Genomic DNA, 57,671 nt, shown 5'->3' with positions numbered 1-57,671 from the left:
AATAGAATAGATATAGCAAGTATGAGTTTAGGAGGAGCTAGCGCGCCAATAGTAGCATATGCCCAAGCGGTTCAAAGATGTCAAGCAGCTGGGGTAACTATTGTTATCGCTTCTGGAAATTCTTATGGTTCTAGTTTCCCGTGGGTATGTTCTCCTGCTAATTCAATCCTTCGCGGAAGTGCTCTTGCAAGCCCAATAGCAGTAGGGGCTACAGATTTTAAAAATAGAATTGCGAGATTTTCTAGTAGAGGAGGAAAAACTTCACAATGGAATCAAGTGGATGTGGTTGCACCTGGAGTATATATAAATTCTACGGTTTTAAGAAATGGTTATTGTTCAAAATCAGGAACTAGTATGGCCTGTCCACACGTTGCTGGAGCAGCAGCATTAATTAAGCAACGATTTAGAAATTTAAGTCCGTTGCAAATTAAATATAAATTACAAAGGAGTGCATTAGATCTTGGAAGGCGGGGTTATGATAATACTTATGGATCTGGTATTATTAATTGTGATAAAGCTACACTTTAATAAGTAATTTGAACAAGGCATTTAGCACTAAATGTCTTGTTCAAATATTCATTCCAGAAGAGTTAATACCCCTAGGTTTTAGATAGAAGAGATCGTTGAGATTGATGGAATATTGAATCTCAGAAAAGATTATCAAGTTTTAATAAAAAAATAAACGATGAAACATAGTAAAAATTTAACATTGATTTTAGTTCTATTTTTCATAACTCTAAATGCTTCTAATTGTGGATTGGTAGAGAACATGGATCATAGAAAAAGTAAAGTTCCGTCTTTCTTCGGAGAAGAATCAATAAAGCTTCAGGAGGATATAAAAAAGACAACTGAAAGTATAAGGGTTATAGAAGATGCTTTAAAATTGAAGAAATTTGAAATTTATCCCAGAGGTGGTGGCAGAGGAAGCACAAGTAATGGAATGGAAGGTATCCTAAATGAAAGAACGCTCAAGGCGTTATCAGACGTTGAAAAAACTGAAATAATAAAAAATATTGAAATGGTATTAATAATGGATGATGATAAACTAAATGAAAAAGAAAAAAAATTTTGGAGAGAATACCTTGATGTTGTGCATGAAAGTTTAGAAAAAAGCCAATAGATAAAAAAGTTCAATAAAACGATAGGAAATGGATGATCTTTATGTATGTATTTCAATTTGCTAGGAAAACACATCCTGCTTTGCAACCATTTGTTGTTCCCATTCTTATAATTTGTTGTATCGTAATAGTAATTACATGGCTTAAGATTAACAAAAATGTAAATGATGAAAACAAAAAAAATAACTATTTGATCAACCATTCAGGAAAATCTAAAGAGGAAGCTTTGAAAGAAAACAAAATGTTGTTTAAAATGCTAAAAGACAATGGTCCATCGAAAGTTTCTAGTTATTTTTTTCAAAAATTTGATTTAGAAGTAGAACCTACATATTACCATATTAAAAGCTATTTGGAAAACACAAAAAAAATAATAAATCAAAAGTCTAAATAAACGATGAAAAACAAAACAGGAGTTGTGAAAAATTGTATCATGTTTATATAGTTTTAATTATTCAACCTGATAGTGCGGAAATGTTTTCCGTTGGGTATAGTAAACTAAAAGTTCAATAAACCAATGAAAGAAAAGAAGAAAACAAATTGGGTGAGTTTAGCAGTAGGGATTGCTATGGGTATGATTTTATATAAACTTATTTTCGATGTTTTGTGGCATCAATTTTTCTAAAAAAAATTCAAATAAACGATCTGTTTGAGGACAGTCGAATATTATTAATTATCAGAATGATAAAGTTTCTAACTGCCCTCAAACGGTTCGGTTTACATACTGAGTGAACAACTTTTATGTTCTAGCTTTTAGACATCGGTAACGCATAGAAAAGTACCTGGGTATTTTACACAAGGAACGTTGGACCCTGCTTTGACGGAGCGTTGTTCTTGTTTATTTAAAACCTGAACATTTTGTGATTTTAACAGTTTTTCTAACATAATATATGGTATTATAATTAATAATACTTTAAATTATTATTTTATGTAATAAAATATTGAATGATGAGGATGTTTGTTTAAATTTTGTGGACGAACAGATAATTTTGGAGGGAGGATTTGTGCTATTGTGTATACAATATTGAGAATAATAAAAAGTATGATAATAGTTTCTACCCGAGTCGGATAGGTATAATTTCTAAAAGTCTTTTTATTAGTAACTTGTGTGTCCTACGAACTTGCAAACTTCACAAAGCTATATTTGGTTGATTTATTTCTTGTTAAATTTAGGGATATTTCCCAAAAAAAAGTGTTAGTAGACTTCGTATATTTGGGTGAGAAAACAAAACTATTACAAATCGTAATTTATGAGTTTAGCCAGTGCAGCAATAAAACTTGGGGAAAATAAAACTATCATGGATTCTTATTGGAATTTTCATACTAAAAAACAAAATTGGTTTTTTTCGCCTAATCCTAAATTAGCTGGATCAACACGAAAGCCTAATTCATTTGCTTCTTGGAATGATTGGAGCGCTTTATCAAGTTCACAAAAAAGTACTTTATCTTCTCTATCCGGATTTCATTATACTGCTAGTAATGTGAAAAAAAATAACGACCATTTAGCTAGACTAAAGAAAGCTTATCAAGAATGGGACAGTAGATTGTATAGCACATTTTGGAGCAATTCAGGTTCACATAAAATATGGTTATGTAATGTTTTTGTTGGAGATTCTATATATTTATATAATCAACGAAGTTTTACTGCTGCTAATCGACATTACTATGACCCAAGACAAATACTTAATGGTCAAACTTCATTAAAGAAAAGAATTGGTTATGAAGAAACTCAGCCTGGCGATATTGTAGTAATAGGTACAGGACATGTAGAAATCATCACAAGTTTAGAAAATCATTTTATAGCTGATGATGGCTTTTGTTCTGTTGGAGCGGGCAGAGGAGAAAGAGGAAACAATGGCGATGGTAGAATAAGGTGCGATGGTGCTTTTAATCCACGTGAAACTAGAGAACTAGACAACAAAAACAATACATATTTCTATATATAATGAATAATGTTATAAAATTCCATGTTCTTTCCTGTATATTTAATTTATTGATTATCATTTTAGTAGGTGAGATTAATTTATTCATTGTAGATTTATTTGACCCAATGATATTTATAAAAAGAGGAGGAAGTTTTGATTTTATATGGGTAGTATACATTTTTGGTTTGTTTTGGGCATTTACTTTTATTATTTATGTGCTCAAAAAACCGTCCTTACATCTATATTTGTTTTTTATAATAGGATTTATTGTAATGCTTTTAAAAGTTTTAATTAACGTTTATCATACGGGGTCAGATTTCTTTTTGTTTTTTATCAATGGGTTGTCTGAAACAATGGTCCTCATTATACTTTCGTCTATAGGTATACATTTCTCACAATTACTTATTGGAAAAAAAATAATACCACTTTTGTATAAAGTTCAATAAAACAATGTATTTCAAAAAATCTACAATGGTATTGAGTATATAATTTGATTCCTTTAGGAAATTTTTTTGTATCCCTCAAGGTTAGTAACTCCCCAATTCTCTAGCTCTTCCTCGCTCCATAGTTCTGGAAAGAAAATTCTTCTTTGATACCTTGGATGCATGTATTTGTGCCAATCGCTTCCTCCTGTTGCTTCTATATTTACGTTACCTGAGTCCAAATACTTTGTCGCTGTATTGTAATGGTGCATGACCCAATCAATATTTACCGTATGATCATAATGGCGCATGGCATTCATTAAATCTTTATTTTTCTGATAATCCTCCGGTAGCTGTTTAAACTTGGTCCAGAGGTTAACTGTATTGTATTCCTTCATCCACGCAATCAATTCTATTTTGTATTTGTCTTCAAAATTGATCATCAATTTGCTTTTCTTTCCTGTATTATGGTCTTTTCCTGCTGCTTGCCAATACATATGATTAAATGCATGTTCATAAGGTGTATCTCTATTAATAGTTTTTCTAAATCGATAATCAATCAAATTAATTAACTCTGTAGATGCTATTTCTATTTTGCGGTATTGCACAGATTGAAAACCACTTGCAGGAGTAAGTGTTGTTCTAAACTTCATATACTGATCAATTTCCATACCCTCGCTCATAATATCAAAGGAGTTAGATAACATATCAAAGTATCTACTTACTCGCATTAAATGCATTATGAACATTTTAGGTTCAATATTCTTAGTCTTAGAAATCTGATTCATTTCCCATAGGATCATCTTAAATACTAATTCATTGATCTGATGGTACATGATAAATACCATCTCATCAGGTAATTGTGTCCTTTTGGTTTGTAATCCCAACAATGCATCAAGTTGAATATAATCCCAGTATTGCATGGGTTCTGCATATAACAACCCGGCCAGGTGTATATTGGGGTCTTGACCCATTGTTGTATATTTTTTATCTATTGCTTTTAATAATTCTTCTCTATTCATGTTTCCTTTTAATTAACTAAATATTCTGCTAGGGATCGATACGATTTTATTACGTTATTTTTGACGTAACTACGTGAACCGTCAATACTATCTTTTAAAAACAAAGTAATTATGAAAATGGAGATTTTATATTAATATAGTTAGCAACGTCATATAATAAATGAATAGATAAGTTTATATTATAATTATTAGAATACATTATTGCCTCTTAAATTTTTATGTACTAAACTATTAATTTATTTCGTGAAATTAATTAGTTAAGTTAGAAAGATGGTTTCTTATTTTTTATCCCGGTTCGATCAAATGTTTATCAAAAAAACATGGAGTCCATATTTATTATTCCTATTTTTCTGAAGAAACGATTCATGATAAAAAAATTAAACCATTTTCAGGATTTCTAACCTACTAAGTCTTAAAAACAATAAGCCTATATATACATTAAAGCTTAATGGTAAAAAAAGATCGTCATTATGGGCGGATCATTTTTTATTAGCCCAGTCACAGTTATCCTCAGCGAAACGAATTAAAGAATTAAGTGGTGCAACGTATGAAAAAACTAATATTATTTAGAAGTTTTTATTTTGATCAAAATATCTCGTTATTCCTGCTAATCAATTTTAACAAAAACTGTTAACAAAACTCACCAAAACACCTAAAACCCACCCTTAAGGGTAGGGTAGCGGAGCTCAAACCTATGATCAGGGTAGTCAAAACCTCGGTACTTCGAAACTCTGAGCATCATGCATCCGAGGGTAAACCATCGATTAGGGTATCTTTACCCTTCGATCAGGGACTATCAAACCATAGCTTGGGGTAGTCTAAACCATCGATGACCCTAGTCCAAACCTCGGTAACACCTAGCAAAAACCATCGACCATCGAAGCTTTGATAGCCCCTATACCAAGCTCCAAGGGTGGGTTAGCCACTCTTTTGGGTACCCTAAACCTACATTCGATTGTTATTTTTTTAACAAATTATACCAGTAGAGCACCAAACAACAGATTTATAATCCCTTATCTTAGACAGTTTAAGAAATTCTGCTCTTGACAGTATGCTCCGCGAATAGCTATGCCATGATATTCTGTTTTCATATGAATAAGCTACTATAAGTGTAGCATAGTGTATACGCTTGGTATGGTGTTTCACCTGGTTTTGATAATAAATTGATCCTTTAAATTCATCTTTTTAATGTTAAATTGTTAAAATTTGTGTATTTCATCGATTTTATTTGCATTTTATCTTATTTTTTTCATATATTAGTATTGTAATTAAAAAACACCGATGTTCTTAAGAGATAGTATTTTGATGATTATGACGATAATAAGATCTATACGATTTTTTTAGAATATCAGGGACCAAATTAGATGTGAGGACATTAGTTATAAGACCCTAATCTACCAACTAAAGAGAGTATCTAATTAACCCCAAAAAGTACCCCAAGTACTACATAATAATATACCCCAAAAAAGATGAAAAGCCTTCCATAATTGTGGAAGGCTTTTCTTTTTATATTTACTTTTTAAAACGTTGAACAGTAACCGGCAACTATTTAATATTGTTAACATTTTTTTAATTATTCGTAAATGCTTGTTAATACGATACTAATTTTTAGACAAAAACGTTTGCAAAACTTGTTAGCCAACTATACATTATGATAAGTGAATATTACTTTTTTTAGATATAATCATTGATAATGAATGTTGATTTGGTTGATGGTTTTAAGATAATTTTGTTTTAAGATATAAAGAAATAGAGCGTATTTTCTTTTTGATGTTTTGATCAAGTTATTTATAAAATAGAATCTTACAAAAAGACATGACTAATCTTTTTGTATACGATATAACCTCAATAGAGGATATACTAAAATTATACAAACTCAACCCAACCCAACCAATGTGCCGCTACATACTGCTGTCTGTTTTTTTCTCAATTTCCTGTTATGCCCAAAATACTAATATTTCTAACACAACAATAAATACTTGTGATGCAATAATATATGATGATGGAGGGCCATCTGGAGATTATACTGAGACTAATTATACTATGACCGTATGTGCTGCAACGGGTACTGACCTATACTTTACCATAAATGCATTGAGATTAGGAAGTAATACTTTTGGTTCGGATACTGATGATTTAATTATTTATGAAGGTAGTGATACCACCGGTGCTGTATTATTTGACTCTAACACGAATTCTCCTCAAAATATATATGATACTAATGCAACTTGTATAACCATTCAGTTTATTGCTATTTCTCCTGGGGTGTTTGAAACTGAAGTAGCCGATGGTTTTGAGATAGTGATAAGTTGTACGATACCGGAGACCTGTAATGATGGGATATTAAACAATGGAGAATTATTTGTGGATTGTGGTGGTCCTAATTGTACTCCTTGTATTAGTACAGATGTTTGTGAGGGAAGCATAGTTTCTAATGGTGATTTTGAAACTACAATTAGTGTCGTTTGTGGTGCCGCTCCAGACACAGGATTCGGAAGCACTAATCAAATACCAAGACTTTGGTACGATCAAACCCCGGTAGAGAATTGGTTTGGTACCGCTATAAGAATTGATAATGATATTAGTTTTCCTACTTCAGATTATTTTGCTAATTGTACGAATACTGGATCAATAGGTTGCATGGATGGATCTGGGTCAGTAGGATACTGGGCTCATTTTAGTGGAGGACAACAATCAGAATATATTCAGACATTATTAAATGAACCTCTAGAAGCAGGAGAAGAATATTGTATTTCTATTAGAGCTTCTACAAGAAGAGGAAGGACAGAAGGAGGGGCAGATACCGATAAGTTGGCTTTTTGGTTTCATAATAACACCTATGCTTCAGGAAACGGATTTGTCGAATATGATAATGATAATGGTGGACAAACTTTTATGGGTACGGGCTCTCTTGTAAATGGTTCCCCTCAAGTCATTAATCCAAGTGGACAAATGATTACAGAGGAATGCCAGGATTTTAACTATAGTTTTTGTGCAGATGGCGGAGAGCAATACTTAATGGTTGGTAATTTTACTCCTGGAGATTCAGATTCAGGACAGGCTGAATATGTTTCTGTGGATAATTTGGTGGTTCGTAAATCTTGTCCTTTAAGTTTTGATATGGTCATAAATGATGGCGGAGGAACAACTAATTGTACAGGGTCTTGCATTACGTTAACGGCAGCACCTTCTAACCAGGGTGGAGGTTGTGAGGTTACCAATGATTTTACGTATCAATGGTTAGAAGACGGTGTCATATTGCCTGGTGAAACCAATGATACTATAGAAATCTGCCCGAGTGGAAGCAATGTTACCTATACCGTACAGGTTACTTATAATGCAGGATGTAGATCAATAACACTTCCATTTGATTATGAGGTGAATTGCTGTAATTCTAATGCGGGAGGTGATGGAACATTGGATAACTGTTCATCTGATACTATAGTAAATTTATTCGATTTATTATCAGGAACCCCGGATACCGGCGGAATATGGAGCGGTCCAAGTGTACTAACTAATGGAGATCAAGGAACCTTTGACCCTTCGATAAATACATCTGGGATATACACATATACTGTTAGTGGTACAAACTGTTCTGATGCCGCCAATATAGAGGTAACAATTAATGATACTCCTGAATTAACTATAGAATCTATAAACTGCTCTTCAGATGGTTCTACCTATAATGTTGCTATTACACCAAATCCTAATACGGCTAATATCACAACTAGTTCAGGAACTGTATCGGGTAATGCAATAATAGATATACCATCAGGAGTAAATATTACTATTTCACTGGATAACAATGGATGCAATGATTCTTTTGATATTACATCTCCTGATTGCGGAGGCTGTGGGGTGATAAACAACCCTACTAATCCCAATAACCCAACAATTTGTGAGGGAAGCCTTTCTATAGAACTAACCGTCGAAGTTCCCGCAGGAATTGAAGTGAATTGGTATACCTCGGAGACAGAAGTTACACCGGTATTTACGGGTATTCCTTTTACCCCTGCTCAAACAGATCCTGGGGAGTATACATACTATGCAGAAGCATTCGAAAGTGCAACGAGTTGTTCTAGTAATCGTATTCCGGTCACATTAACAATTTTGGCTAATCCCATAGTGGATGTTGTTACTGATATAGAAGTTTGTGAACGCTATATTTTACCTTCCTTAACCGTTGGAAATTATTATACAGCTACTAATGGAGGTGGTTCACTTCTTAATGTTGGAGACGAGATTATTACTAGTCAGACCATATATATTTATGCGGAGTCGGGTACCACCCCTAATTGTAGCGATGAAGCTGTATTAAATATTACAATAAATCCACTGCCAAATCCGATTGCCCCAGTAAGCGATTCTGATCAGTTTTGTGGAAGCTTCCCTCTGCCACCGATAATTGCCGAACAAAGTTATTTTACCGGACCTAATGGTACAGGTAATCAATTAAACCCTGGAGATCTTATAGTTTCTAGTCAAACGCTGTATTTACAAGAAATTAGTGCAAGAGGCTGTATCAGTGAAGTCGAATTCTTTGTCAATATAACAAATGAAGGAGAAGTGGAATTACCATCAGGAGGTATTTGCATCGATGCTTCTGAGGATGATAGCTTTATTGTTTTGGATACTTTTTTAAGTACTGATGACTATTCTTTCGAGTGGACTTTTAACGGAACTATAATCCCTGAAGAAATTGACTCAAGTATTATAGCCACGGAACCAGGAGAGTATATGGTAACCTTTACTAATAGTTCTTCAGCTGCTTGTTCAGGAGTAGCAACTACTAGTATTGAAGCGATAACTGGTCCTGAAGATTTAATTTTGGAATTGTCTTTTGGTCAGTTTGCAAATAACAACAGTATTATCGCAACTGTGATTGGTTCCGGACAATATGAATACAGTTTAGATGGAGGCCCTATACAGGATGATAATGTTTTTCAGAATGTATCACTTGGGCTTCATCAAGTTACGGCATTTGATAAAAATAATTGTGGAGAGATCACAAGAGAAATTTTTGTTATAGGTTTTCCTGATTTTTTTACACCCAATAATGATGGTAATCATGATTATTGGAATGTGATAGCTGATTTTGACATACCGGATATGGATATATTTATATTTGATCGATACGGAAAACTTCTCGCACAAGTAGACCCCAATGATCCTTTAGGTTGGGATGGAACGTATAACAACATAAATCAGCCGGCAACAGACTATTGGTTTACCGCTCAATACAAAGATGGTTCTGCAAGCTATCGAGGTCACTTTTCATTAATACGATAAAGCACAAACTTTTCTTACTTAACACACAAAACTAAAATGAAATTTTTAACGGGAATATTTAAAGTTTGGGTCGTATTATGTTGGGGAGTTACAACTGCACAAGAAGGTTTACCTATATATTCTGATTATCTAACAGATAATTATTACTTATTGCACCCATCTATGGCTGGGGTTGCTAATTGTTCGCAGATACGTTTAACAGCACGTAAAAATTGGTTAGGTCAGGGTGAATCCCCTGGATTAGGTACAATAAATTATAACGGTAGAGTAGGAGATCAATCAGGAATTGGTGTAATTGTGTATCAAGATAAGAACGGATATTATTCCCAGACCGGAGGGTATCTGACATACGCCCATCATTTAATGTTTTCCAGAAGCGAAGCGGATCTTAATATGCTTTCCTTTGGTCTCAGTGCAGGTTTAATTCAGTACAGGCATGATCAAAGTAGTTTTGTAGCGGATGGGGACTTATTGGTATCAGGGTTTACACTAAGTTCAAGTAATTTTAATATTGATTTTGGATTCTCTTATCATTTATATAATTTCTATGCTCACGTAACTGCTAAGAATATACTAGAAAACTCAGGAGTTAATAAAGATTTACAAATCACTAGTAACCTAAGGAATTATCTTGTGTCTATTGGCTATGAAATAAGTAAACGCAATAGTGACTGGACCTTCGAACCTTCTGTTCTGTATTCATATCGAGATGGAATTAAACAATCTTCTATAGATTTTAATATAAAGGCATATCACGATATGGATTTTGGAAAATTATGGGGAGGCTTGTCTTACAGAAGAAGTTTGGATGCTGTAGAAACTTTTGACGGAACGGATTTCAAAAGCCAAAGTCTAAATTACATAACTCCTTTTATAGGAGTTAATTTCAAAAAACTTCTGATAGCATATACATATTCATATCAATCAAATGATGTAGTTTTTAATAATGGAGGCTTTCATCAAATAACTTTGGGTCTTGATTTTTCTTGTAGACCGAAGAGATATGCATGTTACTGCCCTGCTGTAAATTGAATGGTAGCTTCTTAATCATGGATAATCAAAACATATGGTGTTATTGATAGCTTTACTAAATACTATTTTGAATTTCATATCAATAATGATAAGTGTTTTTTGTTTTCTGTTTTAGAAAAGGGAAAAACCCCCTATAAAATCAGTTAAATCCCTGGGTTAGTTTCTTGTGTTTGAGGAAATAAATATTGAACTTTATAACAACAACCAAAACCAATATTTTTTCACACTAAACAAATCACTCTTATGAACCTAAACACTAAATTTTCTGCACCTTCGGGGGTGGATGAACGAATCTTCTTTTCAGAAATTTCAAAGATATTTACTACCTGTGAGCTCTCAAAAAAACTAATCATTGGGATCTACTTGATTAAGGAAAATAAGTTTTTGTATTGTAATAAAGTTTTCGAAAAAGTTTTTGGCCATAATGCTCAAAGATTGATCGATGAGGGGTGGGATTTTTGGTATTCTATTATAGCTCCCAATGAGTTATCCATGATTAAGAATAAAGTATACAATTTTTTCTCTACACCATTAGTTCGTGATATATTAACACTGCAATATCATATTATAGACTCGGATGGGAATTCGATTAGTCTAAAACACGAAATCCTGGTGTATAAGCTAAAAGGGAAAGTATTCGCCATAAACTATTTTTTTGATGAGTCCGAAAAAGAACAAATAGAACGTTGTCTACAGGTTCATGGAGGGCATAGAGGAAGTGGTTTTTTTAAAGATCACCTGATGACAATATCTTCTAGGGAAAAACAGGTTTTAAAACTTATTGCCGATGGCTTCTCTTCTAAACAAATAGCTGATAAACTTTTTATAAGTAATCATACAGCTATATCGCATCGTAAACATCTCATTCAGAAATTTCAGGTAAAAAACACGGCACAATTAATAAAAGAAGCGTCAAAAGTGTTAGAACTTTGATTTTAAGAATTATTTAACCTGTTGTTAACGAATTATTTATAAGAATAAAATCACCATTTTTAGGGATTGTATTACTAGATTATTTTTTGAAAATTTGATACTCTTGACAGTTCAGTTAAATCAACTGAAAAGAATGCGAAACAATTTTAGTGGCAATTTCTGCCTTGTGTAATCTTGATTTGTCTCCCCACAAATCATTCAAAAAATAGTGCTTGTTTTTATGATTGGGATGGCCCTAAAATTACTAAGGGATGAACTGAGTGATTATGTTTTCCGAAATAGAAGACCGGGAGATTCAATTACTCAGGATGATATTATTCTACATAATATCGCCTTAATGGATAGTGATAATCAAGGTGACTTAAATAATAAAGTTGTCATCACCCTGGTAAATACTGAAGAAGAAAGTACATTAAAAAATAGAAGTAATGTTCTTAAAACCTCTAATGGTGTTAAATATATAGAACCTCCGGTTTTTTTAAACCTATATATACTAATATCGACAACATTGGGTCAGGATCTGCAGGATGCCTATGAATTTGCATTACATAGACTTTCGATTGTTGTCCAGTTTTTTCAGACTAAGAAAAGTTTTACAGTAAAAAATTCTCCTTTTAATACAATCTCTAATGATACTAATATCCCTGAAGAGAAAAAGGATGAAATAAGGCTTAATGTAGAACTGTATACATTAACCTTCGAACAGATTAATCATTTATGGGGTTCCTTAGGAGGTAAACAAGTACCCTTTGCAATGTATAAAATTAGACTAGTTAAGATTCAAGAGAACACTAGAACTATTGCTCCGGTTATTGAAGAAATTAGAAATGATTCATTTGTAAATAAAAATAACTAATATGAGCTACACGATCATTTTTAAAAGGCTATTCGAAGTTCATATACTACATGATTATTTTTTAACAACGGCTGACGGAGTTTCTTTTTTTAATAAAAACGAAGCTGAAAAAGAAAATTTAATTACGAAAAAACTTGATCTGGATGCCTATGATGTTAAGAATTTATTTGAGATAGAACCAGTAGGAAGCACCAAACAAGTCTTAAGTAACTATAAATTGGTTACTGCTAAGACTTCCTTGGGCTTTATGGTAGGAGTTCAGATAACCGTAGAAAATAAATTAGGAGTAACATTATATAAACCAAATCTAAAGATTGATGATGATGTTAATCTTACCTTCTCGGTAAAACCTAGTGCCTCTTTTTTTAAAAGTATCACGAATATTAGTCTAAGATCTTCACTTCCTTCCATCTATTATTTTACCAATAAAGACAAACAAGTGTTTGATGAAACTACGGTACCAGCATATACATCACTTCCTATTTCTAATCAAGCAATTGTTCATGAAGATGGTCGGTTATATGAAATGGGGGCATTGATAGATTTCTCAGGGACAATTAGAGAGGCAGTTCAATATACAGATGGTAGTGATGCTAATCATTGGGTTGATATTGATGATAAACGATATGTTAATGATGCTGATAGAATATTGTTGCCACACGAGTTTGCTTATAGATTTCAATTAACGCAAAATGCCACAGACGTAGAATTTGTATTACTAGATCAAAGCGATAATGAGATAAAAACTATTACTAAGACAAATCCTGCCGAAATTTTGGATAGTGTTTTATTGAATTTTGTAAAAGTTGATGAGAATGATAATATGTCTGATGATATTCCTTCTGGGTTTTACAAATTAAAAGTCAGAATAAATGGCGGCCCGGAAATAGTGCATTCCATTTATCTAAATAATGATCTTTATGACAAGAATTATTTTGCGATAATAGATATTCGAATGGATGAAAAAGACTCACCTTTCAGTCTTATAGATAATGAAGGATTTCTCAAAACACGAATTGATGCCGCAGATCAAAAAATAAAACATCCGGTTTTTGAAATTAGATTTAAAAATAGAAGTACCTATTGGCGATACAATAAAGAAGGAGATTTTAGTCCTGCAGAAGTAACCGCTACATCTTCGTTTTTAGATCATGAACCAGAAAAATTAATATCCCAAAAGCCTAAAGCACTAACCGCAGCCCTTGTTCCCTTCCAGAACGGAAGTTCATTGATGTTACCGCATCCCAGAATGCCTTCCATCAAAGTGGAGAAAGATAGAATCTTCTCAGAGATCTTTATTAATCAATCAAACAGATTATTGAATAATTAAATGGAACTTTTTATAAAAATGATATTATGAATTACAAAACACCAGGAGTTTATATAGAAGAAATTCCAAAACTTCCGCCATCGATCGCACAGGTGGAAACCGCTATTCCTGCTTTTATTGGTTATACAGAAAAAGCCAAGGATGAAAGGACAGGAGAAGAGTTGTTGTTAGAGCCAAAAAGGATACGTTCTTTGTTAGAATACGAGCGACTTTTTGGGATGCCAGCTGTAGAAGAAGGATTATCAGTGGTAATCAATGGCCTGGCTACTCCGCCTATTATACAAGCAGCTATTGATCCAACAAAGGAATCAAAGTATAAAATGTATTATGCTCTTCAAATATTTTTTGCAAATGGGGGAGGACCTTGCTGGATTGTTTCCGTAGGAGATTATCAAACTAAATTAGTTGATGATGGTGCGCTTACTGATGGACTTAATGCAACGGAGAAAATAGATGAAATCACGCTATATGTTTATCCTGACGCGCAAGGTTTGGATAATGCAGGAATTTTCTATGGGCTCTTTAATCTAACCGTAGCAATGTGCGAAAAGCTGAAAGATCGCTTTACAGTAATGGATATTTGGATGGATTCTGCTTTAGAACCTAATTCCATAGACAATGTTGGCCCTATGAGGTCAATAACCGGTTCTGAAGAAAATAAGCTGAAATACGGAGCTATATACTTTCCTAATATAGAGACTACCTTAAATTACTATTACGGAGGAGAAGGAGATGGGGATGCTAATGTAATAATTGATGGAACAGGAGTATCTGCAGGTGACCTAGCTTCATTAAAATCCGAAAATAACACGTTGTATTTTCAGGCACAGAATGCACTAAGAAACTTGCCGATGCAAATGCCACCATCTCCGGCAGTGGTAGGTAAGTATGCTGATGTGGATAATTCAAGAGGAGTCTGGAAAGCACCTGCTAATGTAAATATAGATCTTGTACTAAGACCTTTGTTGAAGGTTACAGATGAGGAACAAGAAGGGTTAAATGTTGATTCCAATTCTGGTAAATCTGTAAATGTGATTCGCTCATTTGTAGGCAGAGGTCCTTCTATAATATGGGGAGCTAGAACACTTGCGGGGAATAGCAATGAATGGCGTTATGTTTCTGTAAGAAGGTTCTTTAACATGGTAGAAGAGTCAGTAAAGAAAGCAACTATCCAGTTTGTTTTTGAACCAAATGATCTTAATACCTGGACTAGAGTAAAATCCATGATCGATAACTTCTTGGTACAGCAATGGAGAGCTGGTGCCTTAATGGGAACCACTCCAGAACAAGCATTCTTCGTGAAAGTTGGATTAAATGAAACTATGGACGAAGTGGATATCTGGGAAGGTCGAATGATCGTAGAGATAGGAATGGCAGTAGTAAGGCCAGCAGAATTTATCATTTTAAGGTTCAGCCATAAAATGTTATCTGAATAAATCAATAAACATTAAAAATATTTAATATGGCCAGTAAGAATAATAACGATGGTAGTAATCTTCGCAATGCTGATACAGTGATATGCGAAAGCCTACAGGTCGTTAAAAGCGATATGAAGACCGCAGAGAGTATGTATGATGCAAACGAGATACTCAGACAATCAAAAAGAGCAGCTCGGAGATATAAAGTATGTGGTCTCGATAAAGCCGAAGAATCTCATGGAGTATATCAGGATATTCTAAGTTGTGTAACCATCGGAAGCTATAAAAAGACTCAAATCATTCAGAGTAATGTAGATGAATATATTACGAAGGATGATGAAATCGAAACACTAATCAAAGACACTTCTAAACTGCTTAATGAAATGCGTGTTAAAATAGAAGATGCACATAATGCAGCTTGTGCTATGTCCAATTGTTTTGAGAATAAGATTTTACCTAAGACAGGAAAATCCACAAAAGATGGTGAAAAAGCAGATGTTCATGGGGATTTGCACGATATTTTGCAAAAGACCAAAGATCTTAATGAAAAAGGACAAAACGCCTTTGAATCTGCGGTAGCCATAGCTGGTGTTCAGACATTTACCAATACCCATAGCCTTAAAGAGTTTGCTACAAACTTAGCAACTGCTATGAAAAACTTCAAAGATACTGTAGAGAGTAATATAGCATCTACTTCTACAGAAGTAGTACAGTGTAGAGGTGAACTTACCACTATTGAGGAAGAACTTGCACAAATAGTTTGTGATAAAAAGGCTGAAGGTGTTAAAAAAGAAGGCCTGGAAGGTGTTAAGGATTTTGTTTGCGAAGGAAAATACAGTTGTGATTTATTGAATGTATGTAGCGAAGTTGTGAACTGTTATGATTCTGATTACGGAGGTTATGATGTAAGAAAAAAGCATCGACATCAACACAGACAAACTAAAGACAAGGATTAGTATTTATCAATAATTAGAAAAAATAATACTCATGATAGATTTTTTAAGAGACAATGCATGCTGTTATGATAGCGATAGTAGTGATCCGGAAACCAGAGACTGTCTGGATTTATGGAAAGAACAATTAGAGCAAGTAAGTATAGAATGCACTAAAAAAAGCGCCACAACTGCCAAGGATGAGGAGGAATACCAAAATTCTCTAGGATGGCAAAACAGACTTAAAAACTGGGAAGAGATAATTAAAGATACGGATGAAAAAGCCGACATTATTGTAAACGAACTAAAATTCTTTTTAGATCAAACCACAATAGTATGTAATAATTCAGAAGTTGCCACAGAAGAACTGGGTAAACTCTTTGGGTTAGTCAAATGTATTTTTGATTGCTTTTTTACATACGAAAATAATAAACCAGGCCTAAAAGATAAAATCAGTGATTTTAAGAAAGCCGTAGAATGCCTTAAAAATACAAGTGATGAAGATAAGGCGGAGGTAATTGCGTGTATAGAAGACTATGAACAAAAAATAATCTTGGTTTGTGATATGCTGGATGCAGTTTTGACCAAACTTATGGAAACTTTTAAATGTGCCAATCTTTTATGTAAATCAATATGTGGAGATGGAGGTTTAGAAGATAAAATAGAAGGTCTACAAAGCATCTTTAAAGAAGGTAATGATATGGATGACTGTGGTGATGATCATGATGGTCATAATGGTAATGGAGATGATGACGATGATGACGATAAAGCCAAAAAACGCAAAAAGAAACCACGTCATGATCATCATTATTCATATCCGTGTGATGATACAGTTGTAAAACCAATGCCTGTATTCCCGATTAGTGAAAGTGATTATTATAAAAATATCGAAAGTGACCTAGCTAGAGCAGTTCATAAAACTATTGAATTGAAAGATGATTGGGTATCAAGTAAAGAACAAAGTGATAGATGTTTGTCTCAAAAAACAAGCCTTATCGAAGCTATCAGCGCGGCAGAAGCGGCGGAGAAAGCATAATTATTTTTTAAAATTAAAATAAAAACTAAAAAGAAAAAATATGGCAGCAATAGGAGATTATCCACTACCAAAGTTTCATTTTCAAGTAGAATGGGGTGATGGTTTTCGTATCGGATTTACAGAAGTTAGTGGATTAGACTTTGAGACAGAAGTTATAGAATACAGAGAAGGAAGTAATAAGAAGTATAATAAAACAAAACAACCTGGACTTACTAAGTACAGTAACGTTACCCTAAAAAGAGGAACATTCCAGGGTGATTTTGACTTCTTTACCGAGTGGCAAAAAACCTATCAATTTCAGGAAGGTAATAACACAGGTTCTGTATATAGACGTCCAGTGACTATCAAATTATTGGATGAAAATCATGAACCAATTATTACCTGGGTACTGGAGAACGCTTGGCCAAGTAAAGTTCAATCAACAGATCTTAAAGCGGACGCTAATGAAGTAGCAATCGAAACTATGGAGTTAGTTCATGAAGGGTTAAAAATCCAGGAGGCTAATTAGTGTTTTTATAAATATAGGATCAGTTTAGATGTATCAAATAGTAGGTTTTCATTTCAGAGTGTCTTTTCAAAACTTGCCTGAAGGTAAAGATGTTGATGTACAGTTTCAGTCAGTATCAGGATTAGATGTTCAAATCGAAAAAGAATCCTTAAAAGAAGGAGGTGAAAATAGATTTGAACACAGTCTCCCTGGTAGGCGTAAGTATACAACATTAACGCTAAAAAGAGGAATCATTAAACCTAAAGATTCAGGTTTAACCTCTTGGTGTCAGGATGCTTTTCAAAATTTAATTGTTAAACCGATTAGTAATGTAAATGTAGAGCTGTTAAATGAGGATCACGATACACTTATGCATTGGCAATTATCACATGTATGGCCTGTTAGTTGGAAAATAACTGAACTCAATGCAGAAAGAGGAGAAGTGCTTATTGAAACCTTTGAACTCAACTATAATTATTTCAAGCTCGTAGCAGCAAGTTAAAAAAGTAAAATTATGCCATTAGAAATTCGGGAATTAATTATCAGGGCTACTGTAAATCAAAGCGGTAATACAGGTGGTGCAAATAATGCATCTGGAAATAGTGGCAAGGAATCTCAAATAGATAGAATTGTTGAGAAGGTTTTTGAAATATTAAAAGAAAAATCTGAAAGATAATGGAGGATAGTGGACAATTAGCAAAGATTACAATTGAGGCTTTTGACAATGAAAATTTTGCAGCTAGTTCAAAATCGGATATTACACCTAATCCAATTTATTTACCCATAAACCCTGAGAGTTTTACACAGAATTTTAAAGTAGAATTTAATCAGGAACAAGGACAAGGTAATCAGAGTACAGACTCAAGATATTCTGGTACTAAACCAGAGGAACTAAAGTTGGATTTCATTTTTGATGGTACCAACAGTATTCAGGGGTATAATTCTAAACTAGATAAAAATTTTGTTAGAGACCAGACTTTTGAAGAATCACCATTGTCTGTAAAAGAACAACTAAAGATTTTCATGAATACAGTTTATGATATGAATGGAGATATTCATAAACCACATTTCTTGAAAGTGAAATGGGGTGATGGTTTTAAGTTTCAATGTATTCTATCTAACCTGGATTTAAATTATACACTTTTTCAATCTAATGGAGAACCATTAAGAGTTAAAGCAAGTGCTACTTTTTTAAATTACATCGCACAGGAAGAACGCGTTGCACGAGAAAGAAAAAGCTCACCGGATTTAACCCATGCCAGACAGGTAAAAGCTGGAGATCGATTAGATAATATGGTATATGATATATATAATAATAGTAAATATATTACTCAGGTTGCAAAGGCAAATGGTTTAACATCCTTCCGTAAAATTACCCCAGGGCGAGAATTGGTTTTTCCGCCAATTGATAAGACAAGTTCATAAAATGATAATTGTACAAATTCCATCTGACTTAAAAAAAGAGATAACGGATGAATGATAGAGAGATACCAGTAGAAACAACTCATAATGTTACAACGCATGATATTATTATCGATGGTCAAGTAGTGGATCAGGGATATCAAGTGTTATCTATTTCTATTTCAAAAGAAATAAATAGGATACCAACAGCTAAGATTATTCTTAGAGATGGTGATTCTGCAGCAGAAACTTTTAAAATTAGTGAAGAAGAAGAGTTTTTACCTGGAAAGTCAATCGCAGTTAAACTTGGGCGTGATAGAGAAAACGAGCAGTTATTTAAAGGTATTATTATAAAACATGCAATAAAAGTATTACAAAGTGGAGAAACACGGCTAATTCTTGATTGTAGAGATGAAGCTGTAAAGATGACCCTAGGAAGACATAATTTTTACTATGAAGAGCGCAAGGATAGTGAAATTATGGAAGAAGTTATTGGTAGATATTCAGGATTAAGTAAAGATGTAGAAGCAACTAATCTTAAACACCTGGAAATGGTTCAATACCATACAACAGATTGGGATTTTTTACTAACTCGTGCAGAGGCAAATGCTAAATTGGTAATGGTTGATGATGGAAAGATAAATGTAAAAGCACCAGAAACAAATGAAGATGCCGCAATAGCGGTTTTGTTTGGGTCCACACTTATTGATTTCGAAGCAGAAATGGATGCCAGAAACCAATGGAAATCTGTGGAAGCTAAGTCTTGGGATTATGGAGGGCAGAACTTGTTTCAACATACCACTGATAGTGTTCCAATCAATGAATTAGGAAATGTTGATGGTCAAAACCTTGCTGGATCGATTAGTCCCTCAACATATGAACTAAGACATTCAGGACAAGCCATTGAAGAAGAATTACAAGAATGGACAAAATCTACTATGCAACGAAGTAGATTGTCTAAAATACGAGGTAGAGCAAAGTTTATTGGTTTTGGAGAAATCAAACCTGGACAATTAATAGAATTACAAGGGGTAGGCAATAGGTTCAATGGTAAAGCCTATGTTTCTGCAGTACGACACGATATATATGAAGGATCTTGGTTTACTCAAGCACAGTTTGGATTAGATCCTGATTGCTTTGCTCATATTAATAAAGATGTTACTGATATACCGGCATCAGGATTGTTACCCGCAATTAACGGATTACAAATTGGTAAAGTTGTACAGTTACAGGATGATCCGGAAGGAGAAAATAGAATCCTGGTTCGATTACCAATTATAGATAATTCTGCAAGAGGCGTATGGGCCAGAATAGCAACTTTAGACGCTGGTAGTGCGGATGACGGAGTAGCGGGAAGAGGTTCATTTTTTCTACCAGAAATTGAAGATGAGGTTATTATTGGTTTTATAAATGACGACCCTAGAGATGCGGTTGTATTAGGAATGTTGCATAGCAGTGCTAAACCAGCACCTATAGAAGCACAAGATGTAAATCACGAAAAAGGTTTTGTAACCCGTTCCGGGATGCGATTACACTTTCATGATGATACCAAAACGATCACTATAGATACTCCTGCAGGGAATAGTATAACCTTAGACGAGGATACTACATCTATTACTATACAGGATCAAAATGATAATATAGCCAAGTTTGACCCTAATGGAATCGAAATTAATAGCCCTGGTGATATAAAAATTGAAGCATCAGGAAATATAGATATAAAAGCAGGAATGAATATGACACTTGAAGCGACACAAATTTCTGCTACGGCTCAGGCCAGTATGGAAGTTAAAGGAGCAACAACATCAGTTTCTGCAGATGGAATAACAGAAGTAAAAGGATCTTTAGTCAACATAAACTGATAAAAATATGCCACCAGCAGCAAGAATAGCAGATATGCATACTTGTCCACAATCAACCGGACCAGTACCCCATGTAGGAGGACCAATAACAGGGCCTTCAGTGCCAACAGTATTAATAGGAGGAATGCCTGCCGCGGTAGTCGGTGATTTGTGTGTCTGTGTAGGCCCACCAGATAGTATTGTCAAAGGTTCATCTACTGTATTCATAGGAGGCAAACCAGCGGCACGACAGGGGGATACCACAGCGCATACAGGAGTTATTGTTCAAGGGTTGCCAACCGTAATGATAGGAGGATAAAAAAATGATGAATACAAACAAAGCATATTTGGGTACAGGGTGGTCATTTCCACCGACTTTTGATAAAGAAAGTGAAACTGTTGAATTGGTAAGCGCAGAACAAGATATAGAACAAAGTCTTGAAATATTACTTTCTACAAGTTTAGGAGAACGTGTATTGCAACCGGAATATGGATGTAATTTGAAGGATTATCAATTCGAGAGCATGGATAGTTCCTTAATAGGTTTTTTAAAAGACCTGGTAGAAAGAGCAATCTTGTTCTATGAACCTAGAATACTATTGGAAAGAGTAGATATTACTGAGGCAGAATCCTTTGAACTAATAGAAGGGTTATTAAAGATCACAGTTCATTATAAAATAGAAGGCACAAATTCAAGATATAATTTTGTATATGATTTCTATTTAAGAGAAGCCGATCAAGGGATATAAATAAGCATAGATGAAAAAACCATCAAACATATCACATCCCTTAATTAATAGAACAGGGACGAGTCAAAGAACCAGAATCATTGAAGCATTGGATTCTGATTCAGTGCCAATTGATGGAAAAACATTGGCAGATCAATTATATATTATTAGTAAATATGCGCAACAAATTAACTATTATGAACTTATAAAAGATGATATTCAAGGAGAGTACCAAGAGATAGGAAATTGGACTTCTTTTTTTCAAGGTAGCTTACCTTTTCAGTTAGCGGTTTTAGGAAAAACTTCGATCAATGCAATTGAAACCGAATATAAAACACTTTATCAGGAATTAAAAAACAATCCATCTAAGCAAGGATTAGAGTCTCTTTTGATTTTTATTGATAATAAATTTATTATTCCTGTAGACCGATTATACGACAATACAGAAAAAGAAGAGAACAGTTTTGCTACTTCTCTTTTAGCAATTATTAAATCATCATTTGTAGAACCTCTTAAAACTTTTATAACTGTTTATAATGCTAGTGCTACTTTTTTGTGTGTCACTAAAAAGAGTTTTTCGGATTTTTTAGTATCACCTTGGATATTAAAAGTTGAAGATGTTTATGCTTATGATGTTTGCATACAACGGTCAGAAAAAGGAAAAGAGGAAGCATATCTGATTGCCGCAGAAACGATCAATTCTATATTTTATCAATTACTAAGTGGGTTTCAGGATATTATTAGTGCTGCACCTAATTTTATCGAAGAAGCACTTCGTCCTTTACAGGAGTCCTTACAAGAAAGACATCAACCACATTTAGGCTTATTGTTTACATTTTTGGAGTTGTTTAAAAATCTTCAGGGAGATATAAATAATTTAGGGGAAAAGCACCTGGATTTTTTCTATCAACAAGTATTAAAAATTGCTCCAAAAGAAGCAGAGCCTGATAAAGCTCATGTAATTTTCGAGATTGCAAACCATTTGGATGAATATTTATTAAAAGAAGATTTATTACTTAAAAACGGTAAAGATGTTAATAATGAAGATATTCAATTTGGACTTGATCAAGAGATAATTATTGATAAGGCTCAGATAAGTGATCTAAGAACCCTTTCTCTTAATAAAATAATTGATGATACCTATATCGAAGGAGTATATATGGCACCAGTTGCTAATTCGGCCGACGGGTTAGGAGAAAAATTCAAAAAAGATCAATCAGTTAATTGGCCAACATTAGGCTCAAAATTTAGTAAGAATACAGAAAGTAATAATCTTACTATAAAAGAACATCCTAAGGCAAGATTAGGGTTTGTATTATCATCACCAGTGCTTCTACTGCAGGAAGGGGAAAGAAATATAAAAATTCTTCTTGGCTGTGATGTTTTAAATAATGATGGAGCGTTAACTCCTGCAGAGATAAATGAAATATTAAATGATATAAAAACAAAACTGGTCGTAGAAAATGAAAAAACTGTTTTCAATATAAATGACCAAATTCTTGAAGAATGTAATTTATCATTAACTGCCAAAAAATATATTTCAAGCTTATTAGTCAAAAGTAACCCATACAAAATAGAGGAAAATGATTTAGAAACTTTCTTTAAAGTTGAAGATCCAATTAGTTGCCAGTTAATTTTTGATCAGAATGATGAAGCAGAGTTAAGAAGGTGTCTTAGAACGTTTGATTCAACTCGTGAGACAAAAAATGTTTCTTTATTCAATGTATGGTTTAGTGGAGAGAAAGATTGGATTCCTGCAACTCCTACATTACAAATATATCTACCACCAGAAGACGAGTTGACACTACCAGGTCAAATTGAATTTGAACTAAATGTTGATTTAGATGCTGGAGATCCTGCAATAGTATTTTATAATGAAGAAAACTTAAAGGAAAAATTTGACTTAAAAACCCCTTTCCCCTTAGTCAGGATTGAAATCAATGAAGATGTAGAAATAGAATGCAATGATTTGGGTAAAGGAGATGATGCGTGTTGCCTAAAAAGAAGTCAATCTAACGGAGAAAAATTCTTGTCACCATATCACTTTTTAAAACAGTTAAAATTGGTTGATGCCAAAATTGATGTAAAAGTCTGTGGAGTTAAAAATCTAATAGTACAGAATGATGACAACTTACAAGATGTTAACAAACCTATTCAGCCTTTTGGTCCAAGGCCAAAAGTTGGTGGATTATATCTGGATGAAAATGAAGAAGAGAAATGGTTTGTTGATGGTGGAGCAAACTTTTATATAGGTAGTAAAGAGATTTTCTGTAAAAACTGGCAAAAGTTCTGGATCAATACAACCTGGAAAGATAAACCTCTTGATTTAAAAGAGCACTATGAGCTTTATAAGGACCCTGAATTTGAAGATGGTAGTACTGAAATTGAGAATGGTAGTTTTAGATTTCTTACAAGTATTTTAGAAGACGGAACTTGGAAAAAAGACCTCACTCCAAAATTAGTAGATGAAGAGACGCGCCCCGAACTTTTAAGATTGTTTGAAAGCTATGATTTAGCAAATGATCCAAATCCTTGCTTGACCCCAAAAGATCAAGCAACTTTTTGTCATAGAATGGAAAGGACTTTTACTCCTGAAAATCTTTATAATCCAAAATCAATGCCAATTGAGCCTTTAGAACCATTAACAGTCAATACTAGAAAAGGTTTTATAAGACTTACACTAGCAGGAGTTAGTTTTCAGCATAACCGTTTTACGTTTGTATTGACTCGTCAGTTGTTGGCTCTCGCAGGTTTGGTTGATCCTAAGTCTATTTCAGATGCTTTACAAGAATTAGAAGAGGCTAAAACTTTAGCAACGGAGACAATAGCAATTATTGATAGTATAATCCTGGACATGGAAGGGGTTATTGGTTTGTTAGAAAACCTTAAGACACAAATGGATGGAATTCCTTTGGTAAATACAGTATTACCTGATTTATTACCACTCATCGATTTATCTCTTACGATCCAAAGTTCTCTATCTCAGGCAAATGACTTTCTAATAGCAGATCCTCCAAATCCTGCTGCCGCTCAACCCCTATTAGCAGATGGATGGAATAATGTGATCAACCTAAATGCTTTGTTGGGATTGTTTGATCAAGCACTTAATGATTTTGAAGATGATCTAGAGGAGTTTAATATAGAAACTTTGGCAAACTTCAGAGATGAAGTAAAAGATAATATAGATATTATCATAGGAAGACTAGACATCATTATCGGTCGTATGAATAGTAGTGATACTGAGAATCCTGGTATTCGGTTAAAAGTGGAAATGATATGTACAAAAATAGAGTCAGTACTTGATAAGTTTGATACTACACTTGATTTGGGTCTCCCTAAAGAGCCTTATACACCACTTATAAGAGCATTATATATTGATTATGAGGCGATCGCTAGTAAAGATGATATTGAGATAGTACATTTATATCCTTTTGAGAATACTTCAAAGCTTGAAGATATTGAGCAAAACCCTACGCTCTTACCTTTTTTTGATGATGAAGGAACACTATTTATTGGGATAGAAAATCTAAACCCAGGAGGAAATCTTTCCATACTATTTCAATTAGCAGAGGCAACGGCAAATTCTGAAATAGATCGTGCAGATCTCGATTGGTACTATTTAACAAACAATAATTGGGTAGCGCTATTGCCTGAATTTAATATCATTTCTGACGGGACAAACGGGTTAACAGTTTCAGGAATTGTTACAATAGCATTACCCGGCGATATTAACAAGATCGGTAATACGGTAATGCCAGATAATTTACATTGGATTAAGGTTTCTACTCCTCAAAATGCTAAAGCGGTTGCAGAAACTATTGGTATACATACACAAGCTGCAAAAGCTTCAGCAAGGTTTAGTGAAGGTAATGATACTAGTAGATTAAATAAAGCATTAGAAGCAGGTAGTATTAGTAAATTATCTGAAGGAGATTTTAGTGTAAAAAAAGTTGAACAACTGTATCCATCATTTGATGGTAGACAGCCAGAAGATGAAGGACACTTTTATATTCGGGTAAGCGAACATCTTAAACATAAAGGTAGAGCTTTGATGCTTAATGATTATGAAAAGGTTGTTTTAGAAGGTTTTCCTGAAATTTATAAAACTAAATGTATTAGTCATACTATGGGGCTTTCGGCAATAGAATATCATCGAGACTTAGAAATTGCCCCTGGATATATTGTGATTACTGTAATACCTGATTTAACAAAACTTGTATCCGGAAATCAATTAGAACCTAAAGTACCTGTTAGCCTTTTGGAAAAAATAGAAAACCATTTGCGCAAAAAAATCTCTCCTTTTGCAAGAATTAGGGTAATGAATCCAAGGTATGAATATGTTAATGTCGACATTAATGTGCGTTTGTATCGCGGGAAATCCCAAAATTTTTATAAGCAAAAGCTTAAGGAAGATATTACTAATTTATTAGCGCCTTGGTTTTTAGGAGACTCAGAAAAAATTGCTTTTGGAATGCCAGTCCTATTCTCCGACGTAATTGGTTTTGTAGAACAATTGGACTATGTGGATTTTATTACAAGTTTGGAATTGAGTACAGAAGGTGGGCAAAGCGGATCAGAAATAAAACCACTTACTGCTAGGTCTATATTGACAGCTGGACAAATTTGTGTTGTTATTGATGAAGAGGATTGCCCAGATACTGGTCAAGTAAATATCCCTTCACTGGAGTACGAGTCTATAAGTAGTAACAAGTCATCTGAATTAAGTTGATATGGCAGAAGTAGTGAATAATAATATAACCGTTATTAATCAAAATGATCCGGATATTCCTGAGTATTTAGATTTTGAAAAACTTAGAAAAGAAGGTTTAGAACATATAGGAAGTCTATCAGGAAAGATATGGACAGATCATAATACGCACGATCCGGGGATTACCATTTTAGAAATGTTGGTATATGCCTTGATGGATCTGGGCTACAAAACAAATCTTCCTTTCGAGGATCTAATTGCCGTTCAGAATAATAGCGAAGATGATAATTTTTTAACCCCGTTAGATATACTTACTATTAATCCTGTAACCATTACTGATTACAGAAAATTATTACTAGAAGTTAAAGGAGTTAGAAATGCTTGGTTAGAACCAGTACGACAAGAGCGGGACTTATTCCTGGATGGATATAGTAATACTTTGTTTTGTGATGGAGGAATAATAGATGTCAGAAAAGAATCTAATGATCTAAAAAGAAGGAATGGATATCAAAAAATTGAACTGAATGGTCTTTATCAAGTCTATATAGAAAAAGATAATGAAGTAGTTAATGATAATCTTGAAGATGATATTAAAACATTGCTGTCGCAACACCGAAATTTATGCGAAGATTTTGTTGGTATAGAAATACTGGCTCCTATAGAAATTGGGGTTTGTGTCGAGGTTGAAATACATGCTGATTTTGAGGCTGAAAAAGTATATGCCGAGGTTTTTACCAAAATAAAAAATTATATCCAACCCGAAATCAAATATTATACCCTTCAAGAGTTACTGGATAAAGGTAAAACGATCGATGATATTTTTGCAGGAAGACCATACTTAGAAGAAAGCTTTGGTTTTGTGGATACTGAAGAATTAGAAGGTTTTGATAGGCGAGATAGAATTTACTTATCAGATCTTTATCATACGATTTTGAGTATTGATGGTGTTAGAAAGATTAAAAATATAGCTGTTAAAGGAAACTCTGGGCTTATTAAAATTTCTGAATGGGAATATAAAATAGAAGAAAATAACGTGCCTGTTTTTTCTCTAGAAAAAACATGTATTGATTTATATAATGTTAATGGCTCTCTAAGGGTGGATAAACCCAAAATACATAGAGCTTTCTCTATCCTTAAGCAGTTTGAAATGCCTATGGATAGTCTAAATACAAAAATACCCGGTGGAGTATGTAGGGATGATTTAGAAGAATACTTTTCTATCCAGAACGATTTCCCGGTGGTCTACGGAATCGGAGAAGATGGATTACCAGAAAGTTCGACATTACTTCGTAAAACTCAAGCATTACAATTAAAGGGGTATTTGATGTTTTATGATCAGATGCTTGCCAATTATACTTCTCAACTATCTAATATCAGGTCTCTGTTTTCTCTAAAAGTCGAAAAAGAAAGAACCAAAGAAGAAAAGCGAACATATTTCACACAGATCCCTGATTCAATCCCCAATTTTGAAAAGCTGTTAAGGTTTTATGATAATGGAGATTCTGTTTCTGGGGGTTCATTATTAGCTGTTCCTGTGGCCAATGATGAAAAATGGAAAGACGTTCTAGATCAATTAAAAAATAACTCTAGTATTGAATTGACAATAGATAATTACTGTAATGATAACAATGCATTGCTGGAATTATTTAGTGTACCATCTGCAGGATTGAGAACGATATATATAAATCAATTAGTTGATTCATTCTTCAATAATAATTTTAATATAGAAGTTTTAGCAGATCGCAGAGGATACTTTTTTGTGATTCAAGCTACATTACCAAATGATATTGTAATAGTTGGAACAAGAAGATATTCTTCTAGTATCGAAGCTCAACAAGAAGCTAAAAATATTGCTTTCATAGCTTCGATGAGTAAAAATTATAATCTAATTACTAACGCTTCAGAAGATCTGACAGCTGATCAACATTATTTTGGTATCATCTTTACTCCTTTGTCTTACATTGATATAATTCAGGAATTGACAGAGAATAAGGATGAGTATGTGATTAGACGTAAGCAGTTTTTAGATCACTTGTTAGCTAGATTTGGAGAAGAATTTACTGATTATACTATTTTACAATATCAAAATAAAATCAATACCCAAAACCATGTTCAAGATGAAATAGATGATCAGTCAAAATATATTAATGAATTTGCAGAAGTAAGTCGTAATAGAGGAAAAGCATTTAACTATTTGGAACCATCTTGGAACACAGATAATGTGTCTGGTTTTGAAAAACGAATAGCACTATTATCCGGAATAGGAAATTATCAGCGTCGTAACTTATGCAATTTTGAAGTGATTCAGAATTTCAGAATTATATTAAAAGATTGGTCTGGTAATGTACTTTTTAAAAGTAACAGAGGTTATGAAAATATAGAAGAACTTCACGGAACGGCTAGAAAAATACTAGGGCAATTACGTAATCCGGAATCATACAAGCGATTAGAAAAAGACCTCAATGGGTTTGATCCAAGTGCCATACATCGAATATTCTCTGAAAAACCAGCTGATGAAAATATTATTATTACCAGTCATAATTATCATCAGGAGTTAAGAAATACTCATGATGAAGTTGTAGTACTTAGTAAGAGTACTAAGATGAAATCAGAAAAGGCGGCAATTGATAAAAAAGATGTTTTTATTACAGACATTAATAAACAAAATTTGATTGTTGATAAAGAGGATAAAAAAGAATTTAGATTATTACCTCTGGAGAAAGAAAATAGTTATTTAGATGTTAATGCATTACCCTGTAATATAGAAACATTAATAACGTGGAAATGGCATGTTAATGATAATAATGCTAAAGAAAAAACTACTAGCGAGCAGGTATTCGAAGAGTATGACGAAGCCTGGAATAATATGGTTCGTGAAGCGAAACTGGGTAATTACCTTACTACACATGAAGCTGGTGTAAAATGGCGACTCGGTATTGATGAAAATATATCAATCCTTGGATTAGATTGTTATCCTGATGGCTATAAAGCTGTTACTGCTTGGCGACAAGCAAAAGTTCTGGGAAGCGCAAAAACAAATTACTTTTTAGAAAAAGAAGAAGATTTTATTAGGGTAAAACTTAAAAATGAAAAAGGAAATGCCATTGCTATTTCCAATAAAATTGGCCTTGCTGATTGTAATATAGATACCGTTATTGAGGATTGTGTAGCTGTTTTTAGTAATAGAATTACAAAACCTGAATATGATAATGAAAAAGACAAGTTTGGTTTTCAGGTCTTAGGAAAAGATAAAGTTCAAATACTCAAAAGCTATTGTGTATATGGTTCTGAAAAAGAAGCACTGCAACAATTAGAAACAGTCTTTAAATTTGGAGTAAGTAAAAAGAATTATTTGCTGTCGGGAGATCAAGGTAATCCGGAATATAATTATATACTTCTTGATCAGTATAATTCGTTTTTGGCTTTACCTCCCGATCATTTTGAAACAGCCACAGATCGTAGCAAAGCATTAAACGTAGTGATGCGTTATTTCAAAAATAATACACTTCCGGTGTATGTTAGAGAACAACCGAGAAGATATATCTGGTCATTGTTAAAAGATGAAGAAAAAGTATTGAAGTCACAGTCAGAATTTTCTTCAAAAGCCAGAGCACAAGCAGATTTTGATAAAACAGTACAGGTTGAAGCACAAAAGCCTAATAATGAGATTTTTGTGCCTTATTGTTACGATTTTGCTATAGTTGCAACTCCTTCTCAATACAAGTTCATCTATGGTATAAGTAATGAACAAAATGATTTAGAACCACTATTCATAAGTACAAATACTTTTAAAACAGACGAGAATGCTTCAACTGCATACACAGAGTTTGTTAGAAATCTACCAGGAGTAATATTCAAGGTTTCTCCTAGAAGTGACAATGAATATGGATTGTATCTTTCAGGTTCTGAGACTCCATTAGCTGGAGGGTATCAAAAAGAAAAACCATCACTGGAAAAAGCAAGGGCTTTAGTTAGTTATATTTCAAAAATATATACTAAAAAACTGACCCCAAGAGAAAACTTTGTCACTCAGGAAATGGTAGAAAATCAAAGTGGGGGTTATGAATGGAGACTTTACAAGAAAAATGCTCCTTTAGCTATTAATCCGAATACATTTTCTGAAGAAGCACAAGCCGAAAGAATTAAAGCAATTATTTGTGATATTATTCCTCCAATAGATTTAAGACAATGCCCTAAAAAAAGTGTAGTTGTTTGTCCAGAAGGAAGCCCTAATCGATATCACTACCAAGTGGAGTTTAATGATATTTATAATAAAGAATTCATATTAATAAGCTATGTAGGATATGGTAGTGCATTAGAAGCTGAAGAGGCGTGGAGTAAACAATGGCTGGATGTAATACAGCTTGCTACCCATAGAGAAGAATATACAAGTTCAGGGAAAATAAATGTTGAGGAAGTTTATAAAGATCCCGAATCAAAATCATGTGATAACGAGTCTTTTTTAGTAGTAATTCCTAAGAAGATTAGGGATGCTGTTGAAGCAAGTGGAGATGATATCGTTAGTCATTATTGTCGCTCAGCAAATTTATATCCTATTTATACAGCTTCAGAAGAAAATAATACTGGGGATCTCACTTATAAGTATAGAGTTGTAATTCCGCAGAACACTATAGTTATAGGAGATAGTCCTAGAAGAGCAGAAGATGATCATTTTAGAAACATAATATGGGAGAGTGAAGGTTGTTATGATAATGTTCAGGAAGCAATTGATGCATACATCTATTTTTATAATCTGGCCGGAACTTCTAATAATTGCAGGGTATTCTGCGATAAAGGAGATTTTTATGTTGGTTTGGTAGAGGTTTTGGCAGAAAGTAGTCAGGATTTTGATGCTCCAGAAAAAGCTTGGGATGATGTATTCTCAGATGACAACCAGGATAGTTGCGGTAATTGTATTCCGGGCGGAGTTAGAGAATTTATATATGCAGCAGAAGATGATAAAAATTATATAACTATTTGTGAACAAGAATGCTGGAAATTTAAGGTAGTTTCACCAGGTTATTTTGTAGTAGATCATAGTTGTTATTATGATTCTAAAGTTATCCGAGATGATCAAATTAATCAATGGGTTTTAAAATTAAAAAACCTTAACTGGGATGAATATATCACTGGCAAACCATCTGATGGTGGAGGTACTCGTCCAGGAAGTGATTTTTTATTTTGGATTGGATATGGCTATTCTGAAGAAGAATTTTGTGATTTTATGTTTTGTCTTCGAGATAGTTTAAATATTTGTGCCACAAAAGATGATGAAGCCAGAAATCAAGCTATTAAATCATTTTTAAAAGAAAAGTATAAAGACGATACCAGAGTATATAATTTAATTGATCAATACGATTTTAAGCATGATGTTGTAAAAGATCTGGCAAGCCACTTTCCTATATATAAAACAGATAATGGATATGGTTACCGATTATATGACGTAAAAAATGATATAGATATAACCCCAGATGGCTTACAACCTTGCGGTTGCGAACCAGACGTTGCAGGAGAAATTAAACCTTGTAATGATCCATATCCTTTTGTTAGTAGTAATAATTATTCATGTCGCACAGAGGCACTACAGGCATTTTTAGAGTTTTGTATATTGATTAATGATACAGATAGATCGTATTCGATAGAATGTATTTCGAAATCTGAGTATGGCCCATATTCTTTCCAAATAGTAGATAAAAGCAAAGAGTTGGCATATCATCCGCAACAATATGATAGTTTGCAGGAGGTTAAAGATGCTATTGAAGTTACAAAGGATTGTGTAACAGATGTAGGAATGCATTTATTAGAACATATTTTACTTAGACCTAAGCCTGGTACTATATGTGGAGAAGGATATGATTATGATGGAGAAGGTGAATATAACTATAATAGTTGCCTACTTCCAGTCTGCCCGGATTATGATTGTTGTATAGAATGGCAGCTTGATTTGGATGAAGGTGATCCATGTTCAGGTACGGATAACGCACCAAAGATTAATTATATACCTGGTAGTGATCCATATTCTTTTTGGGCAACTTTGATATTACCAGCCTGGAGTAAACGATTTAGAACCCAGGAAAAAAGAGAAGCGTTTGAAGATTTTTTGTATAAAGAAGTACCAGCTTTGGTTGGATTGAATATTTTATGGCTTAGTCCAAGCAACTTATGTAAGTTTGAAGATGCATATCATAAATGGTTATTATGGTTACAAGATCCTGACCCTGATAAGGATCGTAAACGATGTAACCCTAACGAGACGCTTCCCTATTGTTTAGTGTCAAATTGTATTAGAGATTTAGAGTCAGAACCCCCTTGTTCTTCTATTCCCGACGAAGGCGGAGATTGTAACTGTAACGATGATGGAAAAATTATTCCTGAAGAAAGTTCTGGAAGTATCTTCTGGGGTAACTGTACTGATATTTTTGATCAAAACTATGAACAGGCTTCGGTTTCTGAAGTGTCAATTAAAGATGAGGTAGCTAAAGCTGATCTTGAAAAATTGAAAACTGAAAATAAAGAAAATACGAAGGCTAAACAAAAAACAAAAGAGGAATCAGAGAAAAAGCCTACAGTAAAGAGTGCTAGAAAAACAACTAAGAAGAAGGTTACAAAGAAAAAGATCACACATTCAAAACCAAAAAAAGATGATTTAGCTGTAATCAGAAAAAGAAAACCAAAATATATCTCTAATGCTCAAGCTATAGCAAATGATAGTATGAAAAAAACCAAAAGTTATGATAGAGCTATGTTTTTTCTTCAGAATATACCTACGATTACAGAGTACAATAAACTGGTTGACTTTTTTGATAGATATAGTTTGCAAAAGGATAACGATCAAAATTTCATGGTATTAATAAAAAATGCGACTTGGCATTTATTTGATAAACTAGTTTTAGACGAAAAAGAAGAAATAAGTAAAGAAAATATCGATCATCTTCAAAAAAGACTTAAAAACCTTAAAGATAAAGGGTTGTCATTAAAAGAATTAGATAAAGAATGGAACAGTGCCGCATTAGGTGCCAAGGCAAATAAAAAGCCTTTAGCACAACTAAAAAAGATAGTAAAGTAGTTTATGATGCAGAAACATCTTATTGGAAAACAAATTCTAGAATTAGAAATTAATTCTTCCAAGGATGCCTATGCCATTCAGCAAAAGATGAGTCAACTGGTTCAGAAAGAACTATCTCCTGCTTTGAATAAACTTTTTGACACTCTAGTTGATAAAAACACAATGATTCTATTGGATAGTATAGAGGTTGATATTGGTGATATCAATTTAGAAAATGGGGATTTTAATAAAATAATTGACAAGATAGTTTTACTCTTAAAAGAAACCATAGAAGATAAATTAAAAAACATCGATAGTAAGAAGAATATAAAAAAACCATTTAACAGAAAACAGATTCAAAAATTTTTAAATGGTGATAGAAATGAATTTTTGAATAAGAAAACTTCTGAAGTTGAACAGAAATATACAAATGGAAGTTTATATGATAAAGAAACAAACCATATAGAAAGGAGATTACCAAAAGAAGCTATTAACCAACCCCTTAGAAGGTATTATTTTGAAGCGTGGTTACATTGGTTAGGGAAAGGTGTATTACCATCTTATGTCATTCCACCAGAAAATGATTGGATAACATCAGTGTTAGAAACCTTAGGGTTAGATATAGATGCAGTTACGATTTTAGAAAAAAAACTAAAGAAATCATCAGTAGCTTCACAAAGATTGATTCTACAACATTCATCGCAGGATTTAAAATCTATTGTAGAATTGTATACCGGATTTTCTCAAGCAAGTCTATTAAAAGTATTTGATGAAATCGAGCAGATATTTGTTAGGCATAAATCAATTGTTCAAGATAGTTTGCTAATAAGCTTCAGAGAGTTAGAAATCAAAATATGGAAAGAAATCTTTGAAATAGTAATCTTTAAAAGACAAAAAATAAATACAATCTCCATAGTAAAAGAAACGATAAATCAACTGGTATTAGAGAACGTAATAAATGGTATTCAATTACAAAAAATAGTTAAAGAAGAAGTACAGAAAAAGAAAAGTAAAGACTATGCTACGTTAATCGAAATATTTGATAAAGATACAATTTATGAAGAAGTGGAGGATGGTGCGGCAATCAAAGATGAGATTGAAAATAGAAAAGATTCATTAAAAGAGGAAACCGTTGAAGAAGATATTATTTCTAATGAAGAATTAGTGTCGCCTCAATATTTTAAAAATGCAGGAATGGTATTACTTCATCCTTTTTTAAGTCATTTTTTTAAAAAGCTAAATCTTATAGAAGGAAAAGATTTTATAAACCATGTAACCAGAAGCAAAGCCGTGCTCCTTTTACATTTTTTAGCAACTGGAGAGGAACAACCAAAGGAATATGATATGGTGCTATCAAAATTCCTTTGTGAGATGCCTACAAATATTCCATTAGATCATACTTTGATTATAACTGAGAAAGAAAAAGAAGAATCAGATGCTTTATTACAAGCTGTTGTAGAACATTGGGGAGCTTTAGGTGGAACATCACCAGATGGTTTACGCGAAGGTTTTTTAAGTAGAGAAGGGAAATTAGAAAGAGAACAAACAGGATGGAAATTATATATAGAACAAAAAACTCTGGATATTTTATTAGATAAACTGCCTTGGAATATAAGTATCATTAAACTCCCTTGGATGAAAGAAATGTTAAAGGTAGAGTGGAGATAAAAAATAAAAAATAAACTGAAGACTACTGAATCAAATAAAACAAGTTCTGCACAACCAATTGTTCAGGCCAAGCGAGAACCTTTCTTTAATAAAGATGGGAAGGATAGTTTTTTCTCTAAACCTAGAGAGTCTTCACAATCTTTTTTTAATCCTAATACAATTCAACCAAAACTTACTGTTGGGCAACCTAACGATAAATATGAAGTTGAAGCAGAAACTGTAGCAGATCGAGTAGTAAGGCAATTAAATAATCCTGCCACATCTTCAAGTACCCCAGAAACTTCTAACACTGCAAATTCGATAAATTCTTTTTCAACCATACAAACAAAACCTAAAATTGATGGAGAAGAAGAATTGCAGAAAAAAGAAGAAGAAATAAAAGAAACTGAAGAAAGCTTACAGCGTAAACCTATTTTTGAAAGTAATGCAGAACCAGAGCCGGAAATACAATCTAAGTTAATAAATGCACCTTCTATTCAGGCTTCTAAAATAGCTGACCAGTCAGAAGAAGAACTACAGAAAAAAGAAGAAGAGCTTGAAGAAACAGAAGAAAATATTCAAACAAAATCAGATGATGCTACAAAAAGCGCTTCTCCAGATTTAGAAAGCCGTCTTAATGATAGCAAAGGAGGAGGAAGTCCATTGTCTTCTGATACTCAGGAAAGCATGGGGTCTGCGATGGGAGCAGATTTTAATGATGTTCGAGTTCATACAGGAAGTAATGCAGTGCAAATGAGTAAAGAATTAGGAGCCCAGGCATTTACTCATGGTAGTGATATTTATTTCAATCAAGGTAAATATGATACTAATTCTACTTCCGGAAAACATTTATTAGCACATGAATTAACCCACACAGTTCAGCAAGGAAGTTCGGTGCAAACTAAAATGATTCAGAAAAATGGTGAAACTACACAAACACCAAGTACAGGAAGTACAGAAACTACTGAAGATGTAGTTACCCCAACCCATGAGTATACTCATCCCGAAAAAGGATCCATAAATACCCAAAGCAAAACGTTGACTGTTCCAAACCTTTCTGTACCGACTTTTAAGGCAGGTTTTGGTCCATCAACACGTTTTACTATTCCAAAAGGAGGTTTTCCAAGAAATAATAACCATCTCCCTGAATGGGAAAGAGATGCTATGACCGGAGGGACTTTTACAAGGAGATTTACAAGTTATGCAGCCAGTTCTAATGCACCCAATCTCTCATTCAATGGAGAACAGATATTTTATTTGGTTCTTAAAGGAGGGTCAAGAGCACAGCGCAGAGAGGCCGGTCATCAACAAGAAGGAGATTCAGGTGTGATCTTTGGAAGTATAGATACGATAAAACAAAGAGCATCTAGACCATACTGGGATAGACGAGGTCAGTATATTCCTCATGATGTAGATCACAAACGAGAGATACAATTAGGCGGTGCAGAAACTGATACTTCTAATATGTGGATGTTAGAATCATCGGCCAATAGATCCTCAGGATCACATATCAATAATTCTAAACAAAGGAAAGTAGAAGAATTAATACGCTTAGGAGGGCCCAACTTAATTAATCCACCATCATCTTATGATGACGTAAAAACTAACTATGATGTCGTGGTTGAGAATGGTGTTAGAGCAGATTCTAGTATGGATGGAACTGGAAATCCTCGTCAAAATTGGGAAATGGATAGAATTAAGGATGGACATCATCTCCAAGGATTAAAATTTCTTACAGAATCAGAGGTAGATGCAGCAGGATTAAGAGGAAGCCCTGATGAATTGTTATTGTTTACTAATCAGACAGGAGGAAGACCTATTAGAATTCCTTGGGATGAACAAGCACAGGCTAGTGGTAGGAAAGATGGACTAAATGCTCCAATAGGTAGACGTGGTGGTGCAATGATTATAATTAATACTGTAACATATAATTCAACATCTGGAGAAGGAAATCAAGGAGGAAGCGGCACTATTGTTTGTACTGCTTTTCCGGGATCTAGGGGAATGATTAGAGAAAAAACAAACTTGGCGTATGATGTTCGTCCTATAGCTGGGGTATCTTATGGAGGTTATATTACCAGAGATAGTGTACTACAAGCGGCATTGCACGCTTTAGAATTTAAACATTTGAGCCCTATTACGCTAACAGAAGCTTCATTAGATGATAATATTGGATTGAGAGCAAGAGGGCAAGTAATGCCATCCATTCCATTATTGAGTGACGCAGGGATCGAACTCGTAATTGATGAACAAGGAGCTAGATTGCGTAAACTGTTTACTAAAAATGACTATAATTTTCCTTCTCCTTTTGAGGTAACAAATTCATCTCTTGAAGTTTTTGCCGGAACTGAAGGCTTCGGAATTAATGGAGAGATGAACTTTAAAATAAATCACGTTGGGGAAGGGTTTCTTAGAGGTAATTTCTCTACCGAAGGAGGTTTTGCTTTAGCCGGTGGGTTTAATTTTGATTCAGAGCTCTTCGATCCCGCTAGCATAGAGGTGTCTTATGAAAATGAAGTGCTAACAGTGACAGGTTCTATAGGAATTCCTGAAGGAAAAGTAAGAGGAGTAAAAAGTGCAACCATTACTGCTACGTATAGCGAAAATACGTTTACGGCAACTGGAGAGGCAGAATTAGATATTCCGGGTATCCAGAGAGGCTCAATGACTGCAACCTATAATGATGAAGGATTCTCTATTGGGGGTGAATTCCAGTTAAGAGATGATGTTCCGGGAATACGAAGTGGAAGTGTTTCTGCTACCGTGAGCAAGCAAAATGGCGAGGAAGGGTATAATGTTATGGTATCTGGTACAGCTCAACCTGATATCCCAGGGATCAATTCACAATTGACAATAACGTATGATAATGGAGCTTTGACGATAGAAGGATCCGCAGCATATAGTAGAGGAATGCTAAGCGGTACGGTAAATGTTGGAGCTACAAATAGAGCTATTGGAGATGATGGTCAACCATCCGGAGAACCTGATGATACTATGAGAGTATATGGTGGTGGAAGCTTGACGTTAACCCTTACACCTTGGCTACAGGCAACTGCAGGAGTTAAATTTCTGCCAAATGGAGAGATAGAAGTTACAGGAAGAATAGGATTGCCAAATACTGTAGATGTATTCGACCGCAAATCAATTGATAGAAACTTATTTAGAGCGCCAGCGATAGAGATTCCAATTTTTGCTATACCATTAGGTCCAAGAAGTATTGGATTAGTAGCAAGGATCACAGGTGGCTTAGATTTCTCTGCAGGTTTTGGTCCCGGACAATTAAGAGAACTATTTGCTGAGGTAACATATAATCCTGATAGAGAAGAAGAAACTACTATACACGGTAGAGGGGTTTTTGCCATACCTGCAGATGCAGGCCTTACCTTAAGTGGAGATCTAGGATTAGGGGTAAGTATAGGTATTGCTAGTTTGACGGGAGGGATAGAAATAGCTGGTACTTTAGGATTAGAAGGAGAAGCCTCTGCAGCAGTGGATGTAAATTGGAGTCCACAAACGGGCTTGGCAATAGATGCAGAAGGAAGAGTCACCGTAAATCCTAAATTTACTTTTGACATCAATGCATTTGCTAGAGCAAGCTTGGATCTATGGATAACAGAAATATCCGAAACCTGGAGGTATAATCTTGCATCATTCTCTTGGGGGCCAGATATCCAATTTGGAATTGTGTTCCCAGTAAGATATAGAGAAGGAGAACCTTTTGATATGTCGTTTGATGATATCGAAGTGATTTATCCTGACTTAGATATTATAGATATGGCAAAAGGACTGGCAACCAATGTTAAAGACCAAATTTTTGACTAATAAAGATTGAACTTATGAGTACACAAGTAGAGTTGTTAAATAATGAAGGCGTTAAGCATTTTTTGAAAGGCAGTTTTGATAAGGCTAAGAATAAATATCAGGAAGCTTTGTCAATATCACCAGATTATGCAACTACTTTGAATAACATGGGTATGCTTCTACTTCAGGAAAAAGAGTATGAAAAAGCAAGAAAGTTATTCAAGAGAGCAATAAAAAAAGAGGAAAATGCTACGTATGTATTGAACCTTGGACACACTTTTGCAAATCAAAATCTGCTAAAAGAAGCAGAGGATAATTATATAAGAAGTATCGAGTTAAATCCTGATTCACTTATGTCATGGAAAAGCCTTGCCTCTTTATATCAATACCAAAAAAAGTATATAGATTCTACACGAATATGGAGTAATGTTATTAATAAATATAGTACTGATCCACTTTATAAAATTGAACTGGCAAAGGATTTAATTGAGCTTAGAGAATATCAACAAGCTTTGGATATTCTTTCAGAGGCTTCAAAACAAGAAAATTATCAAGATATCAGCTGGTATTACATTGCACTAATTCACTTTCACCATAAAAATTTTGGGTTATCGGAGATTGCTATAAAAAACAGTTTAGCAGTTAATCCAAGTTCTTCAAAAGTTAGGTCACTATTAGCATCTATTTATTTGGGAGCATCTAAGCTTGAAGAAGCGTTAGGACAATGGAATCTTATTCTAAAAGAAAATCCCAAAAATCATAAAATTAGAACTGACAAGGCAGTGACCCTATTAGCTTATGGGAAGAGAAATGATGCCTTAAAAGAGTTAGATTTAGTTTTAGCTGATAGTAGAAGTGATTATAAAGCATTGTTTTATAAAGCTTTAATATTGATAGAGAGTGGTGTTAAAACTCCAGAAGTTAAAAATTATCTCAAAATAATAATTAATAAAAATAATGCCTTTACAGAAAAAGCAAAGAAATTATTGAAAAGCATAAATAACTAGTTACTTATGGATATAGCAACAGAAATTTATAATGATATCATAAAAGAAGAAGGATTCTTTTTTAGAGGGGTTCCATTAGGAGCAAGTTTGGATGAGGTAAAAGAACTTGAAGGGTTTGATTATGAAGAAGTTCTAGGTAGTCTTCCTCATTATGAGTATTTTATAGAAACAGGAGAAATGGAAGAAATCATTATTTATTATGGTTTTAAAGAAGGTGAAGATACTATAAATTCTATCGATTTGTTTTTGTATGCATATCCAAAAATTTATTGGGAAGATTCCGGGGGTGAGATAATAACCGATTTCTTTAAATTAACGCAACAAGGCAAGTTAGAGGAATATTCAAAGCATTTTGATGGAGCAAAAAATAAAATTATTCAAAGATTAGAGGATCAATTAGGAAAACCAGAGATAGTTGAAACGGATAATGTGTTTAATCAGCCTTATCACAAATTCAAAAAATATATGTGGAGGGGTGATAACAAGGTGTTTCTTTCTGCAACTGAGTATATTGATGATTCTAAAGGAGATAGTGTTCGAAATGTTTTACGTCTTTTCCTTACTAAGGATTAAAACTGTTATATCGCTATATAAAGTTCACAACTTCTTGAAAAAAACAAATAATAAAAAAAGTAATACAAAAGAATAAAAATATTAAAACAGATGGCAACAGATGACAATTATACACCAACAGAAGTCCAGATATGGAATCGATTGACCTGTGACGCTATACACTATGTTGGGATGCCACCAACGATAGCTGCCAGAGCATTAGCTATGGTACATACCGCTATGTATGACGCCTGGACAATATATAACGATGGAGGATGTGAAGTAAGTACTACAACAGGTAGCAGTTTTAAACAGCACGAAAGTCAATGTACCCAACACAATAGAGAAAGAGCTTATAGTCATGCAGCATATACTGTATTGCAAGAGTTATTCTGGTTGGATTTACCTGCAGAGAAAAAAAATATGTTTCGAGACTTTATGTGCGAATGTGATTTTGACCCGGATGATAAAAATCTGGAGCCTAATAACCCAGCAGGATTAGGTAACCTATCGGCTAAACTGGTTATAGAATGCCGTGCCGGAGATAATTCTAATCAATATGCTACACTAGAAGATGGGCGCTATTCGGATTTCACAAATTATCATCCGGTCAACCCTCCAGTACCACAACCACTTAAGTATGAGGAGCGTTGGCAACCACAATTGGTCAATAATAAGCCACAAGACTTTTTGACAGCGCATTGGGGGTTAGTAAAACCTTTTGCACTAAGCTGGCCGGGACAATTCCGTCCACAATCACCAGCTTCATGTAACAGTAAAGACTATAAGAGGCAAGCAGAAATGGTTTTAGAATATAGCGCTTGTTTAACTGATGAACAAAAATTGGTAGCTGAGTTTTGGGCAGGTATGCACGAGGATAAGTTTGTAGATTCTCCAAAAGACGGAGACCCAAATAGAACTGCAACTCCACCAGAACAATGTTGTAGACAAGCAAGATATCTATCCAGAATGTATGGGTATAAAAATGCTTTTGATATCAAAATGTTCTTTGCGCTGTCCAATGCTTTATTAGATGCTGGTATTGCAGCCTGGGATTGCAAGGTGTATTATGATTATGTAAGACCAATTTCAGCTATTCGAGACATATATCGTGGAAAAACTGTAGAAGCTTGGGGTGGACCTTGTGAAGGAACCAAAAGTATTGAAGGGGAAAACTGGATACCATATATTCCGACACCACCTTTTGCAGAATACGTTTCAGGGCATAGTACGTTTAGTGCGGCTGCAGAAGAAGTATTATCTAGTTTCTGTGAAAGTGGTAAATATGGAGAGTATGTGACTATACCCAAAGGAGGATCTAAAATAGAACCTGGTTGTACACCTACCGAAGATGTTACTATAGAATGGGATACATTAAAGGATTCAGCAAGTGAAGCTGGTATTTCCAGGTTGTATGGAGGTATTCATTTTAAAGATGGAGATATGGAAGGTCGTAAACTAGGAAATAAAGTAGGATGTGAAGTATGGGATAAAGTATGTCAATATTTTAATGCAGAATTAGGGGGAGATCCTAGAAGATAGGAAATTGTAGAGTATAAGTATACATTGCGGTTATGGGAAATAATAGCTAAATTGTATTACAAATTCTCCAAGCAATAATCATAATATGAAAGTAATCTCAATCGCTAATTTTAAGGGAGGAGTAGGTAAAACAACTACAGCGATCAATTTGGCAGCAGGACTTAAAAAGAAAGGTAAAAAAGTGTTGCTTGTTGATGTTGATCCACAATCTAATCTTACACAGTCATTGGGCATTACAGAAGATATTAAGGATTCTGTATATACTGTGCTGAGAAAAGAAGCTTTTGGAGAACAAACAAAAATCACTGATGTTTTAATGACTGCTTCTGATTTAGATTTAATACCCTCATCACTGGATTTAGCAGGTGCAGAGTTAGAGTTAGCAAGTGTATATGGCAGAGAGCAAATACTCTCACAACTGATAAAGCCTTTGAAAGGATATGATTTTATATTCATCGATTGCCCTCCGTCAATGAGTATGTTAACTATTAATGCTTTGGTAAGTAGTGATTATGTAATGATTCCGTTACAAGCAGAATTTTTACCATTAAAAGGTCTAAGAAGCTTTCTTAAACATTTTGAATTGGTAAAGAAACTAAATAAACGAATCGAGTTATTAGGTTTTGTATTAACAAAGTATGACAAAAGAAAAAAAATGAATCGACAGATCAAGTCAGAACTTGAAGAGGAGTTTTCTGAAGATTTGATTTTCAAAACATATATACGAAGTAATATTTCCTTAGCAAATGCTCAGGAGAAGGGTATGGATATTTATTCCTATGATAAAAACGCTAATGGAGCAAAGGATTACAATGATTTGACAAAAGAGTTTTTATCAAAATTTTAGTTAAACAAAAAAATCTTAGAACCTATGAAGAGTGCATTTTCCAGTCGAAGAAACAAACTCCCACATAGTAATGAGGGCAAAGAAAATAGAGAAACACCTTTTTTCACTAAGGAAGGTAAAAAACCATTTTTTAATGTTGCCAATGGAGGAGAAGTTCAGACCAAATTGGCGGTTGGACAACCAGGTGATAAATATGAAAAGGAGGCAGATAGCATGGCTGATGCTGTGGTAAACAATTCAACCAAACCTAATGTTCAAAATAAAGAGATAAGTTCTATTCAGAGAGAATCATTGGCAACACCGCAGGAAGATGAAAAATTAGGAACTGCAGAGCAACGAATGGAGGATGACAAGTTAGTACAAGAAAAACCTGAAATTCAACAAATGGAGAATGAAGAGGAGATGGTAAGTACCATGAAAAATGAAGATCCAGAGGATGAAATGGCAAGTAAGATGGAGGAACCAGAAGATAAGGAGATGGTGAATAAAATGGATCAACCTGCTGAGGAACAAGAAGAAATGGTAAATAAGAAGGAAGAGCCAATAGAAGAGGAAAAAGTACAAAAAATGGAAAATGAAGAAGAGGAAACAGTACAGACCAAAAGCAATTCCAATGCTAATCAAACAGCAAGTACAGGATTATCTAATAGGATTAAAAATAAAGCAGGTCAAGGCAGAAGAATGTCTGAAAATACACAATCAGAAATGGAAACCTCTTTTGGAAGCGACTTTAGTGACGTAAATATACATACAGATCAAGATGCTGTTACAATGAATAAGGAATTAGGTGCGCAAGCATTTACATATGGAAAAGATGTATATTTTAATTCTGGGAAATATAGTCCTGAATCTACTGAAGGTAAACATTTACTTGCTCATGAATTAACTCATGTAGTGCAGCAGAATGGAGCAGATATTAAGAGACAACCAGGAGAAAAAGATTTAAAGTCTCCACGTTTTAGAGGGGATTCTACATTAGAAAATGTATTAGATAAAAAGGAATATTTAAAAAATGGAAGTTCAGGTTCTTCTGTAGAAAGGTTGCAGCAAGGATTGGTAGACGCCGGTTTTAAACTACCTAAATTTGGCGTCGATGGTAAATTCGGCAATGAGACCAAAACGGCGGTTAAAAAGTATCAGAAAGCAAATGCTCTAGTAGTAGATGGTATAGTAGGAAGCCAGACTATGGGAGCATTAGATCTTTATTATGCAGTGGATAGAGGAACTGATCCACTACCACCAATACCAGGCAGTAAAGAGGCGCAGTTGCTGGCAATTCTTAAAAAAGGAGATAAAATGAGTAAAATAGAAGCAAAAAATGCTCAAAAATTGATGTTCGAATTGAACGGAGATGATTTTAAAAGAGCATTAAAAGCGGCTATAGATGATCCTAATTTTTTCAGCTGGCTAGGGAAACTAGGGATTCTTGGGATGTTATCTCAACTTTTAAAATCTTCAACGGAGGTGGTAATCCCAACCACATTGTTGAAACCGGCTACTAATGTAATTGACGCGGACTTTACTCGGGCTAATGAAATTTACAACCCTCACGGTATTGAGATAGAAAAAGGAAATTCAAAAACCTTAAGTGAAGAAGAATCTAAAAAAGTAATAGGTAATAATTTGATTCTAGATGAATTTACGGGTTCTTCCGCCACGGCTGAAGAATTAGAACTAATTAAGCATAACCGTATGAAAGGAAGAATGACAGGATATTGGGTTCCGGATATGCCAGACTCTAGAGGTGAAGCATTGATAAAATCTGATTTAGGAAATATGCCGGATGATCGTACTTCGGTAGTTGTGAACTCTAAAGCAAGAGCACAGGATACTTTTGCTCATGAGGTTGGACATGCACTTGGTTTAGATCACCCATCTTCTGATGATCCTAATAATTTAATGACTAGAGGAGGAAAAAGGAAGATAACAGGTCCAGGAATTGATCAGCTTACCCCAGGACAATTGACAACAATACGAAAAAGCTTATTTATAGAAATAGGTAAAAAAGGAGTTGGTAAATGAAAATTACTAGGATCAATAGTCTTATTTTATTGATTTTGTCTGTAGGCTTTGTTCAGTGTCAAACTAAAAAAGAAATAAAAAAAAATCAGCCAATGAATTCTGATGGAGATTTCTGGCATGCCATAACCACTAATAATAATCAAATATTTGTTGCAGGTGATATGGGAACAATGGTATGGATAGATACTGAAAACGAAGTAATAAAAAAAGCTAAAACGGACTTAGATAGACCATACATAGCAACATTAAATAATGGATTTGTAGCTGTAGGGCAATGGAATACAAATTTATTAAAGTGGAATTCCAAATACGAGAAACAACTATCCATACGATTATTTGATGGATGTATTACAGCATTGTCAACATCAAGAAATGAGATTTATGTAGCAGGAGCAAATAAGGACAGTACTTTTTCGGATACTATTAGCACAAAGCATAAGGATTACGTAAGGTTACTTCCAGGAAGTATTTTCAAAATTACTGAGGATGGAGTTTCTTTGAAAATTGATATCAAATCAGAGGGACAAATAGTAGATCTTGTTTCTGATGAAAATTGGATTACTTGGATAGATAACAAAGAAAAGAATAGTCTAAAAATAAAATTCAAAGATACTGAGAAACAATTTATTAACCCTAATGGTGATATTAACGCCCTTTGTAAAATAGACAAAACTTTATACTATTTGGATGAAAAAGGCATTGCACAACTAGATCCAAATAATATGGAGTATACATACTTATATGATTTCAATTTAGATTTGAAGGTATTGAAGATGATAGGTCACAAAAAAAGGTTCTATTTGATGACTAGCGAAGGAGTTTTTTTAATTCCAGGTAAAATAAAAATTAATAAAGGAGAATTTCAACCTGCTGATATTTCAATGTATAATAATGATGTGCTAATAATTAAAAAGGATGGTACTATTATACGAATTGGGAAAAATTTTGAACCAAAAGAGTATTCGATAAATTAAACATGAAAAATAGCCTTTAAACTATATGAGTGCCAGTACAGAATTCAATTATCTAAAAGAATTAATAGAACATCGTCTTGATAGTTATTTTAATAATGAAAACAAAAACTTAAAACAAGAAATACCTGTATTTGGCAAATGGGAGACAATAGTGCCAGATATAATTAAAGAGGCAAACCTTACTGATACTGAAAAAACAATATTACTTCTAGCTCTAAGCCCACATGTAGATAGTGGTTTTCTGGATGCTGTTATTCAGAATAAATTACAATCTACTGGTGATTTTCCAAAACTAGGAGGTGTTCGTGGTAAGAATTTTAGAGGATTTCTACCAACAGGAGAGACAGCTTCGTTTCTTATAGCAGAGAATGATTTTGAAAAAAGAAAAGAAGTTCAAGGTGTTTTTAATTCTGAACATTTTTTTGCAAAAAATCATATTCTTTGGCTGGAAGACCCTCCTGAAGGAGAGCCAAAAATGAGTGGTAAGATTGTTTTATCATCAGAATATGCCGAATTGTTCATATTAGGGAAAGTAAGTAAGCCTGCATTCAGCATGAAGTTTCCTGCAGAGATTATAGAAACCGAAATGACCTGGGATGATTTGGTATTAAACGAAGAAACACATTCACAAATCCAGGAGTTGCAAACTTGGATTACACACGGAAATACATTGCTTCATGAGTGGGGGATGTATAAAAAACTTAAACCAGGATATAGAGCTTTATTCTATGGTCCACCAGGTACCGGAAAAACGTTAACGGCTTCTTTGTTAGGTAAGCATACTGGTAAAGATGTATATAAAATAGATCTTTCTATGGTGGTTTCTAAATTTATTGGTGAAACAGAGAAAAATTTAGCAAACCTTCTTGCCAAAGCAGAAAAAACGGAGAATATTTTGTTTTTTGATGAAGCAGATGCCTTATTTGGTAAACGAACCAATGTTCGAGACGCACACGATAAATATGCCAATCAAGAAGTATCTTATTTATTACAAAGAATAGAGAACTATAATGGTTTAGTAATTCTTGCATCTAATCTAAAAAGTAATATAGACGAGGCCTTCGTAAGACGTTTTCAATCTATAATTCATTTTCCTCTTCCTAAAATGTCTGAAAGATTACAAATCTGGAAAAAAGCTTTTCCTTCTAAAGTTCGCCTGCATTCAGAAGTAGATCTTATTCAGATTGCCCAGCGATATGGATTATCGGGAGCAGAGATTATGAACATAGTTCAATATGCTTGTTTATGTACTTTAAAAGCGAGTAAAAAAACAATTTATCAAGCTGATATTGTTGCAGGAATTCAAAGGGAATTCCAAAAAGGCGGTAGAGTGATGAGGTAATAATAATCTTTGCCAATTATTTTTCTACAAATTAGGTACTAGATTAGATCTATATTTTTTTATGTTTCTATTTATCTAACATCAAACGTTTCCTAGCCTAAAGAAGTATCTTGAAATTTACTTAAACGTTTGAGAAAAATACGTATTTGTATTTGTATTTATGCTTTAATCTACTGTACTTTAGTTGTTTATGTGTATTTTTTTATTTCGAAAAATGTAATCCTTACGATACTTTTTTTACTGTTTTTAAGTGCTATATTCCAAACTTTTTTTGAATGAGATTTCATAAAAATTAATTTAGACAAGTGAAATTTTACGAGATACTCATTTTTAATACTATTTTTTTAACATTTTAAAAGCAGTCTTATGAAAAATAACTTTCTGAAGTTTTTTTACTTAGGAATCTTCATGATGATTAGTCAGGGCTATTCCCAGAGTGTTTCAGGGACAGTTACAGAAGACAGGGGGATGCCAGTTCCGGGAGTGAATGTAATTGTCAAAGGAACAACCAACGGGACATCTACAGATTTTGATGGAAAATATACAATAAACAATATAGACCCAAGTGCTGTTTTGGTATTTAGCTATTTGGGATTCCAGACCAAAGAAGTTTTGGTTAATAGAAAAACAACAATAGATGTACAATTACAATCTGATGCAGAGGCTTTAGGTGAAGTTGTGATTTTAGGTTATGGTCAGGTACAGAATAAGAAAACGCTGTCAACAGCAATTTCAACAATTTCACCAAATCAAATCGAAGAATTACCAATTCAGAGAGCTGAAGGGGCTTTGCAAGGAACCGCACCGGGAGTTGTAGTGTCACAAACATCAGGTTCACCAGGTTCACCGCTTACAGTAAGAATACGTGGAGTGGGTTCACCTAATAGTTCATCTCCACTTTATATTGTAGATGGTTTACAAGTTCCTAATTTAGAATATCTTAACCCTAATGATATTAGTAAGATATCTATTCTGAAAGATGCAGCTTCCGCAGCGATTTACGGGTCTAGAGGAGGTAATGGTGTTGTGTTGGTTGAAACTAAAAAAGGAAAAAAAGGGAAATCTAAACCAGATATTACTGTTAAAGGATTTTATGGTATTCAGAGCTTGGGAAATAAGCCTGATTTAATGAATAAAGATGAATACATTGATTACTATAATGCTGGAGTAGCAGCTGCCGGAGGTGATCTAGCACAGGGTTTTAGAGGTGCTTTTACAGATGAAGAGAGTGCATTGTTACCAGATACGGATTGGTATGATGTGCTTTTTAATGACGCACCGGTACAAGATATATATGTATCTCTTACCGATGGAGGAGAAAAAATAGCCTACGCTGTATCCGGAGGAGTTTTTGATCAAGAAGGGATTGTAGGAGGAGAAGGAAAATCTGAATTTAACAGAAGTAATATAAGAGGTAGTTTAAACGCTGATATTACTGATAATCTTAGTGTAAGTTTATCAGCAGATTATCAGAAAGTTGATCGTTACTTTTTAAGTGAAAATAATGGAGGTCCTGGTAATGCACTGATGAATTTTATTACCGCAATTCCTGCAATTTACCCTGTATTTGCAGAAGATGGAGAAATTTTTAATCCAGGACGACAAAACCCTAATCCATCCTATAGAGGTGTGCCTCTTAATGTATTAGGAGCGGTAACTAACCCTATTTGGAGTATTGATATACAGAATAACCAAGCAGAGCAAGATATCTCTGTTTTAGGAGGGGCTTTAAACTGGGAACCTTTTAAAGATTTAAAGCTTACGGCAACCTATTCATCTTTTAGTCTATCAGCTTTAAATAGAAGCTTTGTGCCTACAATATCAATCCCTAGTCAGATATTTAACAGTGGTCCGTTTGGAAACTATTCAGAGTTTAGCACGGAGTTCACAAACAGACAATATGGATGGACTGCGGATTATCTTTTTGGAGGTTTAGCTGATAAAAATCATTATTTAAAAGTTCTGGGAGGGTATGAAGTTGTAGAAAGAAGCTTAACCAATGGTAGTTTGGTATCAGACCCTGGTGAGTTTTTGACAAATAATTTTGATGATGTTAATTTTGCCTTATCTACAGATATTACGGATGCATTAGTTTCACCATTAAGAGTTCAAGAAGTTGGATTGGTTTCCTATTTTGGAAAAATAGATTATAACTATAATGAAAAATATTTATTAAGCGCTACGCTTAGAAATGATAGATCATCTAATTTTGGAGAAAATAACCGTTCCGGTTGGTTCCCATCTGCCTCTGCAGGTTGGGTGATTTCTGAAGAGAACTTTCTTCGAGATTCTAATACTATTAATCTTTTAAAACTTAGAGCTAGCTGGGGTATTAGTGGTAATGATACATCACCCCGAGCTTTAGCTTATCAATCCGCCGTTAGTACAGCAGCTGGGTACGGAGGAGCACAAGGAAGAGTTCTTACTGGTTTAGCAAACCCAGACTTAAAATGGGAAGAGTTGGAGCAGATTAATTTTGGTTTTGATCTAAATGCTTTTAATAATTCTTTAGCGTTGACAGTAGAATATTATGATAAAGAAACATCTGATATTTTATTAGCTGCTAATACCCCATTAACTTCAGGATTAAATCCTTCGGTTGTAAATGTTGGTAGTGTAAAGAATTCAGGATTAGAAATATTATTATCATATAGAAATACATATACAAGTGGATTCTCTTGGAATGCTTCAGTAAATGTTGGGTTTAATGAAAATGAAGTAACCAATCTTGGTAATGAGGGTCAGGCTATTGGAGGTGGATTCACTGCACCATTATTTGCAGATAATATTACATTAACAACTGTTGGTGAGCCTATTTCTAGTTTTTATGGATTTAAAGTTGAAGGAGTTGATGCGCTTGGAAATTTAGTGTTTGCGGATTTAGACGGAAGTGGTAACGATAAAACTATACCTAATGCCGGTGACAAAACTTTTATAGGAGATCCATTCCCGGATTATACATATGGTATTAATCTCGGAGCTAGTTATAAAGGTTTTGATGTATCAGCTTTTCTGTTTGGTTCTCAAGGAAATGACATTTTTGATGCTACTATTCGCTATGATGCAATTGGTTCTAATAGACCAGTTTCTTATGCAGAAGCCGGAGCACCAAGAAATATAGCAGCAACCAGCTTAACTAATGGTGAAAATTTGGTATCAGACTTTCACGTAAAAGATGGTTCTTATTTAAAGATAAAGAATGTGTCAATAGGATATAGTCTTCCAGAAAGTGCTATAAGTGCTATTGGCGCTGAGAAAGTAAGAATTTATGTATCGGGTCAAAACATATTTGCATTTACTGATTATGATGGGGTTGATCCTGAAATAGGAGAAAATACCATTGATAGTTCTTTAGATATTGGTATAGATAGAGGATTCTTCCCTCAGGCAAGACAATTTTTACTAGGATTCGAATTTAACTTTTAAAATATAGCATTGAAAATGAAAAAGTTCAATCAATTAAAATGGATAAAGAGCAGTATTGCTTTAATAGCTGTTCTTATTGCAGCGGCTTCTTGTAATACAGATGATGTTTTAGATAAATTACCTGTTACAGAAATTACCGCGGATAATGCATTTAATACAGAAAAAGACGTTCTAGGATCTTTAACTTCTGTATATGACCCTCTACAGTGGCAATTTGTAAATGGGGCGCATACATTTCCTCAGATGTTTCAAAGTATACGATCTGATGATGAGCATTCTCAACAAGCGGCTTTCTGGGCTATTGGTGCCAATTTTGATCAATTCAATACGATTTTGCCAACCAATGCTAGTGTCGCAGGGGTATGGAGTAAATGGTATCAGGGAGTGGCAAGGGCTAACTTTACAATTAAATTGGCCAATGAATTTCCAAATTTCGAAACGGATGGTTTAAGGGATAAAATTATTGGTGAAGCAAAGTTTTTAAGAGGGTTGTACTATTTTGAGTTAGTTCGCCTTTTTGGGGGAGTTCCACTTTTTACCGAACCAATTACTAGTACAGAAGATGAGTTGTTTAAACCTAGGTCTAAAACAGCAGAAGTATACACTCAGATTGAAAATGATCTAAGAGATGCAGCTGATGTATTACCTATGAAAGGAGAAACTGATCAATGGAGAGCTACTTCGGGAGCAGCTCTAGGAATTTTAGCAAAAGTGCATTTATATCAAGGAGAGTATTCAGATGTAGTGAGGCTTACAGAGGAAGTCATGACTCATGGATATTCATTAGAAGAGAATTTTGGAGATAACTTTAAGTTAAATAATGAATTCGGGAAAGAATCGCTTTTTGAAATTAATTATGTAGATGGTTTAGTCGGAGGTGGTTTTGAAACACCAACACCTATACAAGAAGGCTCCGGTTCCTGGAAGTTTATGTTCATGTTTATAGATAGTTATGAGTCATTTGGTAATATGTTACCCAGAAGAACTCTGGTAGAGTTTTTTGACGACAGTGATTCCAGAAAAGAAGCAACTTTTATTTTACCAGGATCTAGAACATTTTCCCCAGGTTTAGAAGCAAGAGGTTGGGATCCGGCACCAGCTAGTTTCCCTTTTGCTATAGGAAACGATGCAATGAGTAGAAAGTTCTTCTTAACCTTTGAAGAAGTAGATGGTTTACTTTCTCCTTTTCAATCTCCTTTAAATGAAAAAGTATTGCGTTATGCAGATATATTATTAATGCATGCTGAAGCATCTCTGATGGGTGGCGGCGGTGATGGTTCTTCATCATTTCAGCAGGTAATTGATAGAGCTTATGGTCCAGGTAACTCTGCTGCTCCCGCATATGATTTACAAGGAATCAAAGATGAAAGAAGAAGAGAGTTAGCAACTGAGGGATGGAATAGATTTTCGGATTTAGTGAGATGGGGTGATGCTAAACAAGCTATTGATGCAGTAGGAAAAACTTTTACCATAGGAAGAGATGAATTGTTACCAATTCCTCAAGTAGAGATTGATGTTTACCCTCCAGGGATGTTGGAACAAAATCCTGGATACTAATAATATTAAACAAATTAAAATGAAAAATATATTTCAAATAAAATCACTTTTTAAGTTAGGAGTTTTTACTCTGGGCTTATTATTACTTGCTTCTTGTGAAGACGATAGTGCAGAATTTAATTTTCAAGTACTTCCTTCTTACCATGATGGTATCCAAAACCTGGATGAGACTGGAGTAGACTGTGGTGGTGGTAGTGGTGTTGCCTGTCCAAGCTGTACTGATGGTATTCAGAACCAAGGAGAAGAAGGTGTAGATTGTGGAGGGCCTTGTAGTAGCAAGTGTGCCGATGCTACCCCGAGAGCTGATGAATTAGCAACAGGTGGATTACCTTATTATTATACATTTGAATCTGGAGAACCACAATCAGGTAAAGTGATTACTCCTAGATCTTCTAACCCTGATGGTTCGGCTTACAGCCAAGGCGTAACTATATCTTATGGGGCGAGTGATCCGGCAGGCAGTGATGATGCCGTAGGTTTTGTGGTTAGACCAGAGAATGGACCATTTGGTGGTTTTGAAGATTTTAAATTTCAATTTTCTAACCAACCAATTGATTTTTCTGTATATCATAAGTTTACCTTAGATGTTTACATTCCTTCCTCAAACAATTTTTCAGGTTCTTTACAACCCAAAGTAGAATTGATTTTACATGATAATGTAGATGGAAATTTCTGGCAGAGATGGACTATAATTACTGTTACAGTTGATGAGTCGGATTTTGACTCATGGGTAACCTTGAAGTTTGATGGAGAGAATGCTGCTGCCGCGGATACCGGTATACTATTACCTGTGAGTAATAATTATGATAATATTACATTGCGTTTTGGAGGAGATGGTCATCAAGAACGAGGAGAGTTTTATATAAAAGATTTTAAACCGACTACAAGTTTTGTTGCGCCGGGAACTCCTAGAGCAGATGCTTTATCATCTAGTGGATTACCTAGATATTTTACGTTCGAAGCGGCTGATGCATCTTCAGGTCTTAATTTAGAACCAAGGACTGTTAATTCTGATGGTAGTGCGTATGGGCAAGGGGTAGATGTAACATATGGAGTAGCAGACCCTGCGGGAAGCGATGACGGTGTTGCTAGAGTATACAGACCAGATGATGGAAGATTTGGAGGTTTTGAAGACTTTAAATTCCAGTTTCAAGATATGCCAATTGATTTTTCAGAATATTTTAAGTTTAAAATTGATGTATATATTCCATCAGGACAAGATTTCTCCGGAGCGTTAACCCCAACAGTTGAGTTAATATTGCACGATGATAACCCTAACTTCTTTGAGAGATGGACCATTATCTCTCAAACCGTAACAGAGTTCGATACTTGGGTTACGTTAGAATTCGATGGCATAAATGCAGCTGCTGCAGGATCGGGGACATTATTACCTAGTAATGGAACTTATGATACATTTACTTTAAGATTTGGAGGAAGCGGTCATACAGTAGCTGGAGAGTTTTTTGTAAAGGATTTTGTGCCTTTTCAATAAGTAATAAATTGTCAAAGGAGAAAGACCTTCTTCTTTGATTTTAATATCCATTAATTAATGATAAGAGTTAATACATATTTTTTTGTTTACATCGTGGTTGGAGTTCTAAGTATAGCATGTTCTTCTGGCGATGATAGTCCCACCCCACAAGCAACTTGTAGTGATGGGATCCAAAATGGTACTGAAACAGGTATAGATTGTGGAGGGAGTAGTTGTTCAAGCTGTTCTACTGGAGTTGTGATTCCAACAAGTGGATTCGATGCACCCAATTCATATGAAGGCTATAATATGGTATGGAGTGATGAATTTAATGAAGAAACTCTGTCTTCAGAAAAATGGTCATATCATCTAGGGAACGGTTGTCCGGATTTATGTTTCTGGGGCAATAGCGAGCTTCAGTATTATACGAATAGTAGTAAAAACTTGTTTTTCGAAGAAGGAAATTTAGTTATTGCTGCTAGACCAGAAAGTATGGGAGGGCTAGATTATACCTCTTCAAGAATACATACTGATAATAAGTTTGAATTTCAGTATGGGCGTGTTGATATAAGAGCTAGTATGCCTTCTGCTAAAGGTTCATGGGTAGCGTTATGGCTTCTTAATCATAATTACACTATTAATGATCCATCAGCTTGGTGGCCTAATGGAGGAGAAATAGATATTATGGAATACCTGGGAGAAGATCAAACCGAAGTTTTTGGGACAGCTCATTATGGGGTTGATTTTAATAACAGAAGATTTAATTCTAAAAAATATAGTGCGACATCAGAGAACTTTGATAAGATATATTATGTGTTTTCAATTGTGTGGGAAGAAAATAAAATTACTTGGCTAGTCAATGATGTAGAATATCATTCTATTACCCCGGCTCAAACAGGAGGACAACCTTACCCATTTAATGATGAGTTTTATCTGCTAATGAATCTTTCAGTTGGAGGAAATTTACCAGTGGCACCATTAGTTTCTGATTATCCGGACTTCTTAATAATAGATTATATCCGAGTATACCAGAAGAACTAATATTTAAGTAAACATAGTGTTTGAATAAAAGCCAGTCAATTGTTTTTAGCAAAAGGGAGGTTTTCTTTACGTATTTGAGAATAGCTCCCTTTTTATTGGGTTTAGATGTTGATAATCTTGATCTTATGGTTATTTACGAAAACATTACAGTACAATTTTCGATGATATTTATGTATAAAGTTTTGTTTTAGAATAAGAAATAGAACTTTTACACTAGAATTAAATTACACAATGTATTATATAGGATTCGACATAGGGAGCTCTTCAATAAAAGCCGCATTAGTTGATACTAATACAGGTAAATCGATTGCTTCGATAAGTGAACCTGAAGAAGAAATGGATATTGTTTCTGTTCGGAAAGATTGGGCAGAACAAAATCCGGATTTATGGTGGAAAAATGTTTGTAAAGCTTCAAAAAGGTTACTTAAAGAGAATACAATTAACCCAAATCAAATTAAAGGAATCGGAATCTCGTACCAAATGCACGGTTTGGTATTATTAGATAAAAATGGAAGGTTAATTAGAGATTCAATTATTTGGTGTGACAGTAGAGCGGTAGAAATAGGTAATAAAGCTTTTGAAGAAATTGGAGAGGAAAAATGTATGACCAATTTGCTTAATTCTCCTGCTAATTTCACTGCTTCAAAATTGAAATGGGTAAGAGATAATGAGCCTGAAAACTATAATAGAATTCATAAGTTCATGCTTCCCGGAGATTATATAGCATATAAGTTTACTAATATTATTAATACGACAAGATCAGGTCTGTCCGAGGGAATTTTGTGGGATTTTAAAGAAGGCAAACCCGCAGAATGGTTATTAAAACATTATGATGTTGATTCAGATTTGATACCTGAAGTCGTAGATACTTTTAGTAGTCAATCAGAATTATCACCCAAAGGAGCTGAAGAAAGTGGATTAAAAGAAGGAATTCCTATTTTATACAGAGCTGGTGATCAGCCTAATAATGCGTTGTCTCTAAATGTGTTTAACCCAGGAGAGGTTGCAGCGACTGGTGGAACATCAGGAGTGATCTATGCAGTAACTGATAACCTTTCTGTAAAAGAAGGTATAAAGATTAACAATTTTGCTCACGTAAATCACAAAGACCAAAAAGCTAGTATAGGAAAACTTTTATGTATTAATGGTGCAGGGATTCAGTATAGGTGGCTCAAGAATAATCTTAACCTAGAGACTAATTCATATCAAACTATGAATTCGCTTGCTTCAAAAGTGTCAATAGGCTCTAATAATTTACAACTTATACCTTTTGGTAATGGGGCAGAAAGAATGTTTGACAATAAAACATTAGGAACGCATATCTGTAATCTAAACCTTAACAAACATATAAGATCACATATTTTTAGAGCTGCTCTGGAAGGAATTGCATTTTCATTCGTATATGGGATGGAAATCTTGAAACGTGATGGAACCGAAATTAAAGTCATAAGAGCAGGAAATGATAATCTTTTTCGGTCAGAGATTTTCTCTAATACAGTAGCAACATTAATTAATCAAGAAATTGAAATTTATAATACCACTGGAGCGGTAGGAGCTGCAAGAGCATCTGGATTGGCAGATGGTACATTTAAGGATTTTGGTACAATGATCACCAAAAATGATCATGTAATGACCTACCATCCGCTCCAAAACCAGGAAGATTATAAAGAAGCATATAAAAATTGGAAAAGAGAATTAAATAGAATTTTAAAAAATAAATAAGATATGGCCTTAATCGTAGATACAGAATATTTTAAGGGGATTGATGATATAAAATTTGAAGGTGCAGGTTCAGATAATCCTTTGGCATTTAAATATTATGATCCGGAAAGAGTAGTAGCTGGTAAAACTCTAAGAGAACATTTTAAGTTTGCCATAGCATATTGGCATACCTTCTGTGGTTTGGGAGCAGATCCTTTTGGCCCCGGGACTCAAAATTTTGCCTGGGATAAATCTTCAGATCCAATTCAGGCAGCCAAGGATAAAGCAGATGCAGCTTTTGAGTTTATAACTAAAATGGGATTTGATTACTTCTGCTTTCATGATTACGATTTAGTACAGGAGGCTCCAACATTTGCTGAATCTGAGAAAAGATTAGTAACTATTGTTGACTATATAAAACAAAAAAAAGTAGAATCTGGAGTAAAACTTCTGTGGGGTACAGCAAATTGCTTCTCTAATCCTCGCTATATGAATGGTGCCGCTACCAATCCTGATTTTAATGTATTAGCGAGGGCTGGTGGACAGGTAAAGTTAGCTTTAGATGCTACCATAGCTTTGGATGGAGAAAATTATGTATTCTGGGGTGGAAGAGAAGGTTATATGACCTTATTAAATACCGATATGAAAAGAGAATTGGATCATATGGCTCAATTCTTAACTATGGCAAGAGATTATGCAAGAGGCCAAGGTTTTAAAGGTACTTTTTTTATTGAACCAAAACCGATGGAACCTTCTAAGCATCAGTATGATTTTGATACTGCTACCTCTATTGGCTTCTTAAGAGAATATGGGTTAGATAAAGATTTTAAAATTAATATCGAAGTTAATCACGCAACATTAGCTCAACATACATTTCAGCACGAAATTGAAGTAGCTGCGGGAGCAGGAATGTTAGGAAGTATAGATGCTAACCGTGGGGATTACCAGAATGGATGGGATACGGATCAGTTTCCTAACAATATTCAGGAAGTTACTGAAGCTATGCTGGTATTCTTAAAAGCAGGAGGTCTTCAGGGCGGAGGTGTTAATTTTGATGCTAAAATTAGAAGGAATTCTACAGATATGGAAGATGTTTTTCTAGCACATATTGGAGGAGCAGATACATTTGCTCGGGCTTTGATTACTGCAGAAAAGATTATCTCTTCTTCACAATATGATAGTTTGAGACAAAAGCGTTACAGCTCATTTGATTCAGGAAAA

At 34.2% G+C, this 57,671-nt stretch carries 38 protein-coding genes (2 of these 38 only partly in view); 36 read left to right on the top strand and 2 right to left on the bottom strand.

The genetic code is table 11. The features are described 5' to 3' along the window. The 4 genes from J8M14_RS00905 to J8M14_RS00890 form a co-directional block, all read left to right on the top strand. Positions 1-528: the final stretch of a S8 family peptidase gene (locus tag J8M14_RS00905; RefSeq protein ID WP_211072465.1), read on the top strand. The gene continues 975 nt to the left of window position 1, outside the view; 528 of the gene's 1,503 nt are visible here — the last part of the coding sequence; its start codon lies beyond the left edge, outside the window; the stop codon is at positions 526-528. Positions 529-685: 157 nt separating this feature from the next. Then, complete coding sequence (locus J8M14_RS00900) at positions 686-1,120, top strand: hypothetical protein (RefSeq protein WP_211072464.1); 435 nt, start codon at positions 686-688, stop codon at positions 1,118-1,120. Between the two features lie 32 nt (positions 1,121-1,152). After that, a complete protein-coding gene (locus J8M14_RS00895) occupies positions 1,153-1,509 on the top strand; it encodes a hypothetical protein (RefSeq protein ID WP_211072463.1) in 357 nt (118 codons plus the stop codon). Positions 1,510-2,365: 856 nt separating this feature from the next. Further along, on the top strand, positions 2,366-3,061 hold the full coding sequence (locus J8M14_RS00890) for a hypothetical protein (RefSeq protein ID WP_211072462.1): 696 nt from the start codon (positions 2,366-2,368) through the stop codon (positions 3,059-3,061). 478 nt (positions 3,062-3,539) lie between these two features. Here J8M14_RS00890 and J8M14_RS00885 read toward each other — a convergent pair whose 3' ends face one another. Next, positions 3,540-4,484, bottom strand: a complete 945-nt coding sequence (locus J8M14_RS00885) for a tryptophan 2,3-dioxygenase family protein (RefSeq protein ID WP_211072461.1) — start codon at positions 4,482-4,484, stop codon at positions 3,540-3,542. Positions 4,485-6,377: 1,893 nt separating this feature from the next. On the opposite strand from J8M14_RS00885, the gene J8M14_RS00880 reads away from it, so the two are divergent. The 18 genes from J8M14_RS00880 (at position 6,378) to J8M14_RS00795 (ending at position 35,188) form a co-directional block, all read left to right on the top strand. Beyond that, positions 6,378-9,773, top strand: coding sequence for a T9SS type B sorting domain-containing protein (locus J8M14_RS00880; protein ID WP_211072460.1), 3,396 nt, complete (start codon positions 6,378-6,380; stop codon positions 9,771-9,773). Between the two features lie 36 nt (positions 9,774-9,809). Then, entirely contained in the window at positions 9,810-10,805 is a 996-nt protein-coding gene (locus J8M14_RS00875; RefSeq protein WP_211072459.1) for a type IX secretion system membrane protein PorP/SprF, read from the top strand. Between the two features lie 243 nt (positions 10,806-11,048). Further along, a complete protein-coding gene (locus J8M14_RS00870; protein WP_211072458.1) occupies positions 11,049-11,738 on the top strand; it encodes a helix-turn-helix transcriptional regulator in 690 nt (229 codons plus the stop codon). A 220-nt stretch (positions 11,739-11,958) separates the two neighbouring features. Next, complete coding sequence (locus J8M14_RS00865) at positions 11,959-12,594, top strand: DUF4255 domain-containing protein (RefSeq protein WP_211072457.1); 636 nt, start codon at positions 11,959-11,961, stop codon at positions 12,592-12,594. A 1-nt stretch (position 12,595) separates the two neighbouring features. Further along, the gene (locus J8M14_RS00860; protein ID WP_211072456.1) at positions 12,596-13,924 is read left to right on the top strand and encodes a hypothetical protein; all 1,329 of its coding nucleotides are present in this window, start codon (positions 12,596-12,598) and stop codon (positions 13,922-13,924) included. Positions 13,925-13,950: 26 nt separating this feature from the next. Further along, a complete protein-coding gene (locus tag J8M14_RS00855) occupies positions 13,951-15,360 on the top strand; it encodes a phage tail sheath family protein (protein ID WP_211072455.1) in 1,410 nt (469 codons plus the stop codon). 26 nt (positions 15,361-15,386) lie between these two features. Next, complete coding sequence (locus tag J8M14_RS00850) at positions 15,387-16,298, top strand: hypothetical protein (RefSeq protein ID WP_211072454.1); 912 nt, start codon at positions 15,387-15,389, stop codon at positions 16,296-16,298. Between the two features lie 31 nt (positions 16,299-16,329). Continuing rightward, a complete protein-coding gene (locus tag J8M14_RS00845; RefSeq protein WP_211072453.1) occupies positions 16,330-17,310 on the top strand; it encodes a hypothetical protein in 981 nt (326 codons plus the stop codon). Positions 17,311-17,350: 40 nt separating this feature from the next. Continuing rightward, complete coding sequence (locus J8M14_RS00840; RefSeq protein ID WP_211072452.1) at positions 17,351-17,818, top strand: phage tail protein; 468 nt, start codon at positions 17,351-17,353, stop codon at positions 17,816-17,818. Between the two features lie 28 nt (positions 17,819-17,846). Next, positions 17,847-18,299 carry a phage tail protein gene (locus tag J8M14_RS00835; protein ID WP_211072451.1) on the top strand — a complete coding sequence of 151 codons (453 nt, stop codon included), beginning with the start codon at positions 17,847-17,849 and terminating at the stop codon, positions 18,297-18,299. A gap of 12 nt (positions 18,300-18,311) precedes the next feature. Next, a complete protein-coding gene (locus J8M14_RS00830; RefSeq protein WP_211072450.1) occupies positions 18,312-18,473 on the top strand; it encodes a DUF5908 family protein in 162 nt (53 codons plus the stop codon). Next, positions 18,473-19,222 (top strand): hypothetical protein, encoded by a 750-nt coding sequence (locus J8M14_RS00825; RefSeq protein WP_211072449.1) that lies wholly within the window; start codon positions 18,473-18,475, stop codon positions 19,220-19,222. Before J8M14_RS00830 ends, J8M14_RS00825 begins: the two co-directional genes overlap by 1 nt. 47 nt (positions 19,223-19,269) lie before the next feature. Then, entirely contained in the window at positions 19,270-21,060 is a 1,791-nt protein-coding gene (gene vgrG, locus J8M14_RS00820; RefSeq protein ID WP_211072448.1) for a type VI secretion system tip protein VgrG, read from the top strand. Positions 21,061-21,067: 7 nt separating this feature from the next. After that, entirely contained in the window at positions 21,068-21,358 is a 291-nt protein-coding gene (locus tag J8M14_RS00815; RefSeq protein WP_211072447.1) for a PAAR domain-containing protein, read from the top strand. Between the two features lie 4 nt (positions 21,359-21,362). Then, on the top strand, positions 21,363-21,788 hold the full coding sequence (locus J8M14_RS00810) for a GPW/gp25 family protein (RefSeq protein ID WP_247672517.1): 426 nt from the start codon (positions 21,363-21,365) through the stop codon (positions 21,786-21,788). Between the two features lie 10 nt (positions 21,789-21,798). Further along, a complete protein-coding gene (locus J8M14_RS00805; protein WP_211072446.1) occupies positions 21,799-26,496 on the top strand; it encodes a hypothetical protein in 4,698 nt (1,565 codons plus the stop codon). Between the two features lies 1 nt (position 26,497). Continuing rightward, a complete protein-coding gene (locus J8M14_RS00800) occupies positions 26,498-33,541 on the top strand; it encodes a hypothetical protein (protein ID WP_211072445.1) in 7,044 nt (2,347 codons plus the stop codon). A 6-nt stretch (positions 33,542-33,547) separates the two neighbouring features. Next, positions 33,548-35,188, top strand: a complete 1,641-nt coding sequence (locus tag J8M14_RS00795) for a contractile injection system tape measure protein (protein ID WP_211072444.1) — start codon at positions 33,548-33,550, stop codon at positions 35,186-35,188. Positions 35,189-35,349: 161 nt separating this feature from the next. Here J8M14_RS00795 and J8M14_RS00790 read toward each other — a convergent pair whose 3' ends face one another. After that, a complete protein-coding gene (locus tag J8M14_RS00790) occupies positions 35,350-35,508 on the bottom strand; it encodes a hypothetical protein (protein WP_211072443.1) in 159 nt (52 codons plus the stop codon). A gap of 34 nt (positions 35,509-35,542) precedes the next feature. Between J8M14_RS00790 and J8M14_RS00785 the strand changes: the two genes are divergently transcribed. The 14 genes from J8M14_RS00785 to xylA all read left to right on the top strand — a co-directional run. Continuing rightward, on the top strand, positions 35,543-38,989 hold the full coding sequence (locus J8M14_RS00785; RefSeq protein WP_211072442.1) for a DUF4157 domain-containing protein: 3,447 nt from the start codon (positions 35,543-35,545) through the stop codon (positions 38,987-38,989). Between the two features lie 14 nt (positions 38,990-39,003). Further along, positions 39,004-39,975 (top strand): tetratricopeptide repeat protein, encoded by a 972-nt coding sequence (locus J8M14_RS00780; RefSeq protein WP_211072441.1) that lies wholly within the window; start codon positions 39,004-39,006, stop codon positions 39,973-39,975. A 6-nt stretch (positions 39,976-39,981) separates the two neighbouring features. After that, positions 39,982-40,548 carry a hypothetical protein gene (locus J8M14_RS00775; RefSeq protein ID WP_211072440.1) on the top strand — a complete coding sequence of 189 codons (567 nt, stop codon included), beginning with the start codon at positions 39,982-39,984 and terminating at the stop codon, positions 40,546-40,548. Between the two features lie 90 nt (positions 40,549-40,638). Continuing rightward, complete coding sequence (locus J8M14_RS00770) at positions 40,639-42,069, top strand: vanadium-dependent haloperoxidase (RefSeq protein ID WP_211072439.1); 1,431 nt, start codon at positions 40,639-40,641, stop codon at positions 42,067-42,069. An 85-nt stretch (positions 42,070-42,154) separates the two neighbouring features. Beyond that, positions 42,155-42,916 (top strand): ParA family protein, encoded by a 762-nt coding sequence (locus J8M14_RS00765; protein WP_211072438.1) that lies wholly within the window; start codon positions 42,155-42,157, stop codon positions 42,914-42,916. Positions 42,917-42,940: 24 nt separating this feature from the next. Further along, entirely contained in the window at positions 42,941-44,938 is a 1,998-nt protein-coding gene (locus J8M14_RS00760; protein WP_211072437.1) for a DUF4157 domain-containing protein, read from the top strand. After that, a complete protein-coding gene (locus J8M14_RS00755) occupies positions 44,935-45,912 on the top strand; it encodes a hypothetical protein (protein WP_211072436.1) in 978 nt (325 codons plus the stop codon). The genes J8M14_RS00760 and J8M14_RS00755 overlap by 4 nt, the downstream gene beginning before the upstream one ends. Positions 45,913-45,937: 25 nt before the next feature. Continuing rightward, positions 45,938-47,254, top strand: coding sequence for an ATP-binding protein (locus tag J8M14_RS00750; RefSeq protein WP_211072435.1), 1,317 nt, complete (start codon positions 45,938-45,940; stop codon positions 47,252-47,254). Positions 47,255-47,620: 366 nt separating this feature from the next. Continuing rightward, a complete protein-coding gene (locus J8M14_RS00745) occupies positions 47,621-50,680 on the top strand; it encodes a TonB-dependent receptor (protein WP_211072434.1) in 3,060 nt (1,019 codons plus the stop codon). A gap of 15 nt (positions 50,681-50,695) precedes the next feature. Next, positions 50,696-52,237: a RagB/SusD family nutrient uptake outer membrane protein gene (locus tag J8M14_RS00740; protein ID WP_211072433.1), complete on the top strand. Its 1,542-nt coding sequence runs from the start codon at positions 50,696-50,698 to the stop codon at positions 52,235-52,237. A gap of 19 nt (positions 52,238-52,256) precedes the next feature. Beyond that, positions 52,257-53,729 carry a hypothetical protein gene (locus tag J8M14_RS00735; protein ID WP_211072432.1) on the top strand — a complete coding sequence of 491 codons (1,473 nt, stop codon included), beginning with the start codon at positions 52,257-52,259 and terminating at the stop codon, positions 53,727-53,729. Between the two features lie 57 nt (positions 53,730-53,786). Then, positions 53,787-54,749: a glycoside hydrolase family 16 protein gene (locus J8M14_RS00730; RefSeq protein WP_211072431.1), complete on the top strand. Its 963-nt coding sequence runs from the start codon at positions 53,787-53,789 to the stop codon at positions 54,747-54,749. 231 nt (positions 54,750-54,980) lie between these two features. Continuing rightward, positions 54,981-56,471 (top strand): FGGY family carbohydrate kinase, encoded by a 1,491-nt coding sequence (locus J8M14_RS00725; RefSeq protein WP_211072430.1) that lies wholly within the window; start codon positions 54,981-54,983, stop codon positions 56,469-56,471. A gap of 3 nt (positions 56,472-56,474) precedes the next feature. Further along, positions 56,475-57,671: the 5' portion of a xylose isomerase gene (xylA, locus tag J8M14_RS00720; protein ID WP_211072429.1), read on the top strand. The gene runs 129 nt beyond the window's last position; the window shows 1,197 of its 1,326 coding nt (coding positions 1-1,197); it begins with the start codon at positions 56,475-56,477; the stop codon falls past the right edge of the window.

Source organism: Aquimarina sp. MMG016, from assembly GCF_018100805.1.
In the GTDB taxonomy this organism is placed as follows: domain Bacteria; phylum Bacteroidota; class Bacteroidia; order Flavobacteriales; family Flavobacteriaceae; genus Aquimarina.
This window is presented reverse-complemented; position numbering and strand designations above follow the sequence as displayed.

What these genes read in the sequence shown, in the direction of transcription:
- J8M14_RS00880 (WP_211072460.1), top strand. Translation starts at nt 6,378, where the DNA reads ATGTGCCGCTACATACTGCTGTCTGTTTTTTTCTCAATTTCCTGTTAT.
- J8M14_RS00805 (WP_211072446.1), top strand. Translation starts at nt 21,799, where the DNA reads ATGAAAAAACCATCAAACATATCACATCCCTTAATTAATAGAACAGGG.
- J8M14_RS00835 (WP_211072451.1), top strand. Translation starts at nt 17,847, where the DNA reads ATGTATCAAATAGTAGGTTTTCATTTCAGAGTGTCTTTTCAAAACTTG.
- J8M14_RS00855 (WP_211072455.1), top strand. Translation starts at nt 13,951, where the DNA reads ATGAATTACAAAACACCAGGAGTTTATATAGAAGAAATTCCAAAACTT.
- J8M14_RS00740 (WP_211072433.1), top strand. Translation starts at nt 50,696, where the DNA reads ATGAAAAAGTTCAATCAATTAAAATGGATAAAGAGCAGTATTGCTTTA.
- J8M14_RS00735 (WP_211072432.1), top strand. Translation starts at nt 52,257, where the DNA reads ATGAAAAATATATTTCAAATAAAATCACTTTTTAAGTTAGGAGTTTTT.
- J8M14_RS00780 (WP_211072441.1), top strand. Translation starts at nt 39,004, where the DNA reads ATGAGTACACAAGTAGAGTTGTTAAATAATGAAGGCGTTAAGCATTTT.
- J8M14_RS00895 (WP_211072463.1), top strand. Translation starts at nt 1,153, where the DNA reads ATGATCTTTATGTATGTATTTCAATTTGCTAGGAAAACACATCCTGCT.
- J8M14_RS00765 (WP_211072438.1), top strand. Translation starts at nt 42,155, where the DNA reads ATGAAAGTAATCTCAATCGCTAATTTTAAGGGAGGAGTAGGTAAAACA.
- J8M14_RS00795 (WP_211072444.1), top strand. Translation starts at nt 33,548, where the DNA reads ATGCAGAAACATCTTATTGGAAAACAAATTCTAGAATTAGAAATTAAT.
- J8M14_RS00870 (WP_211072458.1), top strand. Translation starts at nt 11,049, where the DNA reads ATGAACCTAAACACTAAATTTTCTGCACCTTCGGGGGTGGATGAACGA.
- J8M14_RS00845 (WP_211072453.1), top strand. Translation starts at nt 16,330, where the DNA reads ATGATAGATTTTTTAAGAGACAATGCATGCTGTTATGATAGCGATAGT.
- J8M14_RS00810 (WP_247672517.1), top strand. Translation starts at nt 21,363, where the DNA reads ATGATGAATACAAACAAAGCATATTTGGGTACAGGGTGGTCATTTCCA.
- J8M14_RS00770 (WP_211072439.1), top strand. Translation starts at nt 40,639, where the DNA reads ATGGCAACAGATGACAATTATACACCAACAGAAGTCCAGATATGGAAT.
- J8M14_RS00840 (WP_211072452.1), top strand. Translation starts at nt 17,351, where the DNA reads ATGGCAGCAATAGGAGATTATCCACTACCAAAGTTTCATTTTCAAGTA.
- J8M14_RS00750 (WP_211072435.1), top strand. Translation starts at nt 45,938, where the DNA reads ATGAGTGCCAGTACAGAATTCAATTATCTAAAAGAATTAATAGAACAT.
- J8M14_RS00850 (WP_211072454.1), top strand. Translation starts at nt 15,387, where the DNA reads ATGGCCAGTAAGAATAATAACGATGGTAGTAATCTTCGCAATGCTGAT.
- J8M14_RS00725 (WP_211072430.1), top strand. Translation starts at nt 54,981, where the DNA reads ATGTATTATATAGGATTCGACATAGGGAGCTCTTCAATAAAAGCCGCA.
- J8M14_RS00865 (WP_211072457.1), top strand. Translation starts at nt 11,959, where the DNA reads ATGATTGGGATGGCCCTAAAATTACTAAGGGATGAACTGAGTGATTAT.
- J8M14_RS00760 (WP_211072437.1), top strand. Translation starts at nt 42,941, where the DNA reads ATGAAGAGTGCATTTTCCAGTCGAAGAAACAAACTCCCACATAGTAAT.
- J8M14_RS00885 (WP_211072461.1), bottom strand. Translation starts at nt 4,484, where the DNA reads ATGAATAGAGAAGAATTATTAAAAGCAATAGATAAAAAATATACAACA.
- J8M14_RS00890 (WP_211072462.1), top strand. Translation starts at nt 2,366, where the DNA reads ATGAGTTTAGCCAGTGCAGCAATAAAACTTGGGGAAAATAAAACTATC.
- J8M14_RS00755 (WP_211072436.1), top strand. Translation starts at nt 44,935, where the DNA reads ATGAAAATTACTAGGATCAATAGTCTTATTTTATTGATTTTGTCTGTA.
- J8M14_RS00860 (WP_211072456.1), top strand. Translation starts at nt 12,596, where the DNA reads ATGAGCTACACGATCATTTTTAAAAGGCTATTCGAAGTTCATATACTA.
- J8M14_RS00875 (WP_211072459.1), top strand. Translation starts at nt 9,810, where the DNA reads ATGAAATTTTTAACGGGAATATTTAAAGTTTGGGTCGTATTATGTTGG.
- J8M14_RS00745 (WP_211072434.1), top strand. Translation starts at nt 47,621, where the DNA reads ATGAAAAATAACTTTCTGAAGTTTTTTTACTTAGGAATCTTCATGATG.
- J8M14_RS00825 (WP_211072449.1), top strand. Translation starts at nt 18,473, where the DNA reads ATGGAGGATAGTGGACAATTAGCAAAGATTACAATTGAGGCTTTTGAC.
- vgrG (WP_211072448.1), top strand. Translation starts at nt 19,270, where the DNA reads ATGAATGATAGAGAGATACCAGTAGAAACAACTCATAATGTTACAACG.
- J8M14_RS00900 (WP_211072464.1), top strand. Translation starts at nt 686, where the DNA reads ATGAAACATAGTAAAAATTTAACATTGATTTTAGTTCTATTTTTCATA.
- J8M14_RS00815 (WP_211072447.1), top strand. Translation starts at nt 21,068, where the DNA reads ATGCCACCAGCAGCAAGAATAGCAGATATGCATACTTGTCCACAATCA.
- J8M14_RS00790 (WP_211072443.1), bottom strand. Translation starts at nt 35,508, where the DNA reads ATGGTTGAAAAAGAATTTATCGAATTTGCAGTGTTAGAAGTTTCTGGG.
- J8M14_RS00775 (WP_211072440.1), top strand. Translation starts at nt 39,982, where the DNA reads ATGGATATAGCAACAGAAATTTATAATGATATCATAAAAGAAGAAGGA.
- J8M14_RS00800 (WP_211072445.1), top strand. Translation starts at nt 26,498, where the DNA reads ATGGCAGAAGTAGTGAATAATAATATAACCGTTATTAATCAAAATGAT.
- J8M14_RS00830 (WP_211072450.1), top strand. Translation starts at nt 18,312, where the DNA reads ATGCCATTAGAAATTCGGGAATTAATTATCAGGGCTACTGTAAATCAA.
- J8M14_RS00730 (WP_211072431.1), top strand. Translation starts at nt 53,787, where the DNA reads ATGATAAGAGTTAATACATATTTTTTTGTTTACATCGTGGTTGGAGTT.